Raw genomic sequence first — 57250 nt, forward strand, 5'->3', positions numbered from 1 at the left:
TTCCGCGACGGCGCATGGCAGCGCACCGCCAACATGCGTGACGAGCTCGCCGAGAACATCGTGCTCGAGCAGGGCCCGGCGGGTCCGCAGGGAACGCCCGGCCCACAGGGATCGCAGGGTCCCCAAGGCGAGCAGGGAGCCCAGGGCGAGCAAGGGGACCCCGGTGCACCAGGGACGCAGGTGACGCTCGGGACAGGCGCTCCGGATGACGCCACCTGCGTCGAAGACGGCGACATCTTCATCGACACGGCCGCGACGCAGTTCTTCCAGTGCGTCTCGGGCACGTGGGTGGTCTCTGCGACGACGCCCGACACCGCAGCGCAGACCGGGTGAGACATCCGGTGCTCAACCTTCAGATAGACTGAAGGAATGTTCCGCACTCCTCTCACGCTGTTCCGCACGCTCGCGATCGCCGAAGCGATCTCGTGGACGCTGCTGATCAGCGGGCTGATCATCCGCGCGGTCTGGGACTTCCCGCTGGCGGTGACGATCGGCGGAGGCATCCACGGCTTCGTGTTCCTCTCCTACGGAGCCACGGCCATCCTCGTCGCGAAGAACCAGCGGTGGCGTCCGGGTGCCACCGTGATCGCGATCGTCAGCGCCGTCATCCCGTACGCGACGATCCCGACCGAGCTGTGGCTCCACCGGTCCGGGCGGCTCGCAGGGGAGTGGCGCCTCACCGCGACCGACGACCCGCGCGACGCCGCGTGGCATGACCGCCTCATGCGCTGGTTCCTCCACCGCCCGTGGGTGCTCGGCCTGCTCATCGCCGCCGCGGTCGTCCTGCTCTTCGTCGTGCTCCTGATCCTCGGCCCTCCGGGCGGTCGCGACTGACGACACCGGCCCTGGCGCACCCCGGGCTTCCGCGACACGATGGAGGCAGCACGCCGCATCGTCGCGGGGAGGTCCACATGGATGCCGCATCGCCTGTCACACATCGCACGATCGCCGTGGTCGGGGGCAGCGGATCGGGCAAGACGACCCTCATCGAGGCGCTGCTCCATCGCGCGGGAGCCATCGCGCGGAAGGGGAGCGTCGAACTCGGAACCACGGTCTGCGATCACGAACCCGAGGAGATCGCGCGTCACACCACCCTGGGCGTCTCGCTCGCCTACCTCACCTGGACGACCGAGGAGGAGACCGTCGGCGCGCTGACGCTCGTCGACGCACCGGGGCATCCCGACTTCGCCGGCGCACTCGACACGGCGCTGTCGATCGCCGACCTCGCGCTGGTCGCGGTCAGCGCCGTGGACGGAGTGTCGGCCGGCACGAAGGCCGCGTGGGCGGCGGCTGAGGCGGCCGGAGTGCCGCGCATGATCGTCGTCACCCAGGAGGACCGAGCGCGCGCCGACTTCCGCCGGGTGCTGCAGCAGCTCCGCGACACCTTCGGCGGGCACGTGCTGCCGATCGAGCTCCCCGTCGGCGAAGAAGCCGATTTCCACGGGATCGCCGACATCCTCAGCGAACACGCCCTCGTGTACGACGACGCCGGTCATCACCACGAGGAGGCGATCCCGGCCGATCTGGCGGAGGAGGAGCGCCGGCTGCACCGGGATGCGACCGAGGAGATCGTGTCGCACGACGACGCACAGCTCGAGGCCTACCTCGACGGGAGGGAGCCGAGCGCGCGAGCGCTCGAGCGGACCCTGGCCGCAGAGGTCGCGGCCGGCACGGCGGTCCCCGTGCTGCTCTGCTCGGCGTATTCCGAGACGGGCATAGACCGCGTCGCCGACCTGCTCCTGGAGCTCGCACCGGCACCCGGCGATCGCGACGGACGCATCGTGATCGGAGTGGATGCCGAGGGCGACGGTGGCTCCTCGCACGCGGTGTCGACGGATGCCTCCGGCGACACGCTCGTCCATGTGTTCCACACGGTGGCCGACCCGTTCGTCGGTCAGATCGCGATGATCAAGGTGCTCTCCGGCCTGCTCCGGCCGGGCGACCGCCTGCACAACGCGACGACGGGAACGGAGGAGCGGATGCCGGCCCTCTTCCGACTGCGCGGTTCTGAGCATCTTCCCGCCGATGCCCTCCGCGCCGGAGACGTCGGCGCGGTCGCCAAGCTCGCCGGCTCGCCGTCCGGCTCCCTGCTGTGGACGCGGGCACAGACGGGTGCCCGCCCGCGGCGGCATCCGCTCCGGCATCCGGTCTACGCCGTGGCACTGGAACCCGTCTCGCAGTCCGACGATGCGAAGCTGTCGACCGCGCTCGCCCGGCTCGTCGCCGACGACCCGACGCTCGTCGTCGACCGCACCGGCAACGCCACGATCCTGCGCGGGCTCGGCGACACGCACGTGGCGGTCGCGGTGGAGCGCCTCGCGCGGGTGCTCGGCGTCCACGTCACGACGTCGGCGGCGCCCGTCGCCTTCCGCGAGACCATCGCGGGACCCGCGGAGGCCGAGGGCAAGCTGAAGAAGCAGTCGGGTGGCCACGGCCAGTTCGCCGATGTGCACCTGCTCGTGTCGCCGCTCGCCGCCGGGGGAGGATTCGAGTTCGTCGACGCCACCGTCGGCGGCTCCGTGCCGAAGGCGTACGTCCCCGCCGTCGAACGCGGGGCGAGGGAGGCCCTCGCCGCGGGCGGCCCGCAGGGCCATCCCGTCGTGGACGTGCGGGTGGAGCTCCGGGGCGGCAGAGCCCACTCGGTCGATTCCTCCGAGATGGCGTTCCGCACCGCGGCATCCCTCGGAGTGAAGGCGGCCCTCGTGCAGGCAGGCACGGTGCTGCTCGAGCCCGTGTCGGCGGTGACCGTGACCGTGCCGAGCCACCTGCAGGGGCCGGTGCTCACGGATCTGTCCGGTCGCCGCGGTCGGGTGAGCGGGACCGAGACCACCGACGACGGCGCGGCGCGGATCCTGGCGACCGTGCCGGATGCCGAGCTCGCGCACTACGTCCTCGACCTGCGCTCGCTCACCGGCGGCGAGGCCGAGCTGACGATCGCGCCCGATCGGTACGAGCGCGCTCCGCACGGCGCCGGGGGCTGAAGGCCGGCGCGGGGCTACGATGAAACGCATGCGCGAGCGCCCGCCTTTCAGTCCGGTCATCTCGCTGTTGACGATCTCCTCCGTGTGGGACGCGCGTCTCAGCGCGGCGCTGAAGGACCTCAGCCTCACGACGCGGAAGTACGGTCTTCTCGCCCACGTGCAGGGCACGCCGGGCATCTCCTTCTCCGAGCTCGCGCGCAGGTCGCAGATCACGGTGCAGACGGCGCACGCCGCCGTGCGCACGCTCGTGGATGAAGGACTCGTCGCCGATTCGACCGCGCACGCGGGGGCGGCATCCGATCTGCGGGTCACCGCGAAGGGCGAGCGCACTCTGGCCGAAGCCCAGAGGCGGCTCGACGAGCTCGACGCGACCTTCGCCTCCGGCGTGCCCCATCTCTCCAGCGCGCTCCACGGCCTCCACGAAGAGCCGTTCGGCTTCTAGCCCGCCGATTCCCCCGCCCGGCGATCGGACGGTTCGTCGGCTGTGCGGGGCAGACTGGCGGGGTGACGTCCGCCAGCACTTCCCTCCAGCGCACCTACCGCTATGTGCGACTCTCGCTCGTCGGCGTCGTGGTGCTGATCTCGACGTCGATCGCGGCCTACATGATCGGCACCGGTCCGCTCGGCTCGGTGAGCGCGGCGTACTACACCGCCGCGGGAGCGATCTTCGTCGGCGGGATCTTCGCGGTCGCTCTGGCCCTGTTGGCCCTGTCCGGACACAGCTACGGGCAGGTGTCGCTCGATCTCGCCGCGATCGTCGCGCCGCTGATCGCGATCGTGCCGGCACCTGTGTTCGCGGGTGATGTGCCGGGCATCGCGCTCGACTGCGGATCCGCGGGGAGCCGTGCATCCCGCCGGAATTCGTGCCCGCGGTGCACAACGGCGTGACGGCGCTCATCGCCACGGCTGTGGTCGGCTGGGTCACGGCCCTCGTCCTGGCCCTCGTGCAGCGCACGTTCTCGCGGCGCACGGCGTGGTCGCTCGTCGTGTCCGGGGCGATCATCGTCGTCGTCACGGTGTGGTGGCAGCTCTCCACCGAGACGTTCCTGCGCTCGGGACACGTCGTGGCGGCCGCATCCTTCTTCGCCTTCATCGCCGTCGCGGCCCTGGCCTCAGCGGTCGACGCGGGTCGTGCACAGCGCTCCGGGTATCGCGGCGCGTACTTCGCGATCGCGGGCGGGATCGTCGCGGTGCTCCTCGCGCTGCTCGGCGTGATCGTGGCCGGTTTCTTCGGCGCCGGCGTGCCAGACGTGGGGGGCCTGTCGCCGGTCTTCCTCGGGGAGGCGGTCGCCCTCCTGCTGTTCGCGGCGTTCTGGACCGTGCAGACGGTCGAGACGTGGAACGACCCCGACCCGTCCTTCCGTTCCGGCGCTCCGGGCAACCGACTGTCCGCGGCCTCTGGCAGAGTCGACGCATGACCCGCGTCGGCGCGATCTTCTGCCCCTACCCCCAGCCGCCCGAGAATCTGCGCGATGCCGCGCGCTCCGCGGAGGCATCCGGCGTCGACGAGCTCTGGCTCTGGGAGGACTGCTTCCGCTCGTCCGCGTTCGCCGCGGCGGGCGCGGCTCTCGCGTGGACCGATCGACTGAAGATCGGCATCGGCATCGCGCCCATGCCGATGCGCAACGTCGCCGCCACCGCGATGGAGATCGCGACGATCGACCGCATGTTCCCGGGTCGCCTGCTGCCCGGTGTCGGGCACGGCGTCCTGCCGTGGATGGGTCAGATCGGCGCACGCGTGTCGTCGCCGCTCACGCTCATGCGGGAGTACGTCCCGGCACTGCGCGCACTCCTCGCCGGAGACGAGCAGAACATCGCCGGACGCTACGTCACCCTCGACGGCGTACGGCTCGACTGGCCGCCCTCCGCCGCTCCGCTGGTCTACGCGGCCGCCGAGGGCCCGAAGACGCTCGCGCTCAGCGGAGAGGTCGCCGACGGCACGGTGCTGGACAGCCGGCACACCGTCGGCGAGATCGCCGCGTCGGTCAGCACCATCCGCGCCGCGCGCACGGCCGCGGGCCGCGCGGGCGCGCCCGACATCGTCGCGTATCTTCTGACGGCCTTCGGACCGGATGCCGAGGCCCGCGTGCTGGCCGACATCGCCGAGCAGTCGCCCGACGCGGTCCCGGACGATGCGCTCGACCGGGCCGCGGTCGGAGACCCCGGCGCGGTGGCCGACGTCGTCCGCCGATTCGCGGAGGCGGGCGTCGACCACGTCGTGCTGCTGCCGACTCGCGACGCCGATCTGCCCGAGTTCTTCGCCGCGACGGGCGACGTCACGCGGCTCGTGGCCTCGTGAGCGGCCTCCGAACGGCCGCGCGCTGGGTGCTCGCGGGGCTCCTCCTCGTCGCCGGCCTCGGTCATTTCACATGGGGGCGGCGCGGGTTCCGCATCGTCGTGCCCGACTGGGCCGTGCGCGTCCTCCGCCTCGACAAAGACGCGATCGTCGTCGCCTCGGGAGCGGTGGAGATCCTGCTGGGAGCTGCCCTCGTCGCGCTTCCCCGCGAGCGGCGCACGATCGGGTGGGCGGTCGCGGCGTTCTTCGTCGCGGTGCTTCCCGGCAACGTGCACCAGTGGCGCACGAAGCGATCGGTGCCGGGGCTCGACACCGACGCCAAGCGTCTGGCGCGGCTCTTCCTGCAGCCGTTGCTCGTCGCGTGGGCGCTGTGGAGCACGGCTCGGCGCTGAGGTCAGGCGCGTCGGCTCCGCATCGCCCGGGTGTGGGCGGTTCCGTCGTCGGACGCGAGCCTGGCGTACTCGGCAGACTCGCGGGGGACGAGCGCGACGCGCCCTTCGGCATCGTGGTGGATGCCCCACCCGTAGCGCTTGCCGAGGGGCGAGGAGCGCAGGCACGGCTGGCCCTTCGAGAAGAACGCCGCGCGGGCGGCCTCCTGGTCTCCATCTGCGATGCCGGCACGGCGCGCATGGGTCTCGAAGACGACGTCGTCGGAGGTGAGAGCGTACGGCCGCTCGGCGATGAGCTCGTAGTGCAGCTGAGCGATCGTCGGCTCGTCTTTTGCCGGCGGCTCGACGGCGTGGTCGATCGGGCAGTCGTCGGCCACCTCGATGAACGTGGCGTGATAGTTCGTCGTGTGCACGGGGAGAGGCTACGCCCCGCGGGCGACATCGGCTCGGCGAGGCGGCTGTCAAGACCTGCTTCGGTGTCGGAGGCGGCTGGCACAATCGGGGCATGCTCCTCGCAGACGTCGTCGACACCGTCGAGGTGGTGAGCGCGACGCGCTCACGTCTGGCGAAGATCGCGGCGCTGTCGGCGCTGCTGACGCGACTCGAGCCCGACGAGGTGCCCGTGGTCGTCGGGTTCCTCACCGCCAGTCCTCGTCAGGGGCGGCTGGGCGTCGGCTGGCGCACGCTCACCACGATCGACGCAGCCCCGGCCGCCGACCCGACGCTCACCGTGAGCGACGTCGATGCCGCGCTGGATCGCCTGGCGGAGGCATCCGGAGCAGGATCCCAGGCCGAGCGCTCCGCGACGCTGCGCGCTCTCGCCGCGCGCGCGACCGCGCGGGAGTGGGACTTCGTTGCGCGGGTCATGATCGGCGAGCTGCGCACGGGCGCGCTCGAGGGCGTACTGCTCGATGCCGTCGCGAAAGCCGCCGACCGGCCGCCCGCGGTCGTCCGGCGCGCGGCGATGCTCTCGGGCGACCTCGGAGCGACCGCGCGGCTCGCGCTCACCGGCACGGCCGACGACCTCGCGGAGGTCGGTCTCGTCGTGGGCCGTCCGGTCATGCCGATGCTCGCCTCGACCGCGGCCACGGCGGCCGAGGCGGTCTCGACCGTCGGCGAGGCGTCCGTGGAGTACAAGCTCGACGGCGCCCGCATCCAGGTGCACCGCGACGGCGACGACGTCCGCGTGTACACGCGCAACCTGGCCGACATCACGCACCGCGTGCCCGAGCTGGTCGAGATCGTGCGCACGCTCGACGGCGATCGACTGATCCTCGACGGCGAGACGCTGTCGCTCGATGAAGACGGCGCGCCCCGGGCCTTCCAAGACACGATGGGGCGCTTCGGCGCCGACGCGGCATCCGCTCTGCTCCTGCGCCCCTGGTTCTTCGACCTGCTCCACGTCGACGGGCGCGATCTGCTCGATGAGCCCCTGCGCACCCGGCGCGCCGAACTGGTGCGGGTCGCGGGCGAGTGGGTCATGCCGGGTGTCGAGACCTCCGACCCGGATGCTGCCGAGGCCCTGTCGGTCGAGGCGCTCGCTCACGGCCACGAAGGCGTCGTGGTCAAAGCGCTCGATGCGCCGTACGCGGCGGGTCGCCGCGGATCGTCGTGGATCAAGGTCAAGCCGGTGCTCACGTACGACCTGGTCGTGCTCGCCGTCGAACCCGGCTCCGGCAGACGCGAGGGCCTGCTGTCGAACCTCCACCTCGGCGCGCGCGATGCGACCGGCGAGTTCGGCGGTGGGTACGTCATGGTCGGGAAGACGTTCAAGGGGCTCACCGACGAGCTCCTGCGGTGGCAGACCGCGCATTTCCCGACGATCGAGTCGCGGCGCACGGCATCCGCCCTCTTCGTCGAGCCGATCACCGTCGTCGAGATCGCGATCGACGGTGTGCAGCGTTCCACGAGATATCCGGGCGGCCTCGCACTGCGCTTCGCGCGTGTGAAGGCCTACCGGCCGGACAAGCGGCCCGACGAGGCCGACACGATCCAGGCGCTGCGCACGCTGCTGCCGGGCGGGGGAGAGCAGTGAGCCAGATCGAACTGGAGTACGCGAGTTTCGGAGCGCCGCAGGCGGAACGGCTCGTGCTCGTGCTGCGCGAAGGGGCTCTCGCGACGATCGACCCCGACGCCGCGATCACCCAGCGTCGCGACGTGCGCGTCGTCGGCGTGCGCGTCACCGACGACGAGGTCGCCGAGCCGGGCGGGTACCGCGGGCAGTCTCCGGCCGCAGTGACGGTGGGGGCGCTCGTCGAGCTCGCGCGCAGTGTGCTGCTCGAAGGCTCGTTCGCCGTGGTCGGCGTCGGCGTCACCGGAGAGCTCGCGGTGCGGCTCGCCCTCGCGCTGCCCGAACGCGTCGACCGGCTCGTGCTGGTGGCCGTGCCGGCACCCACCACCCCGCTCGATCGCGACGACGGCGAAGACCTGCTCGCGGGCGTGCAGGCGAAGACGCTCATCCTGAACGGGCAGAAGGATCCGGATGCCGCGGCCGCCGCCGCGGAGTGGCATCGCGCGCACATCGCCTCCGCCCGGGTGGAGATGGTGCCCGCGGTCGGTGCCGTCGACACTCGTCTGGCGCTGGGGACCGTCTGGGAGCGCGTGCTGTCGTTCACCGCACCGCGGACCGCGCGACGCGCCTGAAGTCCGAGCCCGGATGCCGCGCGCATAGCCCGACACGACGGCGCCCGACGGCGCGCCCGACGGCGACCGACCGGTTTGACACCGACGCGCTCACGGGTGTGCAATATATTGCATGTCACCCATACGGGTGCTCGCATCGAGAACCCGGAGACGCCCATGACCCTCGCCGACTTCCCCCGCCACTCGCTCATGTTCGGGCCGAGCCCGATCCACCCGCTCGATCGCCTCTCGGCCCACCTCGGCGGCGCGCGAGTCTGGGCGAAGCGCGAAGACGTCTCCAGCGGGCTCGCCTACGGCGGCAACAAGGTGCGCAAGCTCGAGTACTTCGTGCCCGAAGCACTCGCACAGGGCGCCGACACTCTGGTGTCGATCGGCGGCGTGCAGTCCAACCACACCCGGCAGGTGGCCGCGGTCGCCGCTCACCTGGGGCTGAAGGCCGTGCTGGTGCAGGAGCAGTGGGTGGACTGGCCGGATGCCGTCAACGACCGCGTCGGCAACATCATGCTCTCCCGCCTGATGGGAGCCGACGTGCGGCTGTCGTCTGCCGGCTTCGACATCGGCTTCCGCGATTCGTGGAAGGACGCGATCGCCGACGTCGAGGCATCCGGCGGCACGCCCTATGCGATTCCTGCAGGAGCATCCGACCACCGTCTCGGCGGGCTCGGCTTCGCGCGGTGGGCACACGAGGTGAAGGCCCAGGAAGAGCAGCTCGGCGTGTTCTTCGACACGATCGTGGTCTGCACCGTCACCGGGTCCACGCACGCCGGCATGATCGCGGGCTTCGCCGATCTCCTGGAGAACTTCGGCGACCGCCCCCGTCGGGTCATCGGCATCGACGCGTCGGCGACGATCGAGAAGACCCGCGATCAGGTGTCGCGGATCGCCCGCCGCACCGCGGAGCTCATCGGCGTCGGGCGCGAGCTGCGCGACGACGAGATCACCGTGCTCGAGGGCTGGGCCGGCGACAAGTACGGCATCCCGGTCGAGTCCACCGATGCCGCCATGTACCTCACGGGCCGCCTCGAGGGCGTCATCCTCGACCCCGTCTACGAGGGCAAGTCGATGGCCGGACTCATCGACCTCGTGAGCTCGCACGACATCCCGAAGGACTCGAACGTGCTCTATGCGCACCTCGGCGGCCAGCCGGCACTCAACGCGTACAGCGGTCGGTACCACTGACGCCGATCGCTCGTCGACGTCGCCGTCGCCGTCGCCGCAGACAGGCGAACCGCTCGGGACAGGACGATCGGCAGTCGATCGGCCTGTCCCGAGCAGAGGGCCTGCCCCGGGCGACCCGCATCGTACCGAGGGCGCCGCACAGGGGGCGCTGTGCGGGGTGCGGTGGTTGACTGGTCCCATGCGCACACTTCTCCGATGGATGCTCGCGGGCGCCATGGTCTTCGCGGGTCTGAGTCATCTGTTCTGGGCGCGCAAGGAGTTTCAGGCGCAAGTGCCCGACTGGACCGGCAAGGTGATGGACAAGGATGCCGTGGTGGTGGCATCCGGAGTCGTCGAGGCCGCGTTCGGCGTCGCGCTCGTGGCCCTGCCGCGTGAGCGCGGACGGATCGGCGCTCTCCTGGCGGCGTTCTTCGTCGCGGTGTTCCCGGGCAACATCGAGCAGTACACGAAGCGCCGCGACGGCTTCGGCCTCGACACGGATCGGAAGCGCCTCGTGCGTCTGTTCTTCCAGCCCGTGCTCGTCGCGTGGGCCTTCTGGTCGACCCGCGACTGAGTCATACTCCGCAACGCGATTTCCATTCAGAGGAATCATTTGTTGAGCTAGACGTGTGACTTCCCCCGCCCCCGCTTCGCACGCCGAATGGATCGACTCCCGCAGAGCGGCGGTGACCGCCCCTCAGGGCGCGCTGTCGCTCGTGCTGACGCACTGGTCGCCGGCGGGTGCCCCGCCGGTCGAGGAGGCCGTCGCCCGCGAGAGTCATCCCGCCGACGCGCTCTTCACGCGTCTGCAGCGTGCTGACATCGACTCCGGCGAGACGCAGGAGGGCTACCGCATCTGGCGACAGGACTCGCCCGCGCAGCAGGCGTTCGAGGAGATCGAGTACTACGACCACGACCCGTCGTGGATCGTGGAGGGGCGCTTCGAGCTCGTCGACGAGGAGCGCGTCGTGCCGTTCGAGCACATCAAGGACGACGGTGCGTCGCGGGCGCTGCCCGTGTCGGGCGACCTCGTCTTCGAGCACGAGGGAATCGAGTACCGCTTCAGTGCGTTCGACACCGTGTACGGCGGAACGGCCAAGCTGCAGCTCGTGTTCGGCGACCGCACGAACGGCGTCGAGAGCTACGGCGCCGGACGGTTCCTGTTCCTCGATCACCCGGCCACGGCAGGGCTCGAGGCCGGGGACAGCATCCCCATCACGATCGACTTCAACCGCGCGACCGTCCCGCCGTGCGGATTCTCCAACCAGATGAACTGCCCCCTTCCGCCTCTCCAGAACCGCCTTCCCTTCCCGCTCCGCGCGGGGGAGAAGCGGGTCCGCTACGCCGAGGGTTTCTCCCTCTAGTCCGACATCCCGCACGACCGCACGACCCCCACATCCACAGCAAAGGATCCGACGTGACTTCACGCCGCCACCGTCTCCGACTCTCCGCCGCCCTCGCGGCCGCGACCGCAGGGCTCCTCGTCCTCGCCGGCTGCGCCGGAGGAGCCGCACCCGCCACGACCGACGGCTCCTCGGCCGCCGCCGACCCGACGGCCGAGATCATCATCGGCTCGCAGAACGAGCCCACCAACCTCGACCAGATCTTCGGCGGCTCGTCGGGGGTCACCGAGGTCTTCACCGGCAACGTCTACGAGGGTCTGTTCAAGATCACGGATGACGCGACCGTCGAGCCGCTGCTCGCCACCGAGACCGAGGTCTCGGATGACGGGCTCGTCTACACGTTCACGCTCCAGCCGGATGCCGTGTTCCACTCCGGCGACCCCGTAGACGCCGAGGCCGTCAAGTACAGCCTCGAGCGGTTCATCAGCGAGGACTCGATCGCCGCACGCAAGCGTCAGCTCAGCGTCATCGACCGCGTCGACGTCGTGGACGACAAGACCGTCGCCGTGACGCTCACGCAGCCGTCGATCAGCTTCACCTACAACCTCGGCTACGTCTGGATCGTCAACCCGGCAGCGGGTGACCTGACGGCCGCCGAAGACGGCTCCGGCCCGTACGCCCTCGCCGACTACCGCAAGGGCGACTCGATCTCGCTCGAGCTGGCCGACGACTACTGGGGTGAAGCCCCGAAGAACGGCGGCGTGGTCTACCAGTACTACGCCGACCCGACGGCCCTGAACAACGCGCTGCTCACCGGAGCCGTCGACCTCGTCACGAGCCAGTCGAACCCCGACAGTCTCGCCGAGTTCGACGCCGGCGGCTTCCAGATCATCGAGGGCACCTCGACGACCAAGGAGCTCCTCGCCTTCAACGACCGCATCGAGCCGTTCAGCAACGTCGAGGTGCGCAAGGCCGTGTACTCCGCGATCGACCGCGAGAAGCTGCTCGACGCGATCTGGGACGGCCGCGGCCAGCTGATCGGCTCGATGGTCCCGCCGTCGGAGCCGTGGTTCATCGACCTCGCCGACAACAACCCCTACGACGTCGATCTGGCGGCCTCGCTGCTCGAGGACGCAGGCTACGCCGACGGCTTCACGTTCACCCTCGACACCCCCGACTCGGGTGTGCACTCGACGGTGGCGGAATTCGTGAAGTCCGAGCTCGAGAAGGTCGGCATCACCGTCGAGATCAACGTCATCACCGATGACGAGTGGTACCAGAAGGTCTACACCGACAAGAACTTCGAAGCCACGCTGCAGGGCCACGTCAACGACCGCGACATCAACTTCTACGGCAACCCCGACTTCTACTGGGGCTACGACAACGCGGACGTGCAGACGTGGCTCGCCGATTCGGAGAAGGCGTCGTCGACCGACGAGCAGACCGAGCTCGTCAAGAAGGCCAACCAGCAGATCTCGGACGACGCGGCCAGCGTCTGGCTCTACCTCAACCCGCAGTTGCGCATCGCCGCGGAGGGCGTGAGCGGCGTTCCGCAGAACGGCCTGAACTCGCTCTTCTACGCGTACGGCATCGAGAAGGCGGCGTCATAGGCGCTTATCTCCTCCGACGGACAGGATTGCTGCTGCTGGCCCTCGGGCTGGCGGTGGCGATCCTGTTCGTCGTGCTGCGCGTGCTCGGGAATCCGGTCTTCGCCCTGATCTCGGTGGGGGCGACGGATGCCGACATCGCGGCCGCGGCCGCGAGGCTCGGCGTCGACCGGCCTCTGCACGTGCAGTTCTTCGAGTACCTCGGGCAGCTCGTCACGCTCGACCTCGGACAGTCGTTCACGAACCGGCTGTCGGTGGGCGATGAGATCGTGCGTCGGCTGAATGTGACCGTTCCGCTCACGCTGCTGTCGTTCCTCCTGTCGGTGCTCATCGCCGTGCCGGTGGGCTTCGTCGCCGCGTGGAAGTCGCGCACCTGGTACGGAACCACGTTCTCCGCCGCGTCGCAGCTCGCCGGCGCGGTGCCGGTGTTCTGGGTCGGAATCCTGCTCATCGCGGTGCTGGCGCTCGGCGCAAGGGTCTTCCCCGCGGGAGGCTTCCCGCGCACCGACTGGGAGGACCCGGCTGCGGCGTTGCGCTCACTCGCCCTCCCGGTGCTCACGATCGCCCTCGTCGCCGGCAGCGACCTCGCGCGCTACGTGCGCTCCGCCACCCTCGACGTGCTCGGTCAGCAGTACATGCGCGCGGCGCGCGCCACCGGCCAGAGCTTCGCCACGGCGCTCTGGCGCCACGGCGTGCGCAACGCCGCCGTCCCCGTCATCTCGATCCTGGCGATCATGCTGTCCACGACGTTCGTCGGCGCCGTCGTGATCGAGCGGGTGTTCGCCCTGCCGGGCCTGGGCGACATGCTGCTCGTCGCCATCAAGGAGCAGGACTTCCCGAGCATCCAGGGCGTGCTGCTGTTCTCCACCCTCCTCGTGCTGCTCCTCGGCTTCGCCGCCGACGTGCTGCAGCGCATCATCGATCCCCGACTGCGCGACTCGCTGTCGGGCAACCGGCGTGCGCGGGTGAAGGCATGAGCGTCACGCTTCCGGTGGAGACGGTCGCGGAGGCGCCCCGCCGTCGCTCGCGTCGCTCGCTCAATCTGGCCCTCGGCGGAGTGCTGTTCGGCACGATCCTCGTCGTGGCGATCGTGTCGCTCTTCTGGACCCCGTTCGCGCTCGAAGACACCGGCGGGGGCCGCCTGCAGCCGCCCTCGGGTGAGCACTGGGCGGGAACCGACCGCCTCGGACGCGACCTCTTCTCGCAGCTCATGGTCGGGGCACGGCTCGCCATCATCGTCGGCGCGGGCTCCGTGCTCATCGCCGCCGTCGTCGGCATCGTGCTCGGGCTCGTGGCCGCCACGGCCAGTCGCTGGCTCGACGACGCCCTGTCGAGCCTCCTCGACATCGCGATCGCGTTCCCGACCCTCCTGCTGGCGATGCTGATCGTCGCGTGGCGCGGCGCATCCGTCGAGTCGGCGATCCTCGCGATCGGTCTCGCGGGCTCGGCGATCATCGCGCGACTCACGCGGGTCACGGCATCCCGCGTCCTGGCCATGGAATTCGTCACGGCGTCGCGCACGTCGGGCACCGGCGGCTTCGGCGTCGTGTGGCAGCACGTGCTGCCGAACGTCTGGCCCACGCTCGTCGTGCCGCTCGCGCTGCAGTTCGGCGGCGCGGTCGTCGCCGAGGCGTCGCTGTCGTACCTCGGCCTCGGGTCCCCGCCGCCGAACGCGTCGTGGGGCCGGATGCTGCAGGAGGCCCAGGGCACCGTGCTCGTCGCGCCGACCGCGGCGATCCTCCCCGGCATCCTGCTGATCGCCACGATCATCGGCATGAACCTGCTCGCGGACGGCCTGCGCGACATCGCCGACCCTGCGACGAGGAGCATCGCATGACCGCGGCCCTGCTGACCCTCGACGCCCTCGGCGTGCGCATCGACGATCCGGGGTCGCGCGACCTCGTCGAGAGCGTGTCGCTCGAGCTGCAGCCCGGCGAGCGTCTCGGCGTGATCGGCGAGTCGGGTTCGGGCAAGTCGCTCACAGCGCTCGCGATCCTCGGCCTCCTCGCTCACCCCCTGACGGCGCGCGGCTCGGCTGTACTCGCGACTCCCGGCGGCCCGGTCGACACGGTCACGGCACCGCAGCGGCGCCTCGACGCCGTGCGGGGGAGTGTCGTGAGCGCCGTCTTCCAGGAGCCGCTCGCATCGCTCGATCCGCTCATGCGCATCGGGCAGCAGATCGAGTGGCCGCTCCGCCGCCATCTCGGGCTGCGGGGCGACGCGCTGAAGCGCGGTGTCCTGGATGCGCTCGCCGACGTGCAGCTGCCCAACCCGGAGCGGATCGCGCGGTCCTACATCCACGAGATCTCCGGTGGTCAGCGTCAGCGTGTCGCGATCGCGATCGCCCTCGCCGCGAGCCCGCAGCTGCTGATCGCCGACGAGCCCACGACGGCGCTCGATGTCACGGTGCAGGCCGGTGTGCTCGATCTGCTGCGACGCGAAGTCGACGACCGCGGCATGTCGCTGATCTTCATCAGCCACGACCTCCCGGTCGTCGCCGACATCACCGATCGCATCCTCGTGATGCGCCACGGGCGTCAGGTGGAGCTCGCGCCGACCGCGCGCCTGCTCACGGCGCCCGACGACGCCTACACGCGAACGCTCGTGGCGGCATCGCGTCAGCTCGACGACTTCCTGCCCGCCGAGACCGGACGCGGACGGGGGGATGCCGCGTGAGCACCGCACTCCTTGAGGCCCGTGATGTCGGGTTCCACTACCGCCACGGGCCCGCCGTGCTCGACGGCGTGAATCTGTCGATCGCGCCGGGCGAGGCTGTCGGACTCGTCGGGGAGTCGGGGGCGGGAAAGACCTCGCTGCTGCGGCTGCTCCTGGGGCTCGCGACTCCCACCCGCGGCGACGTGCTCTTCCGCGGCGCCCCGCTCGACACCCGCGATCGGCGGGTCATGCGCGACTTCCGCCGCACGGTGCAGCCGATCTACCAGGACCCGTTCTCCTCGCTCGATCCGCGTGTCACGATCGGCGACACCGTCGCCGAGCCGCTGCGGTCGCTCGGGGTGCACGCCGGCCGGGTCGCACGCACAGCGCGGGTGGCCGAGCTGCTGGAGGCGGTCGATCTGCCGGCGGATGCGGCGATGCGGTACCCCGAGTCGTTCTCCGGCGGTCAGCGCCAGCGCATCGCGATCGCCCGCGCACTCGCACCGGAGCCGGCGGTGCTCCTCGCCGACGAGCCCGTCAGCGCGCTGGACACGTCGGTGCGGATGCTCGTCATCGACCTCGTCCGCCGGATCGCCCGCGAGCGGGGGATCGGCATGCTGCTCGTGTCGCACGACCTCACGGTGGTCTCCGCCCTCTGCGAGCGAACGACGGTGCTCGAAGGCGGTCGCATCGTCGAGGAGGGCGAGACCCGGCGGCTGCTGGCCGCGCCGCAGCATCCGTACACCCGGCGTCTGCTCGCCTCGGTGCCGCGGCTGCCCCGCCCGTAGCCCTCGCGCGTCGCGTCGAGACGGGGGATCAGCGCCGACACAGGCCGCCTGGCCCCCTGCTTCGGCGGAATCCCCGGTCTCGGCGTCGGGCCGCGCGACCGGCGGCGGGCTCAGTCGGCGTAGCGCAGCTGAACGTCGTCGGGGGTCATCTCGTCGCCGATGCGGATGCCGGGGGCGAGGCGCCCCTCGTCACGCAGGGCGAGGAGGCTCTCGACGGCGCGGCGCCGCAGCTCCCACGGGTCGATCGTGTTGACGTAGATCTTGGTGCCGCCCTCGAATCCGGCCGGCGTCGAGATGCGCCACTTCAGCACGATGCGCCACGGCATCGGCCACCCGGCTCCCGGCGGGCGGTAGTGCCACTCCTCGTTCGTCGGCACGTGCACGCCGGTCGCGGCGTGGAGCGCGTGCAGGAGGTCGCTGACGGCGCGCACCTCGTCGGCGGTGTGCTCCTGCGGCAGGTTCGCCGACGACGTCGAGTAGATCTCGAACGCGGGGTAGCGGTGCCCGACGCCCGCGAAGGCGACGGCTCCGTGTCCGGGGCCGCCGGCGGCGGCCACGACGAGGCGCTCGGCGACCGCGACATCCGCGATCGCGCGCTGGTAGAGATGACGGTCGCCGGCGAGCAGGCGCAGTTCGTGATCGGTCTGCGGTCCGTGCTCATCGATCGCGACGAGCTGTTTGTGGAGGTGCTCGAACGACGCCCCCGCGGGGCGGAGCCAGTTCTGGAACACGGCGACGTAGGCGGCGTTCGGCTGCGCCGCGGCGATCTCGGCGAGCGCCTGCACCGTGAACGCGAGGTAGGCCGCATGCTCGTCGGGGGTCAGCGCTCCCGCGGAGGCGAGCTGGTCGTCGGTGACAGCCCCGTCGATCACGTGGCGGCGGGCGACGACGACATCGTGCGAGCCTCCCACGAGGTCGAGCGCCGACTCCTCGAGGCTCTGGCCGAACCCGGATGCCGCACTGCGGATCGCCGCGAGCCGTTCGATGTGCGCCCGCCCGGCAGGCGTGGAGAGGTACTCCTGCGCCCACTCCACGACGGATGCCGGCTGACGGAATCCGTGATCCTCGCGCCAGTACTCCGCCGAGACGATCTCGAAGAGATTGCCGAACCGGCGGAACTCCGCCACGGTGTCGTGGAGGGCGTCGGCGCCCACGTGGCGGAGCTCCGTGTGCTCCGGTCCGACCAGTCGCGCCTTCTCGGGGGTCGTCTCGAGGTAGCGGTCCTCACAGAAGGCGCAGAGCCGCTTCTCCTCGCCCGGAGCGAGGGTGCGCACCTCGTCGCGGGGGAGCTCCAGCGGGCGGTTCGCGCGGCCCGGCACCGTCCACACGCGGGTGCCCGTGAGCGCGCCGACCTGCTTGACGGTGCCGTCGGGGAGACGCGTCAGCACGGCGGAGGGGAGAGCGGCATCGGTCACGTCACAATGGTGCCATGCGCATCGTCGTGCTCACGGGAGCCGGAATCTCGGCCGAGAGCGGGATCCCCACCTTCCGTGCCGACGACGGGCTGTGGGAGGGCCACCGCGTCGAGGAGGTGGCGACCCCTGAGGGATTCGAGGCCGACCCCGACCTCGTCCAAGGGTTCTACGACGCGCGGCGACGTGCCGCGGCATCCGCCCTCCCCAACGAGGCGCACGTGGCGCTGGCCACTCTCGAGGGCGCCGTCGGCGCCGACCTCCTCGTCGTGACGCAGAACGTCGACGATCTCCACGAGCGCGCGGGCTCGCGGCGGCTCGTGCACATGCACGGCGAGCTCGAACGGGCGCGGTGCCAGGCGTGCGGCGCGCGCCCGGCTTGGTCGCGCGCTCTCGCGGACCGGCCGCCGTGCCCCGCCTGCGGTGAGCGGATGCTGCGTCCCGACGTCGTCTGGTTCGGAGAGATGCCCTACGAGCTCGACCGCATCGAGGAGGCGATCGCCGCGTGCGACGTGTTCGTCTCGATCGGCACATCGGGGGCGGTGTATCCGGCCGCCGGATACGTGGCCCTCGCGAGTGCGTTCGGCGCCCGCACGGTCGAGCTCAACCTCGTGCCGAGCGCGGCGGTGGTGCCGTTCGACGAGGTGCGGACCGGGAGGGCGTCGATCGTCGTGCCGGAGTGGGTCGACGAGGTGATCCGCGGACGCTGAGGCGGAACGCCGATCCGCCCCGCCCTCGGATCGGGGACGGGGCGGATCGCCGGGAGGTCGCTCAGACGGCTGCGCGAGCGGCATCCCTCTGATCGATCATGCGCTCGCGGTCGGCGCGGTCGATCGAGTAGAGCGAGATGCCCTTCGTCTCGCGCATCGAGATCACGGCGACGAGCGTGACGCACGCCGCGATCGCGAGATAGATCGCGACCGGCAGCCACGTGAGGTACTGCTGCAGCAGGGCGGTGGCGATGATCGGCGCGAGCGAGCCCGCAACGATCGAGGTCACCTGGTAGCCGAGCGAGACACCCGAGTAGCGCATGCGCGTGGGGAACATCTCGGCCATGATCGCCGGCTGCGGGGCGTACATGAAGGCGTGGATGATCAGGCCGAGGCAGATCGCCAGGATGATGATGACCGGCTCGCGCGTGTCGAACATCGGGAAGGCGACGAAGCCCCAGCCCGCGGCGAGCACCGCGCCGATGAAGTACACGGGCCTGCGGCCGATACGGTCGGCCAGCGCTCCGACCGGCGTGATGACGAGCATGTGCACGACGTGCGCGATCACGAGCCACGTGAGGATGGCCGACACGTCCATCTCCAGGAACACCCGCAGGTACGTGATCGAGAAGGTCACGACGAGGTAGTACATGATGTTCTCGGCGAAGCGCAGGCCCATCGCGGTGATGACGCCGCGGGGGTAGCGCTTGATGACCTCGAGGACGCCGTAGCGTGCGCCTTCGATCTCCTCCTCCTCCTTGGCCTCGGTGAAGATCGGGGCGTCGGTGATGCGCGTGCGGATGTAGTAGCCGATCGCCACGATGATGACCGACAGCCAGAAGCCGATGCGCCAGCCCCACGAGAGGAAGGCTTCGGGGGAGAGCGTGCTGTTGAGCACGAGGAGCACGATCGTGGCGAGGAGGTTGCCCACCGGCACCGCGGCCTGCGGCCACGAGGCCCAGAATCCGCGGGAGCGGTCGGGGGAGTGCTCGGCCACGAGCAGGACGCCGCCGCCCCACTCGCCGCCCACGGCGAAGCCCTGCGCGAAGCGGAGGAAGATCAGGAGGCCGACGGCCCAGTAGCCGATCTGGTCGAACGTGGGGAGGCACCCCATGAGGAAGGTCGCGACGCCCACGAGGATGATGGCGACCTGCAGGAGCTTCTTGCGGCCGTACTTGTCGCCGAAGTGCCCGAAGACGATGCCGCCCAGCGGGCGGGCGATGAAGCCGACCGCGTAGGTGAGGAACGCCTGGATGATCGGGGTGTAGGGGTCGTCCGACGGCGGGAACATGATCAGGTTGAAGACCAGGGTCGCCGCGGTGGCGAACAGGAAGAACTCGTACCACTCGACGACGGTGCCCGCCATGGATGCGGTGACGACCCGGCGAAGACTGGACTGCTGAGGCGGGGCCTCGGGTGCTGTGGGGGTGGCCATGCGCAGAACCTCTCTGTAGAGCGCGAAGGCGGCAGGGGGATGCCGCCCGGGAGACGTTACCTGAAAGGTGATTCAGGTACAAGGTCTTCCCATGCACATGGCGTGTGCGTCGGTGCACGCCGACGTGGGCGTAGCGTGGTCTCCGCCATGACCGATGACCTGCTCACCGCGCTTCGCGCCGCCCTTCCCGCCGACACCGTGGCGACGGATGACGAGGTCCTCGCCTCGCACAGCCACGACGACGCGGAATGGGCGGCCTACGGCGCCCCGGCCGCCGTCGTGTTCGCCACCGGGGTCGACGATGTCTCGACCGCCGTCCGGATCGCGGCCGAGCGCGGCATCCCCGTGATCCCGCGTGGCACGGGGACGGGCCTGTCGGGCGGCGCGAACGCGACGGACGGGAGCCTGGTGATCTCGCTCGAGCGCATGACCCGCATCCTCGCGGTCGATGCCGGTGAGCGCTTCGCGGTCGCCGAAGCCGGCGTGCTCAATGACGCTCTCCGTCGCCGCGTCGCGGAGGACGGGCTCTGGTACCCGCCCGACCCGGCCTCGTACCGGATCTCCACGATCGGCGGCAACGTGGCCACCAACGCCGGTGGCATCTGCTGCGTGAAGTACGGCGTGACGCGCGACTACGTGATCGGCCTCACGGTCGTGCTGGCCGACGGTCGCGTCGCCAAGCTCGGTCGCACGACCGCGAAAGGCGTGACGGGCTACGACTTCGTGGGCCTCATGGTGGGCTCGGAGGGGACGCTCGGCATCGTGGTCGACGTCACCGTGTCGCTGCTTCCGCTCGGAGGGCGGGAGGAGCGCGCCGTCGTGGGCTACTTCGCCGAGCTGTCGGACGCCGGGCGCGCCGTCGCGGCGGTCACGTCGGCCGGCATCATCCCGTCCGCGCTCGAGCTCATCGACCGCACGTGCCTGAACGCCGTCGCGCAGTGGCAGGGCTGGACGCTGCCCGACGGCGCGCAGGCCCTGCTGCTGGCCATGGTCGACGAGGCGGGCGCTCGCGGCGACGAGCTCGCGGCGGACATCGCCGGGATCTTCGCGGATGCCGGCGGAGTCGACGTGCGGCGAGCGGACGACCCCGACGAGATCGACCTGCTCTTCGCCGCACGACGCCTCGCCTACCCCGCCCTCGAGCGACTCGGGCCGGTGCTGGCCGAGGACATCTGCGTTCCGCGCCGGGCCGTGCCGGAGATGCTCGCTCGCATCGAGGCCGCCGCCGCCGAGGAGGATGTCGTGATCGCCAACATCGCCCACGCCGGCGACGGCAACCTGCACCCGCTGATCATCGCTCCGGAGGGCGACGACGATGCCAAAGCGCGGGCCAAGCGGGCCTTCGACCGCATCGTCGACGACTGCCGAGCGCTCGGCGGCACGGTGACCGGCGAGCACGGCGTCGGACTCCTGAAGCTCCCCGGCGCTGCCGAGGAGCTGAGCCCGGTCGTGCTCGACCTGCACGCGGCCGTCAAGAACGCGCTCGACCCGCGCGGCATCCTCAACCCGGGCAAGGCGTTCCCCGCAGCTCCCGCATCGAAAGGCCGGTCATGACCGCTCTGCTCGCCGACGACGGCGTCCGCCTCGACCACACGCGCCACGGCGACCCCGCCGGCCGCCCCGTGGTGCTCCTCGCGGGGTTCAAGGCTGCCGCCTCGAGCTGGTCGTCCCAGCTCGGCGCCCTGACGGGGGCCGGGTACGACGTGCACGCGGTCGACATCCGCGGGCACGGCGTCGCGGACCGTCCGGCCGACGGCGTCGACATGGCGCGACGCGGACAGGATGTGCGCGATGTGCTCGACGGCCTCGATCTGCGCGGAGCCGTGCTCGTGGGCGGGTCGATGGGCGCGAACACCATCTGGTCGTACGTCTCGCAGTTCGGCGCGGGGCGGGTGGCAGGGATCGTGAGCGTCGACCAGACGCCGAAGATGCTCAACACGGCGGACTGGCCGTACGGCTTCTACGGATACGACGCGTCGAACATCGACACCTACTTCGCCGAGAGCATCCCCGACACGGGGAAGGGCACGCCGCTGTGGAAGCGCGGGATGCGTCTGGTGCGTCTGCTGCGGGCGATGAAGGGGGCCGAGCGCACCCTGACGCCCGGCGAACTCGCGCTGCTGAACGACCACGCGAAGGCGGACTGGCGGACCACCGTCGCGTCGACCGATGTTCCGGTGCTGTTCGTCGCGGGGGCGGAGAGCGAGTTCTGGCCGGCAGGGCACGCGGCGGCATCGGCGGCCCTCGCGCCGCGGGGATCGTCGGTCGTCCTGGCCGATGACGGCCATGCGGCGAACATCGAGCAGCCGGAGGCCTTCAACGCGGCGCTCCTGGCGTTCCTGGGGTCGGTCGGTCACTGACCCCGCACGGCGTAGCGGTGCTCCGGGCGACCCGTCGTGCCGTAGCGCAGCCGCACCTCGATCACCCCGCGGGTCGCGAGGGTGGACAGGTGTCGTTGGGCCGTGGCGCGCGAGATGCCGGCGCGCTCGGCCACCTCGCTCGCCGACGCCTCGTCCGCGCCGAGCTTCTCGAGGATGAGCTGCTCGGTCGCCGAGCGCGACACCGACGACTGATCGCCGGCACCGTGGAGGATGGCCAGCGCCCGGTCGAGCTCCTCCTGCGCGACGGGCCGGTCCGATGCGACGAGGTTGCGGAATCGTGCGTAGCGGTCCAGACGCTCGCCGAGCACCCGCGCGTCGAACGGCTTCACGAGGTAGGCGAGAGCGCCGGCGCGGAGCGCACGACGCACGGTGGCGGAGTCATCCGCCGCCGACAGCACCATCGCGTCGACGCCGGCGGTGCGCACGAGTTCGATCCCGTCGCCGTCGGGCAGGTACACGTCGACCAGGAGCAGATCGGGTCGCTGCGCGCGGATCGCGGCGGCCGCCTCGCCCACGGAGCGCACCGGCTCGCACGCCGTGAACCCCGGCCGCTGCCCGGCGATGCCCTGGTGCAGCGCTCCGACGCGGAAGTCGTCGTCGACGACGAGAACACGGATGCTCATGCTGGTCCTCTCTGATCCGCCCGGATGACGCCGGGCAGTCGGGCGCCGAACACGGCCCCTGACCCCTCTCCGCCGGAGTCGATGACCCAGACGTCTCCGCCCCGCCGGCGTGCGAGGTCGCGCGACAGGGGCAGTCCGATGCCGAGGCCGTGGATCGCATCGGCGGGCACCGCGTCGGCTGACCGACCGGCGAAGACGTCGACCCCGGCCGCGATGCCCGTGCCGGAGTCACTCACCGTGAGCACGAGTTCCGCGCCGTCGGTGAGGAAGCCCACCTCCACCGCCGCAGGCGGCGTCCCGGCGGCCGCGGCGGTCGCCGCGTTGTCGATCAGATTGCCGACGATCGTGGCGACGTCCTCCGCCTCGGCGACGACCCCGAGCATGAGGGTCTCGTCGCCGATGCTCAGGCGGATGCCCCGCTCGGCCAGCTCGATCGCCTTCGCGCCGAGGAACGACTGCAGGAACGGATCGGAGACGAGTTCGATGCCGCTCACGGCGACATCGACGGCACCGCGGTCGAGCTGCTCTGCGAGGAACTCCCGCGCATCCGGCACCCGTCCGGCGTCGATCAGGCCCGTGGCGACGTGCATCCGGTTCGCGAATTCGTGCCGCTGCACGCGGAGCGCGCCGGTCATCGCCCGCACCGTGTCGAGTCGCTGGCTCAGCGCGACCAGGTCGGTGCGGTCCCGCACGATGAGGACCTCGCCGAGATCGCGGCCGTCGCGGCGCACCGCGTGCGCGTCGAGATAGAGGATGCGCTCACCCCACGCGAGCCCTTCGCGGGCTCGGCCGTCGTGGGCCGCGGCGACCAGATCGGCGGGGAGGCCGAGGTCGGCGAGGGTGCGCCCGACCGGATCCGCGAGGTCGAGCATCCGGGCGGCCGCCGCGTTGCAGACGCGCACGACGCCCTTCTCGTCGAGCGCCACGACGCCGTCGCCGACGCCGTCGAGCACGGCGGCCTGGTTCTGGACGAGCGCGACGAGCTCTTCGGGCTGCAGGCCGAGAGTCAGCCGCTCCCACCGCCGCCGCATGAGCACCGTGGCCAGCGCCGCGAGCCCGAGTGCGCCGGCAGCCGCCAGCCCGATCGAGCCGAGGAGGACGGGCAGATCGTCGAACACGCTCGCGCGCTCGAAGCCGACGCTCACTTCGCCGACGGCGGCTCCGCCGGACGGCGGCAGCACGGGCACCTTCGCGCGTGCGGACTCGCCCAGCGTGCCCCGCTCCCACTCGACGACCTCGTTGCCGGCCAGCACCTCCGCGAACGGAGTCGACACGACCTGTCCGAGGAGGTCGTCGTCGGGGTGTGCGAGACGGATGCCGTGGTCGTCCGTGATGACGACGAACAGCGCGTCCGTGCGATCGGCGACGGCCGCGGCCAGCTCCTGCAGCTCGCCGCCGCGCAGCTGCGCGGCATCCGGAGTCCCGGGATCGGCGGAGAACTCGGCGACCAGAGCCCGGACGTCGGGATCCTCGGCGACGGTCCGGGCGATGTTCAGGGCCGACGTCTCCGATTCGGACCGCAGCTGCTGCACACCGACGACCAGGAAGACCGCCGTGCAGACCGCCACGACGGCAGCGACGAGAGCGAGCTGCAGCAGCAGGATCCTCGTTGCGAACCGCATCGTCCTCCTCGAACGCGCCATCGGTGCGCGTGAGCAATATGCGCGCAACACACGCTACGCGCACAAGGCACGGCAATGCGAGCAAGCGCGCGAGGTGTTCGGCGCCGCGCATAGATTCGCGGGAATCGCACACGCCGTCGTGTGCCCTGGACGAAGGAGTCGAGATGGAAGCGATGTTACTGGCGCTCGCGGCAGCCGCCGAAGAGGGCTACGACACGGCGTTCGTGCCGTCCGAGGGCGTGCTGGTGCTCCTCGGGTTCACGATGGTGCTCACCTTCATGGTGCTGATCATGACGCGGCGACTCACGCCCATGGTCGCGCTGATCCTCGTGCCCACGATCTTCGGCCTGTTCGCCGGCGCCGGGCTCGGTCTCGGCGACATGATCATGGATGCGATCGGCACCATGGCGCCCACCGCCGCCCTGCTGATGTTCGCGATCATGTACTTCGGCATCATGATCGACGTCGGGCTGTTCGATCCGCTCATCCGCGTCATCACCCGGCTGCTGGGCGACGATCCCGCGAAGGTCGTGCTCGGAACGGCCATCCTGGCGGGCGCCGTCTCGCTCGACGGCGACGGATCGACGACCTTCATCATCACGACCTCCGCGATGCTGCCGATCTACCTGCGCCTCGGCATGAGCCCCGTCGTGCTCACGTGCGTCGCCGGTCTGATGAACGGAACGCTCAACATCGTGCCGTGGGGTGGGCCGACGGTGCGCGCCGCGACGGCGCTCGGCATCGAGCCGACCGCGATCTTCGTGCCGATGCTGCCCTCGCTGGCTGCAGGTCTCGTCGTCTCCCTCGCGTTCGCGTGGTTCCTCGGCCTTTCGGAGCGCCGTCGCCTCGCGGGCTCGATCGACACGACGAAGCTCGACGGCACGAAGTCCGACGGGCTCCTGGGCGGCCCGCGCATCTTCCGCGGATCCGACGCGAAGCCGGGCGCCCGAGCGAACCTGCGCACCGGCAACATCGTCACGGTGGCCGGCGGCCGAGGAGGCGTGGCCGCGCAGGCGCTCGTCGATACCGCCGACACCGCGATGGCCGACACGATGCTCGACCCCAACCGATCGACATTGCGGCCGAAGCTGATCTGGTTCAACCTCGTGCTGACGCTCGCCGTGATGGTGCTGCTGGTGCTCGACCTGTTCCCGCTCCCGTACGTCTTCATGGTCGGCGCCGCCGTCGCCCTGGTGGTCAACTTCACGAAGCTCAAGAGCCAGGCCGACGAGATCGTCGCCCACGCGCCCTCGATCGTGGGGGTCGTGTCGATGGTGCTCGCGGCGGGCGTTTTGGTCGGCGTGCTCAACGGCACGGGGATGGTCGACGCGATGGCGTCGTGGATCACGACGGTGATCCCCTCGTCGCTCGGCCCCTACCTCGCCGTCATCACGGGCGTGCTGTCGATCCCGTTCACGTTCTTCATGTCGAACGATGCGTTCTACTTCGGCATCCTCCCGATCCTCGCCGAGAGCGCAGCCACGTACGGCATCTCTCCCGTCGAGATGGCGCGCGCATCGATCACCGGCCAGCCGGTGCACCTGCAGAGCCCGCTGGTGCCGGCGATCCTGCTTCTGGTGTCGCTGGCGGGAGTGAATCTCGGCGATCACCACAAGAAGGTGCTCTGGCGCGCGACGGTCGTGTCGCTCGTGATGCTCTTGGTGGGCGTGCTGGTGGGCTCGATCCCGTTCGCCGCGTAGTCGTGCCGGCGTCAGGCTCGCCCGGGGGCGAGCCTGACGCGCACGATGTTGGTCGACTCGTCGAGCTCGGCGACGGCGGAGTGCGCCTTCACGAAGTCCGAGAACGAACGGTGCCCGAGGCTCTTCTCGGTGAAGGAGGGGTCCATGCGCTTGAGTAGATTCTTCACGGCGGACAGGTGCATCCACTCCTCGTCGGTGCGCACCTGCTCGAGCTTGAGGGCGCGCTCGAGGAGTTCGGCCGACGGGTCGGCCTCGGGCTTGCGACGACGCGCGCGGGGCGCGGTTCCGGATGCCGCGGCATCGGCCTTCTTCTCCGGCTCGGGCAGGGTGATCCCGGGCAGCGAGTCGTACGAGTCGAATTGGTCGCACGCGGCCGCCAGCGACTTGGCGGTCGAGCCGGCGACGCCCACGCCCACGACGACGCGACCGAGCCGCTTGCAGCGCTGCGCGAGGGGCACGTAGTCGGAGTCGCCGGCGACGATGACGACGTGCGTGAGGTCGGGGAGGCGGAACATGTCCTCCACGGCATCCACGGCAAGACGGATGTCGGCTCCGTTCTTGGCGTACGCCGCGGCGGGGAACAGCTGCACGAGGTCGACCGCGCGCGCGACGAGCTGCGAGCGGTAGATCGCGTTCACGGGGCTCGACCAGTCGGCGTAGGCCCGCGTCAGCACGAGGGTGCCGAACGACGCCGCGTAGTCGATGATGGCGCCGACGTCGATCATCGCGGCGGCCAGGCGCGCGGCGACTTCGGGCTCGGAGGCGTTCTCCACGATCTTCTGTCGGTCGCGGGCATACGAATTGCGGCCGTGGACGCGGTCATACCACGACATGACGATGTTGTCGAAGTCGAGATAGACGGCGACGCGGGGTGTTTCGGCCATGGTGCTCCTACTTTCCTCCGGGGTATCGCACGCCGATCTGGGCGCGCACCTCGTCGAGGGTCTGCATGATCGCGATCGATTCGTCGATCGGAAGGATGTCGCCGTCGATGCGGCCCTCGGCGACGATGCGCGCGGCCTCCATCGCCTGGAACTGCATTCCGCGGCCGTCGATGCGGGTCGTGTACTCCTCGAGCACCGCCCCGTCGGGGGTCGTCACGCGGAACGAGGTCGGGGAGTACCAGACCTGATCGATGTCGAGGCGCGCGTCGGTGCCGATGATGTGGGCCGTGTTCGGTCCGGCCGCGCGGGACGACGAGATCGACGTCGACAGGGCGCCCGAGCCGTGCGTCATGATCGTGGCGACTTCGGTGTCGGCGCCCGTGTCGCCCAGGCGACCCTGCGATGTGATCGAGGTCGGCGCGCCCAGCACGTCGCACGCGAACGAGATCGGGTAGACGCCGAGGTCGAGGAGAGCTCCGCCGCCGAGCTCGAGGGCGTTGAGGCGATGCGCCGGATCGGACGAGATGCGCTGCGTGTGGTCGGCCATCACGGCGCGCACGTCGCCGAGCGTGCCTGCGGCGAGGATCTCGCGGATGCGCACCATGTGCGGCAGGTAGCGCGTCCACATGGCCTCCATCGCGAGCAGGCCGTTGCCGGCGGCGACGTCGCGGACGGCGATCGCCTCATCGGCGGTGAGCGTGAAGGGCTTCTCGATGAGCACGTGCTTGCCGGATTCCAGGGCGAGGATCGCCGGGTCCTTGTGGAAGGGATGCGGCGTCGCGATGTAGACGATGTCGACGTCGGGATCGGCGAGGAGGTCGCCGTAGGAGGCGTGGGCGCGAGGGATGTCGAACTCGACGGCGAACGCCTGGGCCGTGTCGGCGCTGCGCGACCCGACGGCCGTCAACGGCAGGCCCGCGGTGCGCAGGTCGGACGCGAACGACCGGGCGATGCTGCCCGGGCCGAGGATGCCCCAGCGCAGGGTGTTCGAAGGGGAATCGCTCATCCTCCGAGCGTACTCACCCTGCTCGCCCGGTTCGCGCACGCCCGGTCGTCGGGGCGGTCAGACCGCCGCCAGTTCGCGTTCGACGGGCTCGAGCACCCCGAGCGCCTGGGCGAGGTCTCCCACGACGTCCGCAGGGTCTTCGAGGCCGATCGACAGCCGGATCGTCGTCCATGAGATGCCGGACTCCGCGAGCTGCGCCGGCGTCATGTGGCTGTGCGTCATCGAAGCCGGGTGCGCGACGAGGGTGCGCGCATCGCCGATGTTGGCGACGAGACGCACGACCCGCAGCGCGGCGATGAAGCGCTCGACGCGGGCGAAATCGGCCTCGACGTCTCCCGTGGAGTGCACGTCGAAGGAGAACACGGATGCGGCGCCGCGCGGCAGATGACGCTGGGCGAGCGCGTGCCAGGGACTCGTGGTGAGACCAGGGTGATGCACGCGGGCGACGCCCGCGTGCCCATCGAGGAAGCGTGCGACCTCGAGCGCCGTGGCGCTGTGGCGCTGCATCCGCAGATCGAGCGTCTCGATGCCCTGAAGCAGCTGGAAGGCGTTGAAGGCCGACAGCGAGGGGCCGAGATCGTGCGAGTACTTCGTCTTGACGAGGGTGATGTACGCCTTCGCGCCGAAGCGGTCGTTGAGACTCCCGCCGCGGACGCGCGCGTAGTCCTCCGACAGCTGCGGGAAGCGCGCGGGGTGGGCGGCGAAGTCGAACGTGCCGAGGTCGACCACCGCGCCGCCGAGCGCGGCACCGTGGCCGCCCAGGAACTTGGTGGCCGAGTGCACGGCGATGTCGGCGCCGAGGTCCTTCACGCGCTGCAGGTAGGGCGTCGCGACCGTATTGTCGATCACGAGCGGAACCCCCGCCGCGTGGGCCAGGTCGGCGACGAGCCGCGTGTCCAGCACCTGGGCGAGCGGATTCGACACCGACTCGGCGAAGAACGCCTTCGTCTCGGGGCGGACGGCGGCGGTCCAGGCATCCGGATCGTCCTGATCGACGAACGAGACGTCGATGCCCCAGCCGGCGAACGTATCGCCGAGCAGATCGACCGTGCCGCCGTAGAGCTGGTTCGCGGCCACGATGTGATCGCCCGCGCGGGCGAGTCCGAGCAGTGCGAGCGCGACGGCGGCCTGACCCGACGCGACTCCCGCCGCGGCGACGCCGCCCTCGAGTGCAGCGACGCGCGCTTCGAGCACGGCGACCGTGGGGTTGGCCGCCCTGCTGTAGATGTCGCCCTCCTCGCGCAGGGCGAATCGCGCCCGCGCCTGGCTCAGCGACGCGAACTCGAACGCGTTCGACTGGTGGATCGGCGGGATGGCGGGGCTGTGCGCCTCGGTGGCGACGTACCCCGCCTGCACCTGCGCCGTCGCGAAGCCGTGCGAGGACGAGGGCGGACAGTGCTCGGACATGCGTCCATTGTGGGAGCGCGTCCCGGCGTGCCGGAAACCGTGTGTCGAACTGTTGCGCGCCGCCGTCCGCCGCCCCGCTAGGGGCGGAGCGTCACCTTGCCGTCGACGCCCTGCTCGACGACGCGCTGGGCCTCGCCGGCCTCCGCCAGCGGGAACGAGGGCCCGAGCTCGACGGAGAAGCGTCCGGAAGCCAGCAGCGCGATCGTGACGGGGATCGCCTCCGCGCGCCAGGCGAGCTGCTGCGGAGTGAGCGGATGCGGGCTTCCGCCCGAGAATCCGCGGATGCCCAGCCCGACGGCGTCCTTCCCTCGCACGAGCGTGGCGATGCGGGTCCTGTCTGCGAGGAGGTCGAGCGAGGCATCGAGAGCCTCGTCTGTGCCGGCGGCGTCGAGGATGACGGTCACGCCGTCGGGCGCCGCAGCGCGGACGCGCTCGACGAGTCCGTCGCCGTACGGCAGTGGGATGGCGCCGAGCTCGCGCACGCGGTCGGCGCGGCGATCGGAGGTGGTCGCGATGACCGTGGCGCCCCAGAGGACGCCGAACTGGATCGCGGCCTGGCCGACGGCGCCCGAACCGCCGTGCACGAGCAGCGTGTCGCCGTCGCGCACGCCGAGCGAGCGCAGCGCCTGGTACGCGGTCGCGACCGGGATGCCGAGCGCGGCGCCCTGCGCGGCCGACACGTGCGACGGACGCGGCTGGACCTGCGCGATCGGCAGGACCATGTCGCTGGCGTACGCGCCCTGTGCTCCGAAGACGACGACCTCGTCGCCCACACGGAATCCGTCGACGTCGCCGCCGACGGCGGTCACGACGCCCGCGGCATCCGCCCCGACGCGTCGCGGCTCGTCGATGTCGCCCGAGGGGCGCAGCCCCGACCGCAGCTTCCAGTCGATGGGGTTCACGCCGGCCGCCTCGATGCGGACGGCGACCTCTCCGTCGCCGACGGGCGGGAGGGTGATCTCGATCTCGCGGAGGACCTCGGGCCCGCCGAACTCGGTGTACACGATCGCGTTGCTCATGCTCGGGCAAACCCCCGCAGCGGCGACGACTATTCCCCGGGAGACGCGATCGACGGCGGCCATCCGTGCACGGCGGATGTGCGCAGACGCACGCGTCAGGACGCGAGTGCCTTCTGGATGCGCTGGAGCGACACCTGCTCGGCGGTGCCGAGTCGCTGCGCGAACAGGCTCACACGGTATTCCTCGAGCAGCCAGCGCGCATGCGCGATCGTCGGCGGAGCGTCGCCGGGGAGCGGGACGACGCCGCCAGCGTCCGCGTAGAGGCTGGCGGCGCGCTCGTACTCGGTCATGCGCTGGCGGTCACGGCCCGGGTTGTCGCCCAGCGACTGCAGTCGGTCGAGAGCGCCCTGGAGGTAGCGGGGGAGATGCGCCAGGCGCGCGCTGCCGGTGCGCGCGAGGAATCCGGGGAAGACCAGTCCTGCCAGCTGACTCTTGACGTCGTTCAGCGCACCGAGGAGCGTGAGCGCGTTCTGGCCGCGGAGCGCGCGGTCCGCGTCGCGGGCGAGGATCAGGATGCGGGCCGCGAGCGACACCGTCCGGAAGGTCTCGTCGACGACGGCCGACGCGAATGCATCGCGGACCTGCGCGAACTCCTCCGGCGTGCGCACGACGCCGGTCGGCGCGATGCGGGCGATGACGGCATCCGCCACCGTGACCCGCGCGTCCTCCACCAGAGCACGCGCCGAGGGATACGGCGATGTCGCGAGGGCGAGCTTCTCGGTGGAGGTGAGGTGCTCCAGCACGTAGGTCGCAGGCGACGGGGTCGACAGCAGCACGAGTCGGCGCACACCGGCTCGGCTGCGCGCGGCGGCGGCCTCCGGCGTCGCCTCGATGCGCAGCGACACCGCGTCGCCGTCGTCGACGAGCGCGGGGTATCCGCGCACGATGCCGCCCGCGACCTTCGTGTCGACGACCTCGGCGAGCGGGCCGAACGTCCACGAGGTGAGGCCCGACGCGTCGCGGAACGCGGGCTCGGCGGCGTCGGGCGCGTCGGCTCGGGGCCGAGGCGGGACGCCCTTGGGTGAGTTCGGGGACCGGTCGGTGCTGAGCGACCGCGACACCGCCGACCGGGAGCGCTCCTCGAGCCGGTTCTGCAGAGCCACCAGGTCACGGTCGGATCCCACGGCGCGACCGCGCTCGTCGACGGCGCGGAAGGAGATGCGCAGGTGCGGCGGCACGCGGTCGAGATCGAAGTCGGCGGCCGACACCGGCTGCCCGGCGACGCGCTGGATGCGGGCGGCGAGCGCATCGCGCAGAGTGAGGGGCGGAATTCCGTCGTGCGATTCGGGCCCGGCGTCGGCGATCTCGGCGGCGAGCTTGGTCGCCCAGTCGGCCGCGGGCACGACGTGCCGGCGGATCGCCTTCGGAAGCGCGCGGATGAGTCCCGCGATGAGCTCGTCCCGCATGCCCGGCACCTGCCAGTCGAACCCGTCGGGCCGCAGCTGCGCGAGGAGGGCGAGGGGGACGATCGCCGTCACGCCGTCATCGGCTGCGCCGGGTTCGAAGCGGTAGGCGAGTGTGAGCACCTGGTCGCCCTGCAGCCACCGAGCGGGGAAGTCGCGCTCGTCGCCGCGGGAGGCCTCGTCGACCAGATCCGCCTCGGTCATGTCGAGCAGGCGCGGCGTGCGCGGCGAGGCATCCTTCCACCAGGCTTCGAACGATCGGGCGTCGACGACGTCGCGCGGGATGCGGGCGTCGTAGAACGTGTACACGGCTTCGTCGCCGACGAGGATGTCGCGTCGGCGCTCGCGTTCCTCCACCTTCTCCAGCCGTCGGCGCAGCTCGAGGTTGCGTCGCTCGAAGGCCGTGAGGCGCTTGTCGAGGTGCGCGCTGCTCCAGTCGCCCTCGACGAGGGCATGCCGCAGGAACATCTCGCGGGCGAGCGGACGATCGAATCGCGCGAGCTGCACGCGTCGGCGCGGGATGATCTCGACGCCGAAGAGCGTGACCTTCTCGTACGCGGACGCGGCGCCGGCGTCCTTCGACCAGTGCGGCTCGCTCAATCGGCGCTTGGCGAGGTCGCCGGCGAGCGCCTCCGCCCACGCCGGGTCGACGGCGGCGACGGTGCGGGCGAACAGGCGGCTCGTCTCGACGAGCTCCGCGGCCATGACGGCGCTCGGACGCTTCTTCTTCAGCCCCGAGCCGGGGAAGATCGCGAAACGAGCGCCGCGCGCACCCAGGTACGTCGCCGCCGCCGGAGCGGGACGGGTGCTCGGTGCGCCCTGCCCGCGAGCGGAAGCGCCGCTCGGAGCTCGCTCGTCGAGGATGCCGATGTGCGACAGCAGCCCGGAGAGGATCGCCTTGTGGATCTCGTCGGGGTCGGCCGCGGCATCCTGGACCTTCTTCCGACCGGCGCCGATGAGCGACGAGAGCTGCCGGTGCACGTCGACCCATTCGCGCACCCGCACATAATTCAAGTACTCGGAGCGGCAGAGTCGGCGGAACGCGCTCGAACCGAGCTCGGACTGCTTCTCCTGCAGGTGGTTCCACAGATTCAGCAGTGTGAGGAAGTCGCTCGTCGGATCGGTGAAGCGCGCATGCGAGCGATCGGCCTCTTCTCGGCGGTCCTCCGGGCGCTCGCGCACGTCCTGGATCGACATCCCCGCCACGATCGCCAGAACATCGGTCAGCACACCGGTGCGGCGGGCCTCGAGCAGCATGCGCGCGAATCGCGGATCGATCGGAAGACGCGAGATCTCGCGGCCCAGGTCGGTGAGGCGACCGGTCTCCGAGCGCGTCGAGGTGTCGCGCTCCTGCCGCACGGCGCCGAGCTCGACGAGCAGCTCGAACGCGGCCTTGACTCCTCGGGAGTCCGGCGGGGTGAGGAAGGGGAACGTGGAGATGTCGCCGAAGCCGAGCGACAGCATCTGCAGGATGACCGACGCGAGGCTCGTGCGGAGGATCTCGGGCTCGGTGAACTCGTCGCGGGACGCGAAGTCGTCTTCGCCGTACAGGCGGATCGCGATGCCCGGCGCCGTGCGCCCGGCGCGGCCCGAGCGCTGCTGGGCGGACGCCTGCGACACCGCCTCGATCGGAAGCTGCTGGATCTTCGTCCGGTTGCTGTACCGCGAGATGCGGGCGGTGCCGGTGTCGATGACGTACCGGATGCCGGGAACCGTCAGGCTCGTCTCGGCGACGTTGGTCGCGAGGATGACGCGACGCCGCACGCCCGGCACGGTCGAGCGCTCGAACACCCGGTGCTGCTCGGCGGAGCTCAGGCGGCCGTAGAGGGGCAGGACCTCCGTGGGGGCCGCATCCTTCGCGTACATGCCGCGCACGGCATCCGCCGCATCGCGGATCTCGGCCTCGCCGGGGAGGAACACGAGCACGTCGCCGGCGGGTTCGCGGTCGAGTTCGCGGAGGGCCGCGGTGATGGCATCGACGTCGTCGGACTCCCCGGCGTTCTCGTCTCGATCGATCGGCGCCCGGTAGCGCACTTCCACCGGGAACGTGCGACCCGACACCTCGATGATGGGCGCGGGGCGGCCTGCGGCATCCGCGAAGTGCTTCGCGAAGCTCTCGGGATCGATCGTCGCGCTCGTGACGATGACCTTGAGGTCGGGTCGTCTGGGCAGGATGCGAGTCAGATACCCGATCAGGAAGTCGACGTTGAGCGATCGCTCGTGTGCTTCGTCGATGATGATCGTGTCGTACCGCCGGAGGAGGCGGTCGCGGTGGATCTCGTTGAGCAGGATGCCGTCGGTGAGCAGCGCGATGCGGGTGTCTTCCGACACCTTGTCGGTGAAGCGCACCTTGTAGCCCACGACGCCGCCGAGCGGCACCTGGAGCTCTTCGGCGATGCGCTCGGCGATGGTGCGCGCGGCGATGCGGCGCGGCTGCGTGTGCGCGATGCGCGTGCGGCCGAGCTCGAGGCAGATCTTGGGCAGCTGCGTCGTCTTGCCGGAGCCCGTGGCCCCCGCGACGATGACGACCTGGTTGTCACGGATGGCGCGCGCGATGTCGTCTCGCGCGGCGCTGACGGGCAGCTCCGGCGGGAACGAGATGACGGGCTCGAGCGCGGACATAGCCTTCCATCGTATCCCGGGGTGAGGTGGGACTCCCGGCCGAGGTCGCCGCTGCGTCGTCCAGGGTTTCGATGGTCTCGATTTCACTGTTGAACTTCGCGCTCACACGCCATGACGGGGCGCGGATGGCACGAACAGAGCGCCCGCGTCCCGGCCGGAGCACCCCGTCTCGACACCCGGTGTGTGAGCGTGAAGTTCATCGCGGAATCCGACGCCTGTGCCCGGGTGTGTGAGCGTGAAGTTCATCGCGGGATCCGAGGCCTGTGCCCGGGTGTGTGAGCGTGAAGTTCATCGCGGGATCCGACGCCCGTGCCGGGTGTGTGAGCGTGAAGTTCATTGAGGGATCCGACGCCCGTGCCGGGTGTGTGAGCGCGAAGTTCATTGAGGAAATCGAGGGGTCGACTTCTGACGACACCGCCGTCGGGAGGCCCGCCGGAGCGTCCGGTGAGTGTCGGAGGCGCGGTCTAGGTTCTCGGCATGCATCCGTTCGAAGCGCTCGCAGAGCCCGTCCGCCGTCGCATCGTCGATGTGCTGGCGAGCGGCGAGCACACGTCGGGTCAGATCGCCGAGCTCATCGGGAGCGAGTTCCGCATCAGCAGGACGGCAGTCTCGAAGCACCTTCGCGTTCTGCGCGATGCACGCCTCGTGAACGTCCGCGCGGAGTTGCAGTTCCGGTGGTACTTCCTGCTCACCGACGGCGTGGAGGAACTCGAGCATGCCGTCGCCGACCTGCGGATGAAGCTCGATCGCAGGGTCGGCTGGAACTCGGAGCGCGGATGCGAGCACGACCCCCTCGCCGCTCCGCCATTCTGGGCACTGACGAAGCCGGTGCCCGTCAAAGGCCCAGGTCGCCCCTATCGCCGCGGCGCGCGCGGTGCGCAGAAGACCGCGCCCATAGCCGCCGATCCCGACGCAGGGCTGTTCCGGGTCTGGCCGGTGCCTCCGCCGCCGTCCGCCTCCACTCAGCGCGCGGACTCCGCCAGCGCCTGCTCATCCCGCGCCGCGGCCCCCGCCGCCCGGGGCGAACCGCCGATGAACCAGTAGGCGACGCCGACGAGCGCGCCGCCCACCAGGTTGCCCAGTCCGACCCAGAGGAGATTGCCGCCGAACAGCAGCCATGTGGCGTCGGGGGAGCCGGTGAACAACCCGATCGAATAGGTCGTCATGTTCGCGACGACGTGCTCGAAGCCCGATGCGATGAACGCGAGGATCGCGAGGAGGATCACGGCGATCTTCGGTCCGTCCGACGTGAGCCGCGCGCACATCCAGATCGCGACGCACACCAGCACATTGCACAGGATGCCGCGCACGAGGAGTTCGGCCGGCGACTCGTGCGCCTTCGCGGCGAGCATGTCGCTCAGCATGTCTCCTGCGGCCGCATTGGCGTGGAGCACGCCGGACATCGCGATCAGGCCGCCGAAGATCGCCGAGCCCACGAGGTTGGCGACGAACGTGAACGCCAGCGCGCCCGCGGCGCGCCCCGGACGCACGGCGCGCATCGCGACGCCCTGGGGGAGGGTCATCATCGACGACGTCACCAGCTCGGCGCCGGCGAACACGACGATCGTGAGGGCGGCTCCGAACACGAGTCCGCTGACGAGCTTGTGCATGCCGGTGCCGGCGGCGAGCAGCGGCCCCGCGGTGCTCACCATGAGCACGACGCCGACCCCGATGTAGACGCCGGCCAGGATGCCGGATGCGGCGAACCGCGCCGGGGTGCGCAGTCCGTCGGCCTTGTGTGCGGCGGCCTCCGCCTGCCCGGCGAGCGCGCGTTCGATCGACAGCACGGACGGTGTCCTCTCATGTGGTCTGACCACACAACCGTACTCCTGTCGATGCCCGCCCGCGAGTGCCCGCACGACCCTAGGCTGGATGCATGGCGATTCCCCACATCGAACTCAACGACGGCCACTCCATTCCGCAGCTCGGCTACGGCGTCTTCAAGGTGCCGCCGACCGACACCGAGCGCGCCGTCAGCGAGGCGTTCGAACTCGGCTACCGTCACATCGACACGGCCGCCATCTACGGTAACGAGGAGGGCGTTGGCGCGGCGATCTCGCGCAGCGGCCTCGCCCGCGAAGACCTCTTCATCACGACCAAGCTGTGGAACGACCGCCACGACGGCGACGATCCGGATGCCGCGATCGCCGAGAGCCTCGACAAGCTCGGTCTCGCGCAGGTCGACCTCTACCTCGTGCACTGGCCCACCCCCGCGCACGACAACTACGTGCACGCGTGGGAGAAGCTCATCGAGCTGCGCGATGCCGGACTCACCCGCAGCATCGGCGTGTCGAACTTCCTCGTGCCGCATCTGGAGCGCATCGTCGCCGAGACGCAGGTCGTGCCCGCGGTCGACCAGATCGAACTGCATCCGGCGCACATGCAGGTCGACATCGCCGACTGGGCCGCGGCCCACGACGTGCGCATCGAGGCATGGGGCCCGCTCGGCCAGGGCAAGTACGACCTGTTCGGCACGGCGCCGGTCGCGGACGCCTCGGCCGCCCACGGCAAGACCCCTGCGCAGGTGGTGCTCCGCTGGCACATCCAGCACGGCAACATCGTGTTCCCCAAGTCGGTGCAGCGCGCCCGCCTCGAGGAGAACCTCGACATCTTCGACTTCGAGCTCTCCGACGCCGAGATCGACGCGATCGACGCTCTCGACCCGGCCGACGGCTCCGGGCGCGTCAGCGCGCACCCCGACGAGGTGAACTGACCCCGTCGTGAACGAGCGCCTCGCCGCCACGGCGAGCCCGTACCTTCGGGCCCACGCCGACAACCCCGTCGCGTGGTTCCCGTGGGGCGAGGAGGCATTCGCCGAGGCGCGGCGGCGCGACGTGCCGGTGATGGTGTCGATCGGCTATTCGACGTGCCATTGGTGCCACGTCATGGCGCGGGAGTCGTTCCAGGATGCCGCGACCGCGGCCGAGCTCGACGCCGGATTCGTCGCGGTCAAGGTCGACAGGGAGGAGCATCCCGACGTCGACGCGGCCTACATGGCGGCAGCCGCCGCCTTCACGCCGCACCTCGGCTGGCCGTTGACGGTCTTCACGACCCCCGACGGCGGGCCGTTCTACGCCGGAACGTACTTCCCGCCCGAACCGCGCGCCGGTCTGCCGTCGTTCCGGCAGGTGCTCGGCGCCGTCCGCACGGCGTGGGAAGAGCGCCGCGCGCAGGTCGACGGCACGGCCGACGCGATCCGCGACGCGCTCGCCGACGTCGGTGCGAAGCCTCGGGCGGGGGGACGAGTGGTCGCGCTCGGCGACCTCGTCGATGCCGCCGCATCCCTCGCCGCCCGGGAGGACCCGCAGCACGGCGGCTTCGGCGACGCACCCAAGTTCCCGATCGCGACGGCGCTGCGCTTCCTGCAGGCCCTGCGGACCGATGCCCCGGATGCCGCGGCCGTCGCCGACCGTGCGCTCGCCGCGATGGCGGCCTCGGAGCTTCGCGACCCCGTCGAGGGCGGGTTCTTCCGCTACGCGACGCAGCGCGACTGGTCCGTGCCGCACTACGAGCGGATGCTGACCGACAACGCCCTGCTGCTCGACGTCGCGCGGGAATCGGGTGATCAGGCGACCGCGCAGGGTGTCGCGGGGTTCCTCGTCGACGTGATGCAGCAGCCGAGCGGAGGGTTCGCCGCCGCACAGGACTCCGAGTCGTGGATCGCCGGCGCGCGCAGCGAAGGCGGCTACTACGCACGGGGTGCCGCGGAGCGCATCGAGCTTGATCCTCCCGCGATCGACGGCAAGATCGTGACGGGGTGGAACGGTCTCGCGATCGGCGCCCTCGCACGTGCGGGAGCGCGCAGGAACGAACCGCGCTGGATCGACGCCGCGCGCAGGGCGGCGGATGCCGTGCTCGAGGTGAACGTGCAGCCCGACGGGATGCTGCTGCGGGCCTCGCTCGACGAGATCCCCTCTCGCGCCCGCGCGACGCTCGCCGATTACGGGCAGCTCGCGGCGGGCCTGGTCGCCCTGGCGATCGCGTCCGGCGAGCCCGCGTATGCGGTGCGTGCGCGCGAACTCGTCCGTGCGTGCATCGACGACGACGGCACCGTCGGCGTGCCCGGGGGCGGCGATGCCGTGCTGGCCGTCCAGGCCATCGGGGCCCCGGATGCCGCGTCCGACGGCGATGAGCCGTCGGGCCCATCGGCGATCGCGGAGGCGGCGGTCGCCCTCTGGCTCCTCGGCGCGGGGGAGGACTTCCGTGCCCTCGCCGAGCGCCTCGTCGCAGCGCACGCTGCGGCGGCCCTCGCGCAGCCGATCGCCCACGGTGCGCTGCTCGGCGTCGCGGCCGGGCTCGTGACCCCGCCCCGGCAGGTCGTCGTCGTCGCCGTCGACGCGGAGTCGCCGCTCGCGGCGATCAGCCGCGACATCCGGGCGGACGTCGTCGTGCGGGTGACGCCGGCCCAGGCGGAGGAGTTCTCTGTGAGCGGCTTCGCCCTGTTCGACGGGAAAGCCCTCCGGCATGAGCGCGCGACAGCCTACGACTGCCGGCAGTTCTCCTGCCGGGTGCCGGTCGGCGAGGCGGCCGAGCTGTCGATCGAGCCCTGAGTTCGGCGATCCGAAAAGAGAAATCTCAGGATTAGCTCAAGACCGAGCGAGTCGTGTTGTCCGCCATGTGGGGGACAAGCTATGTTCGTACTCGGAACTGCTGGTGGCACTGGGGATCTTGGGGAAGATCTGCCGCCGGAAGGGCCACTGGGGAAGGGCCTGGGGCCATTCACTTCTCCGCAATTGCGGAAGTCGCCCCGGACGCGTCACGTTGCAGATGACGCGTCCGGGAGCGACCCGGATCGACACAATCGGTGAATCGCACGACCGCTGGGGACGGCACGAGGTGCTGGGGACACCCTGTGCGACAGAAGACTCCGAGGTCGATCCTGGGACAAGCTTAGGATGCCTCGGCGTCCTCCGACGAATCCAAGCCGCGTGTTTCGTCGATTCTGTGCCGATTCTCGGTGAGTCCGAGCGCGCGTGAGGGCCCCTCGACGCCTCAGACCCAGCTCTGCAGCCAGTTGTGCAGCCGCCAGAAGTCATAGGGGACCGGGGTGGCCGTGAGCACGGGGTACCAGAACGCCGACAGCACGACCGCGAACGCGAGGAAGACGAGCACGACGCGCTGCCCCGACATCCGTCGCGTCGCGCTCGAGCCGGGCGCTCCGGAGGCGATGTCCCTCAGAGCGAACGCGAGCGCCAGAAGCATGAACGGCAGGATCGCCACGGTGTAGAACTGGAAGATCGTGCGCTCCGGGTACAGCAGCCACGGCACGTACGTCGCGGCGATCCCCGTGAGGACGAAGGCGTGACGCCAGTCCCGCGCGACGACGAACCGCCAGGCGAGGTAGATGCACGCAGCGACGGCGGCGTACCAGATCAGCGGGTTCGGCATCGAGTAGATGTTCTGCACGCAGCCGTTCGCGGCCGCGCATCCTGCCTCACCGAGCTCGTCCGAGTGGTAGAACATCGACGTCGGGCGCACGAGCAGCGGCCACTGCCACGCGGGGCTCGCGTAGCTGTGCGCGCTGGTCAGGCCCACGTGGAATCCGTACATCGCCTCGTGGTACTTCCACAGGCTCGCCAGCGAGTCTCCGAGGGTGGCGGCCGTTCCCCTCCCGTAACCGGCGCTCGTGACGAGCCATCCGGTCCACGACGCGAGGTAGACCGCCAACGCGGCCGGCACGGCGAGCACCGCGGCCGCCAGGCCCTGACGCAGCCCATCGAGCGGCCACATGACCACACCGGCGCGCCGTCGGGTGAGGGCGTCGGTCACCACGAGGTACAGCCCCACGGCGACGATCACATACAGACCCGACCACTTGACGGCCGTCGTCGCACCCGCGGCGAGGCCCGCAGCGACGATCCACGGTCGATTCCAGAGCAGAGGGCCCCAGTTCGGCGGTGTGTCATCCACCGTACGAGCCAGGATCCCGGCCTCGAGCCGCGCGATGTGGCTGCGGCGGTCGAGCAGGACGAACCAGAACGTCACCAGGGTGAAGAAGGCGACGAAGATGTCGAGGATCGCGACACGGCTCATCACGATGGCGAGACCGTCGATCGCCAGCAGACCCGACGCGATCGACGCGAAGGCGATCGATCCGGAGAGCGCCTTGGCGACGCAGTACAGCACCAGGACCGTCGCCGTGCCGAAGACGGCGACCGAGACACGCCAGCCGAACGACGAGTCGGCTCCGAACACCCACATGCCCAGGCCGATGAGCCATTTCCCGAGCGGCGGGTGCACGACGAAACTCCCCGCCGTGTCGAAGATGTCGGTCTCGCCGGCCTCGAAGCGCTCGTCCGCGCCTTCGGGCCACGTCGCGGGGTACCCGAGGTTCCACTGGCTCCAGGCATCCTTCACGTAGTACGTCTCGTCGAACACGAGTTCGTGCGGATGCCCGAGGTTCCACAGCCGCAGGATGCCTGCGAGCGCCGTCACGAGCAGGGGCGCGAGCCATCCCCAGCGGCGGGCGAGCACCGGGTCGGCGGCGAGGCGGCCGAGCCAGCGGTCGTAGAGCGACGCGCGCGTGGGAGGGAGCAGCGGCTCGGCGGTCGTCGTCACGGCGACCAGCCTAGACACTCCGGAGGGGGGATCCCCTGGACGCAGTGTCTAGGCTGGCCCCGTGATCATCCTCGCGGCGACGCCCATCGGCAATCTGGGCGACGCCTCCCGACGGCTCGTCGAAGCGCTCGAGTCCGCCACCGTCATCGCGGCGGAGGACACGCGTACGACGATCCGGCTGCTCGGCGCGCTCGGCGTGACGAACAGGCCGCGCCTGATCGCGCTGCACGATCACAACGAGAAGGAGCGGGCGGCCGACCTCGTCGAGCTCGCGCGCACCACCGACCTGCTCGTGCTGTCGGATGCCGGGATGCCCACCGTGTCGGATCCGGGCTACGGCCTCGTGGCAGCGGCGGCCGAGGCGGGCGTGCTCATCACGGCGATCCCCGGGCCGAGCGCCGTCGTCACGGCGCTCGCCGTCGCGGGACTTCCCACCGACCGCTTCTCCTTCGAGGGATTCGTGCCGCGCAAGCCCGGCGAGCGCGCCGCGTGGCTCGGGTCGCTGTCGGCTGAGCCGCGCACGATGGTGTTCTTCGAGGCTCCGTCCCGCGTGGCCACCACGCTCGCCTCCATGGCGACCGCGTTCGGCGACGACCGTCGCGCTGCGGTCTGCCGTGAGCTGACGAAGCTGCACGAAGAGGTCGCCCGCGGGACGCTCGCCGAGCTCGTGGCGTGGGCCGGGCCCGGAGTGCGAGGCGAGGTCGTCATCGTGGTGGGCGGCGCGGCGGCGCGCGACGTCGCGTTCCCCGACGCCGTGACCCAGGTGCTCGAGCTCGTGCGGTCGGGCACCCGGCTCAAGGACGCCGCCTCCGAGGTGTCGGGGCTCACGCGCCACTCGTCCCGCGAGCTCTACCAGGCCGCTCTCGCCGCCAAGGGGTAACACGGATCGGCGCGGCATCTGGCCCAACTAGAATTCACGAGTGACTTCCGGCCGTTCCTTCTACATCACGACGCCGATCTACTACCCGAGCGACGTGCCCCACATCGGCCACGGGTATACGACCGTGGCCGTCGACACGCTCGCGCGCTGGCACCGCCAGTCCGGAGACGACACGTGGATGCTGACCGGCACCGACGAGCACGGCCAGAAGATGCTGCGCGCCGCCTCGGCGAACGGCGTCGCCCCGCAGGAGTGGGTCGACCGTCTCGTGGGTGAGGCGTGGTTCCCGCTCCTGAAGACCCTCGACGTCGCCAACGACGACTTCATCCGCACGACGCAGGAGCGTCACGAGGAGCGGGTGAAGAAGTTCGTGCAGGCGATCTACGACCGCGGCTACATCTACGCGGGCGAGTTCGAGGCGCTGTACTGCGTCGGCTGCGAGGAGTTCAAGACCGAGTCCGAGATCCTCGACGGGGAGGGCCCGTTCGAGGGCCTGAAGGTCTGCGCGATCCACTCGAAGCCGCTGGAGCTGCTGCAGGAGAAGAACTACTTCTTCAAGCTCAGCGAGTTCCAGGAGCCGCTGCTGAAGCTCTACCGCGACCAGCCCGACTTCATCCGCCCGGAGTCCGCCCGCAACGAGGTCATGTCGTTCGTGAAGAACGGCCTCAAGGACCTCTCGATCTCGCGGTCGACGTTCGACTGGGGCATCGACGTGCCGTGGGATCCCTCGCACGTCATCTACGTGTGGGTCGACGCGCTCCTCAACTACGCGACGGCGGTGGGCTACGGATCGGATGACGAGGAGTTCGCCCGTCGCTGGCCGGCGTACCACGTCGTCGGGAAGGACATCCTCCGCTTCCACGCGGTGATCTGGCCCGCGATGCTGATGGCTGCGGGTGTGGAGGTGCCACGCGGTGTCTTCGCGCACGGCTGGCTGCTCGTCGGCGGCGAGAAGATGTCGAAGTCGAAGCTCACCGGCATCGCGCCGACCGAGATCACCGACGTCTTCGGCTCCGACGCGTACCGCTTCTACTTCCTCTCCGCGATCGCGTTCGGCCAGGACGGCTCCTTCTCGTGGGAGGACCTCTCGGCGCGCTATCAGGCCGAGCTCGCGAACGGGTTCGGCAACCTGGCCTCGCGCACGACGGCCATGATCGAGCGGTACTTCGAGGGGGTCGTGCCGCCGCCCGCGGACTACACCGAGCGCGATCTCGGCGTGCAGAAGATCGTGGCGGATGCCGCCGCCGCCGCGGATGCCGCGATCGAGCGCTTCCGCATCGACGAGGCGATCGACGCGATCTGGACGATCGTGGACGACCTCAACCTCTACATCACCGAGAACGCGCCCTGGACGCTCGCGAAGGACGACGCGCAGCGTGCGCGCCTCGGGACCGTTCTCTACACGGCCGCCGAGGGGCTGCGTGCGCTCGCCGTGCTGCTGTCGCCTGTCATGCCGGTGGCGACCGAGAAGCTGTGGATCGCGCTCGGCGCAGCCGAGAGTCTCGGACGTCTCACCGACCAGCCGCTGCGCGAGGCGGGGGCGTGGGGCGTGCTCGCACCCGGCACGTCGGTCAACGGCCTCGCACCGCTGTTCCCGCGCGTCGAGCAGAGTGTATGACCGACCCGAGCCAGTACGTCCGCGCGCGGACGCAGGAGGGGCGCGGCGACGTCCGGTGGCCGGCGGCTCCTGAGCCGCTCGCCGTGCCCGTCTACGACAATCACGCGCACCTCGAGATCGAAGACGGCGACGAGCCGCTCTCGCTCGGCGACCAGCTCGACCGCGCCGCGGACGTCGGCGTGATCGGCGTCGTCCAAGCCGGCGGCGACATCGACTCGAGTCGCTGGTCGGCCTGGGCCGCGGCATCCCACCCGCGGGTGCTCGCGGCGGTCGCGATCCACCCCAACGAAGCTCCGGCGTACGCCGCGGCAGGGCGTCTCGACGAGGCGATCGCCGTGATCGACGAACTCGCGGCTCAGCCTCGGGTACGGGCGATCGGCGAGACGGGCCTCGACTTCTTCCGCACCGAGGCCGACGGCATCCCGGCCCAGCACGAGAGCTTCGAAGCCCACATCGCTCTGGCCAAGAAGCACGGCATCGCGATGCAGATCCACGACCGCGATGCGCACGACGCCGTGCTCGAGACCCTGACCCGCGTGGGCGCCCCCGATCGCACGGTGTTCCACTGCTTCTCGGGAGACGCCGACATGGCGCGCATCGCCGCCGACGCAGGGTGCTACCTGAGCTTCGCCGGCAACGTCACGTTCAAGAACGCGCAGAATCTGCGCGACGCCCTCGCCGTCACGCCGCGGGAGCGCATCCTCGTCGAGACAGATGCCCCGTTCCTGACGCCCACTCCGCACCGGGGCCGTCCCAACGCGCCTTACCTGATCCCCGTCACGGTGCGCTTCCTCGCCGAGGAGCTCGGCGCCGACCTCGACGAGCTCTGCGCTCAGCTGGCGTCGAACACCCTCGCCGTCTACGGCTCGTTCGACTGATCCGCGGGGTGGCCCGGCGTCTCCGGGCTGGCGGCGTCGTCGCCGATGACCGGCCGGGCCGCCGCGATGTGGGAGATCGAGCGCCACACGAGCACCAGCGTGACGGCGGAGCCGCCGAAGGCGAACCACCACGGCGCCGTGAGGCCCCAGGTCTGTGCGATGAGACCGCCGAGGAACTGGCCGATGACCAATCCGCCGAACACGCCCACCATGTTCACCGACGCGATGCGCCCCTGCAGCTCCAGCGGAACGAGGCGCTGGCGCACGGTCGTGGAGATCGTGCCCCAGATGAACGCGTAGGCGCCGAAGCCGAACATGATCGCGAACGCGATCGCGGGTGACGTGGTGAGCGCGAAGCCGAGGTGCATGAACACCTCGAGCGTGAGGCACACGCGCATGAGCGTCGCGAACGACACGTGACGTTCGAGCCAGCCGAACGAGAACGTGCCCACGAGTCCGCCGATCGCCGACGCCGTCGTGAGAGCGCCGAACCCCACCGCGCCCATGCCGAGATGCTCGGTCGCGTAGAGCACGAGGATGCCCCACGGCGCGGCCCACGTCACGTTGAAGACGAGGATGATCAGCACGAGGGTGCGCACCGGCGCGTTGCCGCGCAGCCACTGCAGCCCCTCGCGGATCGGGTGCACCTTCGCGCCGCCGACGGGAGCCGACTTCGGTGGGACGGGCGTGTGCGCGATCCGGGCGATGAGCACGACCGCCAGGCTCACGCAGAGGATCTGCACGAGGAACGGCCAGAACGAGCCGACGGCGAACAGGAACGCACCCAGCGGGGGCCCGGCGAGCTGATTGCCCACGAGGAAGCCCGCCTGCAGCCGGGCGTTGCCGACGCCGAGGTCGGCGGGTCGCACGAGCATCGGCAGGAGGGTGCTGCCGGCGGAGTCGGCGAAGACCTCGGCGGTGCCGTACAATAAGGCCGCGGCGAGAACGATCCAGACGGTCACCTGGCCGGTCGCGAGGAACACCACGAGACCGGTCACCACGACGGCGCGGGAGCCGTTGGCGATCATGACCAGGCGCCGCCGGTCATGGTGGTCGGCGATCGATGCGGCGAGAAGACCGAACAGCAGCCAGGGGAGGAACTGCATCATCGCGCCGGCGGCGACCAGCAGCGGCGACGAGGTGAGCGAGGCGATGAGCAGCGGTGCCGCCGACAGGGCGATCCCATCGCCGATGTTGCTCGTCCACGACGACGCGAGCAGCCAGCGGAAGTCGCGGCCGAGGCGGCGGGGGGCGATCAGTCCGCCGAGCGAAGGCATCCCGCCATCCTAGGAGGAACACCCGACACGGATCGCTCACGCAGTGTTCACCCGCCGGTGCCGGATATCCACGAAACATGCCTGTAACATTTCGGCAGATCGACCGAACGCCCGACAGGGGGAGACGTGCGCGCTGCCGAGTATCCTGCGCCCGAGCGCGTGCTGGTGCACCTGAGCGACACGCATCTGCGCGCGGCGGGTTCGCGACTGTACGACGAGATCGACTCCGCCGAGCGCCTCGAGCGTGTGCTCGAGACGATCGAGTCCAGCGGACTGCACCCCGATGCGGTCGTGATCACGGGTGACCTCGCCGACTTCGGCGAGGCTGCGGCCTACCGCCAGCTGCGCTCGCTCGTCGGGCCGTTCGCGGCGAGGCTCGGCACCCGGATCGTGTGGGTCATGGGCAACCACGACGATCGGCCGGCGTTCCGCGCGGCGCTGCTCGGTGACGATTCCGCCGACCTCGCGCCCATCGACCGCGTCGACGAGCTGGATGGACTGCGCCTGATCACCCTCGACACGACGGTGCCCGGCCACCACCACGGCGAGCTCGGCGACGCCCAGCTCGGGTGGCTGCGCGATGTGCTCGCCACCCCGGCTCCTCTGGGCACGATCCTCGCGATGCACCATCCGCCCGTGCCGAGCGTGCTGCCGCTCGCCGCGACGGTCGAGCTGCGCGACCAGTCCCGCCTGGCCGAGGTCCTGCGCGGAAGCGATGTGCGCACGATCATCGCCGGTCACCTCCACTACTCGACGTTCGCGACGTTCGCCGGCATCCCCGTCTCCGTGGCGTCGGCCACGTGCTACACGCAGGACCTCACGGTTCCCGTGGGCGGAACGCGTCCGCAGGACGCGGCGCAGGGGTACAACCTGGTGCACGTCTACGACGAGACGATCGTGCACTCGGTCGTCGCCCTGCCCTCGGCGCCGCATCCGCTCGAGTACGTCGACGCCGCCGACGCCCGCAGGCGCCTCGCGGCGGCGGGGATCGATGCGGGCGAGGAGCGTCGGCTCAGCGAGGCGCGACGGATCGCGCCGCCGACAGAGCCTCTGCAGGTTCTGCGCTGACGTCGGCTCGCTCCCAGGGCCCCGGCACGGGGAACATGCGCTCCAGCGCCGCGCTCACCGCCCGCACCCGGAGGGCCTCGGGCACTTCGGCCGCTCCGCCGTCGTTCAGGCAGAACATGTCGGTGCTCCGCCCCGACGCGAGACGCTCCATGCGCGGGAGGGCGATCGCCATCGTCGTCTGCACGTAGCGCACCCGCGGTTCGGTCGTCGCGATCGCACGCCCCGTGAACAGCGCGTGATAGTGGTAGAGGCAGTTCGTGGCCGAGATGTCGGTCGCCGAGCGGAAGCGGGATGCCGCGGTGCGGGCGAAGTCGTCGGCGTACTCGCCCTCGAGCTCGGCCATGACGCTGCGGCGCAGCGGAGTGGCGCAGTGCTCGAGATCGCGTGTGATGACGCGGCCGAAGCGGGCCTCCAGGAGCGCGCGGTTCACGCGCAGGGCGTTGTCGTGGCCGCTGCGCTCCAGGCGCGTGGGTCCGGCGCCGATGCGCACGCCGCACTCGACGAACTTCGAAAGCCCGCCCGACGTGAAGAACATCTCGGGCGCGACCGGACGGCCGAAGAACATGTCGTCGTTCGAGTACAGGAAGTGCTCCGCGAGCCCTTCGATGCGGTGGATCTGCGCCTCGACGGCGTGCGAATTGTGCGTGGGGAGCACCGACGGATCGGCGAAGAACTCCTCGCTGCGCACGATCGTGACCTTGGGATCGTCCAGGAGCCAGGCGGGGGCGGGGGAGTCGGTCGCGATGAAGATGCGGCGCACCCACGGCGCGTACATGTGCACGCTGCGCAGGGCGTACCGCAGCTCGTCGGTCTGGCGATAGCGGGCCGCGCCGTCGTCGCCGTCGCCCACGACGTACTCGGCGAGACGCGCGGCGCGCTGGCGCTGGAAGTCGGTCGACGAGCCGTCGACCCAGGAGAAGACCATGTCGATGTCGTGCGTGAACTCGTCGGGATGCGGATCGAACATGCCGGCGACCGTGCGCCACGATCGGCCGTACCGCTCGACGTCGACGATCCCGATGTCCTCCGCCGGGGTCGAGCGCCGCATGAGCACGTTCTCGCGCGGCGCGTGCACGACACCGTCCTCCGACCGCCAGAACTCGATGCGCACGGCCGTGTCGGCGCCGAACGCGAGACCGCCGGCGCGCACGACGCGGGGACGGAACACGCGCAGGGAAGACGCCCGGAGGGCGTCCGCCGCCTCCGCGATGGGGACCGGGGCGGCTCCCTTGAGCTTGGCGTAGAGCGGCTCCAGGCCGCCGAGGTCGGCGAGCACCGAAAGGGCGTCCGCGCGCCGTGCGGCGTCGACGGCGAGGGCGGGCACGCGCACCGCGTGCCGGATGAGGAGCACCGGGATGCCGGCATCCTCGAGCGCCGCGGCGATCAGCAGCAGATCGGCGGTGCGCGCGGCATCCGGAGTCGCGAGGGGATCGTGCAGGTGCAGGATGCCGCGCTCGAGCACGACGTCGTCGCGCTCGAGGAGCGCCGACCAGGAGTCGGGGCGTGCGGGCAGAGCTGTGAGGGCGTTCGAAGCGGTCAAGGGGGTCCTCCCACCGGAGCCAGGGGTTCGCTCAGGCTAAGCGCCACCTGTTTCGCACAGGTTTCCCCTTGAAATGGCCTCGGATCTGTGCAGCGGTGTCGTGGAGCGACGGAAGCTGCATCTCGCGTCGACGGCGGAGAACCGACCCTACACCGCGCGCCTGGGTACTGTGGAGACATGCCTGTGACGCTTCTCGGGGCGGCGGAGATCCGCGCCCTCGCCGCCGAGCTCGACGTCACCCCGACGAAGAAGCTCGGCCAGAACTTCGTCGTCGACGCCAACACGGTGCGCAAGATCGTGCACGTCGCCGGCGTGCGCGACGGGGAGCGCGTCGTGGAGATCGGCCCGGGGCTCGGGTCGCTGACGCTCGCGATCCTCGAGGCGGGCGCGGCGGTCACCGCCGTGGAGATCGATCACCGCCTCGCGGAGCGTCTCTCCGCGACGGCGGCGGCGCACGGCGTCGCGGGGGACCGGCTCACGGTGGTCGACGCCGACGCCCTCCGTGTCACCGAGCTGCCGGGCGACCCGACGATCCTCGTGGCCAACCTCCCGTACAACGTCTCGGTGCCGGTGCTGCTGCACTTCCTCGAGACGTTCCCCCATCTCGATCGCGGCGTCGTGATGGTGCAGGCCGAAGTGGGGGAGCGCCTCGCGGCTCCTCCCGGATCGAAGGTCTACGGAGCCCCGAGCGTCAAGGCGGCCTGGTACGGCACGTGGCGCCTCGCGGGCACCGTGTCGCGGCAGGTGTTCTGGCCGGTGCCCAACGTCGATTCGGTCCTCGTCGGCTTCCAGCGCGACGGCGAGCCGCGCGGCACCGAAGAGGAGCGCCGCGCCACGTTCGCCATCGTGGATGCGGCGTTCCAGCAGCGGCGCAAGATGCTCCGGCAGGCGCTGTCGGGCATCTTCGGCGGCGGCTCGGCCGAGGCATCCGCGGTCCTGGAAGCCGCCGGCGTCGCTCCGACCGCGCGCGGCGAAGAGCTCACGGTCGACGACTTCCAGCACATCGCGCGCGTCGCCCCCGCCCGATCGGCGCGCGCTAGCCTCGGAGGGTGACCGAAGACTCGCGCTACCTCGCCCGCGGAGGAGACCTCCACCGTCCCTACACCGCCGCGGACGACCGCTACGCCCGGACCGAGTACCGCCGCGTCGGCACGTCGGGTCTGACGCTCCCGCCGATCTCGCTCGGCTTGTGGTGGAACTTCGGCGACAACATCCCCTTCGACGACCAGCGCGCGCTCCTGCGCCACGCGTTCGATCAGGGCATCACGCACTTCGACCTGGCGAACAACTACGGACCGCCCTACGGCTCCGCCGAGGTGAACTTCGGCCGCATGATGCGGGAGGACTTCGCGCCGTACCGCGACGAGCTCATCCTGTCGTCCAAGGCCGGTTACGACATGTGGCACGGCCCCTACGGCAACGGCGGATCGCGCAAGTACATCCTGGCCAGTGCGGAGCGGTCGCTGAAGGCCATGAGCGTCGACTACGTCGACATCTTCTACTCGCACCGCGTCGACCCCGACGTGCCGATCGAGGAGACCGTCGGCGCGCTCGACACCCTCGTGCGGCAGGGCAAGGCGCTGTACGTCGGCATCTCCTCCTACAGCGCCGAGCGCACGGCGACCGCCGCTGCCGTCGCCCGCAGCCTCGGCACGCCCCTCGTCATCCACCAGCCGTCGTACTCGATCCTCAACCGCTGGGTCGAAGACGGCCTCACGGGGGTGCTCGATCAGGAGGGGATGGGGGCGATCGCCTTCACGCCGCTCGCGCAGGGGCTGCTCACCGACAAGTACCTCGGCGACGGCACGGCGAGCCGCGCCCAGCAGCGGTCGTCGCTTCCGGGGCGACGGCTCTCGGAGCAGGGCATCGAGACCCTGCGCGGGCTCAACGTCATCGCCGAGCGCCGCGGGCAGACGCTCGCGCAGATGGCCATCCAGTGGGTGCTGCGCAGCCCCGTCGTCGCGTCGGCGCTCATCGGGGCCTCCCGGCCGGAGCAGATCGACGAGAACCTCGCCGCCCTGTCGGGCCCGGCCTTCACCCCGGACGAGCTGGAGCAGATCGACGACCTCTCCGGTGGGATCGACGTCGACCTGTGGGCGACGTCCGCGAACGCATGATCCGGATGCCGAGGAGGGCGGTGCGATGACGGGGCTGGCCGTGACCGGGCATCGCGTTCACGTGCGGGCGCCGGGGAAGATCAACGTCTTCTTCGAAGTCGGCGACGTGCAGGACGACGGGTACCACGACGTGGCGTCGGCCTATCAGGCCGTCTCGCTGTACGAGGACGTCTGGGCGGAGCACTCCGACGAGTTCACCATCGCGGTATCGGGGACCGTCGACGTGTCGGGCGTGCCCGAAGACGACCGCAACCTCGCACTGCGCGCCGCGCGGCTGGTCGCGAAGGAGGCCGGCCACACCGGAGGCGTGCACCTCGACATCGTCAAGCACGTTCCGGTCGCCGGCGGCATGGGCGGAGGATCGGCGGATGCCGCGGCCGCCCTCGTCGCCTGCGATGCGCTGTGGGGCGCCGAGCTCGGCACCGCGACCCTCCTGCGCCTGGCCGCGCGTCTCGGCGCGGATGTGCCGTTCTCGCTCCTCGGCGGCACCGCGATCGGAACCGGGCGCGGCGATCAGCTGAGCCCTGCCCTCGCGAAGGGCCGATTCGACTGGGTCATCGTGACATCCGACGACGACGGCCTCTCCACTCCCGCGGTCTACGCGCACCTGGACGAGCTGCGGTCGCGTGTCGACGTCGTCCCCGCCGTCCGTGCGCCGGACGTCGACCCCGCCGTGCTGCAGGCGCTGCGCGCGGGCGATGCCACAGCTCTGGCCGAGCGGGTGCGAAACGACCTCCAGCTCGCCGCCCTCTCTCTGCGCCCCGATCTGCGCGACGCGCTGGAGCTCGGCGAAGCTGCGGGGGCGCTCGCCGGGCTCGTGTCGGGATCCGGACCCACGCTGGCGTTCCTGGCATCCGAGCCGGAGAGCGCGCTCGAGCTCCAGGTCTCGCTCGCCGCATCCGGCTATCGTGCACTCCACGTGCACGGCCCCGTGCCGGGGGCACGGGTCGTGGCGGGCTGACTCAGCGGCACGCCATCGCGCGGTCGATCATGTCCTGCGAGGGGTAGCCGTACGCCTGCACCCCGTTGCCCTCGGCGGTGTGACCCATCCCGATCGCCCACGCCGTGGCCCACTCCTCATTGGCCGCCTGGTCCGCCGAATCGAACAGATCGCTGCACTTCGAAGTGATCGAGTGCCCGACCTCGTGCGCCACGAGCGCGCGGGCATCGGCGCTCGGCCAGTTCTCGGCCACCGAGTTCGACAGCGTGATGGTGGAGAATCCGCCGCGGATCGTGTTCCAGGTGGCGGTGCCCGCCATCCCCGCGCGGCCGCCGAGGCCGTTCACGAGGGGCGCCCAGTCGAAGTCGAGGACGACGCCGCCCGCGATCGATCGGGCGTACGCCTCGATCTCGAGCCGGGTGTCGTAGAGCGGGCCCGACTTCTCGGCGAGCTCGCTCTGCGCCGACGACGTGAGCTCCTTCGACTTCTGGACGTACTGCGCGAAGGCGCTCGCCGCGCCGGGTCCGACGCCGGTCTGCTCCGCGACAGCGGTGGCGGCATCGCGGAAGTCGAGCACCGCGAGCGCCCGCGCCGACACGTGGGCGGCCTCGATCGTGGGGGCGAGGGGGACCACGGAGGCGTAGAGGGCCTGGCCCGCCGCCTCGACGGCGTCCTGCGCGTCGCCGAGCGACTCCTCGGCTTCGGTCATCGCGGCGGCGGCCGCCGTCACGGCCTCGGCGTCGGCGTCCAGGCGGGCCGACTCCTCGAGCAGCTCCCATGCCCAGAACGGCTTCTCCACGTCGTACGGACCGAGCGGGCGCGACAGGAGCTCCTCGGCACCCGTCTGCGCCGTCGCGAGCACCGTCGTCGCCTCGACGAAACGGGCGCGGGCTGCAGGGTCGACGAGACCGTCGGCGGCCGCCTCGCCGATCACGGTCGCGGCGTCGACCGTGCGCGTGCCGTCGTCGGCGGTCTCCCGGGTGTCGGATGCCGCGGCCTCCACCTCGTCGACGGCCGACAGGAGCCGCCCGGTGGACGCGTCGAATGCCCGGTGGGCGGAGACCTGGGCGAACGCGATGCCCGCGGCGAGGAGCAGGACGACGACGACGCCCGTGATCCAGCCGATCAGCGCCCGGCGGCTCGTCCGCCGAGGCGGCGCCGGGACCGACTGCGGCTCGACGACCGGCGCGGGCGCGGGCAGGGTGATCGGCTGGTCGTGCTCCACGCTCAGCACTCTACGGCTCGGAGCAGGCGCGTCGCTGAGAGTCTGTGGAGGGCCCGGGCCCGCGGTGTCGGACCCTCCCGCGTAGCCTGTCGGGATGAGTTCTCCGCACCTCTCCGCCGTTCCCGATCCCGTGACCGCCGCACGCCTCCGGGCGAGCGGACTCGAACCGCGAGTGGTCACTTCGACCGACACGGCGTCGCTCGACGCATGGCTCGACGTCGTACGCCGCGGATTCCTCGGCGGCGACGCCACCGAGGAAGAGCGCGAGGCATCGCGCGGACGCCTCGAGTACCGACGCAAGACCGGCATCTACGACCCGTCGGCGCCCGTCGCCGATGCGCCCGTCGCGACGCTCGCGTCGTGGATCTCCGAGCTGTCCGTGCCCGGCGGTCGCGGCATCCCGTCATGTGCGATCAGCTCCGTCACGGTGTCGCCGACCCACCGTCGCCGCGGGCTCGCGCGCGCCCTCGTCGAGGGCGAGCTGGCCGTCGCGGCGTCGCAGGGCGTCCCGATGGCGATGCTCACCGTGAGCGAGTCCCCGCTGTACGGGCGCTACGGCTTCGGGCCGGCGGCGACGTCGGCGGCGATCACCCTCGACGTCAAGCGCGCGTCGTGGACGGGGCCGGTCGTGCCGGGGCGCGTGGACTTCATCCCCCGGGAGCGGCTGCGCGAGCTCGCTCCTGCGCTGCACGACCGCGTGCGACTCTCCTCGCCCGGCGAGCTCGAGATCCCCGGGGCGCACTGGGACAACATGGCCGGCACACGCCCCGACTCGAAGGACGCGCGGGAGCGCCGCGCCGTCCAGTACGCCGACGAGGCGGGCGAGGTGCGCGGTCTCGCCCTCTACGCGGTGCGCGAGAACGACGACGACTTCACCAAGGCGTTCGTGTCGCTGCACTACCTCCTGGCCGAGACGCCCGACGCGTACGCGGCGCTGTGGCGGTTCTTCGTCGAACTCGACCTGGTCGGCACGATCGAGGCGCACGAGCAGTCGGTCGACGAGCCGATCGTGTGGATGATCTCCGATCAGCGCGCGGCCACGGTCACGCTCCGCGATCACCAGTACCTGCGCATCCTCGACCTTCCGACCGCGCTGGAGGCGCGCACGTACGGCGCGGCCGGAACGCTCGTGCTCGAGGTGTCCGACCCGCTCGGCTACACCAGCGGGGAGTGGCTGCTCGAGGTCGATTCCGACCGACGCGGCCGTGTCTCGCGCCTCGAGGCGGGGGCGCACGCCGACGCGGCGCGCGTGCGGCTCGGGGTCTCCGAGCTCTCGGCGGCGTACCTGGGCGGCGTGTCTGTCGCGACGCTCGCCGTCGCCGGACGCGTGGAGGCGACGGATGCCGTCACGGCGACCCGCATCCTGTCCTGGCACGTCACTCCGCGCCTGAGCTTCTGGTACTGACGCCGCCGGCTCAGGCCAGGGCTTCGCTGAGCTCCAGCCAGCGGTCTTCGAGGGTGGCCTGCTCGTCGGCGAGGGCGGCGCGCTCGGTCTGCAGCGCGGCGATCTTCGCGTAGTCGTCATGGGCGTCGGCGAACCGTGCATCCAGCGCGGTGATCGCCGTCTGGATCTTCTGCAGGCGCCGGTCGATCGCCGACACCTCCTTTTCGGCGGTGCGGCGCTCCGCGCCGGCGAGCACGGGGGCGGATGCCGCGGCCGGCGTCGCGGCGGCGGGGGAAGAGGCATCCCGCCCGGCCTTCTGATCGGCGCGCCGGCGCAGGTACTCGTCGACGCCGTTCGGCAGGTGCCGGAGGCGGCCGTCGAGGATCGCGTACTGCTGATCGGTGACGCGCTCGAGGAAGTACCGGTCGTGGGAGACGACGATGAGCGTGCCGGGCCACGAGTCGAGCAGGTCTTCCAGGGCGGCGAGCATGTCGGTGTCGAGGTCGTTGGTCGGCTCGTCGAGGATCATCACGTTGGGCTGCTCGAGCAGGATCAGCAGCAGCTGCAGGCGCCGCTGCTGGCCGCCGGAGAGGTCCTTGACGGGCGTCGACAGCTGCGCGCTGGCGAAGCCCATGCGCTCCAGCAGCTGCCCGGGGGTGAGCTCCTGGGTCTTCGACCCCGAGCCGAAGGAGTAGCTCGTGCGGAGGCCGTCCAGGACGACGCGTACGGGATCGTCGAGGAAGGGGTCGAGGTCGTCGAGACGCTGCGTGAGGGTGGCGACCTGCACGGTCGTGCCCCGCTTGATGCGGCCGGTCGTGGGCTCGACGGTCCCCGCGATGAGTCCGAGGAGCGTGGACTTCCCGGCGCCGTTGACGCCCAGGATGCCGGTGCGCTCGCCCGGCGCGAGGCGCCACTCGATGTCGCGGAGCACGGGACCCCCGGGCCCTGAGCCTGTCGACGGGTAGGTCACCGACACGTCGAGCAGATCGACGACGTCTTTACCGAGGCGCGCGACGGCCAGCGACCGCAGTGCGACGGGGTCGCGGATCTCGGGGACGTCGGCGATCAGCGCGTTGGCCGCGTCGATGCGGAACTTCGGCTTCGCGGTGCGCGCCGGGGCACCGCGGCGCAGCCACGCGAGCTCTTTGCGAGCCAGGTTCTGACGGCGCGCCTCCGACGACGCGGCCTGTCGGTCGCGCTCGACGCGCTGGAGGATGTACGCGGCGTACCCGCCGTCGAAGGGCTCGACGAGCCGGTCGTGCACTTCCCACGTCATGGTGCAGACCTCGTCGAGGAACCACCGGTCGTGGGTGACGACCAGGAGGGCTCCCGACGTGCGCGCCCAGCGGGTCTTCAGATGCGCCGCCAGCCACGCGATCGCCTCGACGTCGAGGTGGTTGGTGGGCTCGTCCAGGGCCAGCACGTCCCAGTCGCCCACGAGGAGGCGGGCGAGGGCGACGCGCCGACGCTGTCCGCCGGAGAGCGGCACCACCGAGCCTTCCCAGTCGAGGTCGGCCAGCAGACCCGAGATGACGTCGCGCACGATCGGGCTGCCCGCCCACTCGTGCTCGGGGAGGTCGCCGACGACCGCCTCGCGGATCGTCAGCGCGTCATCCAGCGTGTCGCCCTGATCGAGCACGCCGACCGTCACCCCGCCGCGGACCGTCACCCGGCCGCCGTCGGGCTCGAGACGTCCGGCGAGCATCGCGAGCAGGCTCGACTTGCCGTCGCCGTTGCGCCCGACGATGCCGATGCGGTCTCCCTCGTCGACGCCGAGCGACACGGAGTCGAACACGACCTTCGTGGGGAACTCGAGATGAAGCGCCTCTGCGCCGAGCAGGTGGGCCATCAGGCTGCTTTCGTGGGGGTCGGTCGTGTCGGGGCGAGGGGGGCCATCAGGCGTCGAATCCGAGGCTGAGCTTGCGCAGAAGACCGGCGAGACGGTCGCGGTCCCCGCGGGACAGGGACGCGAGCAGAACGGCCTCGGCATCCACGAGGCGCGTGATCGCGGCATCCACTCTCGTGCGTCCGTCCTCGGACAGGATCACCAGGATGCTGCGTCCGTCGTCGGGATCGGCCTCGCGGCGCACGAGCCGGCGACCCACGAGGCGGTCGATGCGGTTCGTCATGGTTCCGCTGGAGACGAGCGTCTGCTGCAGCAGCTGCTTCGGACTGAGCTGGTAGGGCTCGCCGGCCCGGCGGAGGGCCGACAGCACGTCCCACTCCCAGGGCTCCAAGTCGCTGCGACGGAAGGCGTCCTTGCGCGCGCGGTCGAGGTGGCGGGAGAGCCGGTCGACGCGGGACAGCACCTCGAGCGGGGAGAAGTCCAGATCGGGACGCTGCGTCGTCCACGCGTCCACGATGCGATCGACCTCGTCGGACTCGTGTGCCATCCGTCCATTATCGCTGGCGCACCCGGGCTGGCAGACTGGAGGCGGCGGGGCGAACCCGCCGGTCCGCCGTGGTGTAACGGCAGCACGACAGCCTTTGGAGCTGTTAGGCCCAGGTTCGAATCCTGGCGGCGGAGCATGACTGAAACCACGCGTCTCGCCGTCGTCGTCCTCGCTGCGGGCCAGGGCACCCGCATGAAGTCGCGCCTCCCGAAGGTGCTGCACCCCATCGGCGGGCGTCCGCTGGTCGGGCACGTGATCGATCACGCGCGGTCGCTCGCGCCCGAGCGCGTGCTCGTGGTCGTGCGTCACGAGCGCGACCTCGTGGCCCAGGCCGCCGCGGCGACGTCGGCCGACATCCTCGTCGTGGACCAGGACGACATCCCCGGCACCGGTCGGGCCGTGCAGATCGCTCTCGAGGCGATCCCGGGCTTCACCGGCGACGTGCTCGTCCTGTCGGGCGACGTGCCGCTGCTGGAGGCCTCGACGCTCGAGGGCCTGGTCTCGGCGCATCGCGCCCGGGGCGCCGCGGCGACCGTCCTCAGTGCGATCGTGGACGACGCCACCGGCTACGGCCGTGTGATCCGCGACGAGTTCGGCGGCGTGCAGCGCATCGTCGAGCAGAAGGACGCCACCCCGGAGGAGGCATCCGTCACCGAGATCAACGCGGGCGTGTACGTCTTCCAGGCGGACCCCCTGCGCGTCCATCTCGACCTCGTCGACAGCGCCAACGCGCAGGGGGAGCGCTACCTGACGGATGTGATCGGCCTCCTGCGGGCCTCGCAGCTCGCGGTGGCCGCGGCATCCGCTCCCGATGCCTCCGATGCGCTCGGCGTGAACGACCGGGTGCAGCTGTCCGAGGCCGCACGCACGCTCAACGCGCGCACGGTGCGCCGCTGGCAGCTCGCCGGCGCGTCGATCCTCGACCCGCACACGACATGGATCGATGTGGACGCGAAGCTCGCCGCCGACGTGACGGTGCTCCCGAACACGTACATCCTCGGCACGACGGTCATCGCCGAAGGAGCCGTCGTCGGACCCGACACCACGCTGCAGGACTGCGAAGTGGGGCGGGATGCCGTCGTCAGGCGCACCGACGCGACGCTGGCCGTCATCGGCGCCGGTGCGACGGTCGGACCGTTCTCGTACCTGCGCCCGGGCACCGTGCTCGGTGAGAACGGCAAGATCGGAACGTTCGTCGAGACGAAGAACTCCACGATCGGCGAAGGCAGCAAGGTGCCGCACCTGTCGTACATCGGCGACACCACGATCGGTCGTCACGTGAACCTCG

General features: G+C 70.9%; 51 protein-coding genes and 1 tRNA gene (2 of these 52 running past the window's edge). 35 read left to right on the forward strand and 17 right to left on the reverse strand.

The features are described 5' to 3' along the window. The 8 genes from B0B14_RS03610 to B0B14_RS03645 all read left to right on the forward strand — a co-directional run. Nucleotides 1-333, forward strand: partial view of a collagen-like protein gene (locus tag B0B14_RS03610; protein WP_143733611.1) — the 3' portion only. 324 nt of this gene lie to the left of the window's left edge; only the last 333 of its 657 coding nucleotides appear in the window; its start codon lies beyond the left edge, outside the window; the stop codon is at nt 331-333. Between the two features lie 36 nt (nt 334-369). Beyond that, the gene (locus B0B14_RS03615; protein WP_076680135.1) at nt 370-834 is read left to right on the forward strand and encodes a DUF3817 domain-containing protein; all 465 of its coding nucleotides are present in this window, start codon (nt 370-372) and stop codon (nt 832-834) included. 77 nt (nt 835-911) lie between these two features. Further along, entirely contained in the window at nt 912-2981 is a 2070-nt protein-coding gene (locus tag B0B14_RS03620) for an elongation factor G (RefSeq protein WP_076680136.1), read from the forward strand. 28 nt (nt 2982-3009) lie between these two features. Then, entirely contained in the window at nt 3010-3423 is a 414-nt protein-coding gene (locus B0B14_RS03625) for a MarR family winged helix-turn-helix transcriptional regulator (protein ID WP_076680137.1), read from the forward strand. A gap of 62 nt (nt 3424-3485) precedes the next feature. After that, nucleotides 3486-3869 (forward strand): hypothetical protein, encoded by a 384-nt coding sequence (locus B0B14_RS03630; protein ID WP_076680138.1) that lies wholly within the window; start codon nt 3486-3488, stop codon nt 3867-3869. Beyond that, nucleotides 3845-4399 (forward strand): hypothetical protein, encoded by a 555-nt coding sequence (locus B0B14_RS03635; RefSeq protein WP_076680139.1) that lies wholly within the window; start codon nt 3845-3847, stop codon nt 4397-4399. Before B0B14_RS03630 ends, B0B14_RS03635 begins: the two co-directional genes overlap by 25 nt. Then, complete coding sequence (locus B0B14_RS03640; RefSeq protein WP_076680140.1) at nt 4396-5280, forward strand: LLM class flavin-dependent oxidoreductase; 885 nt, start codon at nt 4396-4398, stop codon at nt 5278-5280. The genes B0B14_RS03635 and B0B14_RS03640 overlap by 4 nt, the downstream gene beginning before the upstream one ends. Beyond that, nucleotides 5277-5669: a DoxX family protein gene (locus tag B0B14_RS03645; RefSeq protein ID WP_076680141.1), complete on the forward strand. Its 393-nt coding sequence runs from the start codon at nt 5277-5279 to the stop codon at nt 5667-5669. Before B0B14_RS03640 ends, B0B14_RS03645 begins: the two co-directional genes overlap by 4 nt. 2 nt (nt 5670-5671) lie before the next feature. Here B0B14_RS03645 and B0B14_RS03650 read toward each other — a convergent pair whose 3' ends face one another. After that, on the reverse strand, nt 5672-6079 hold the full coding sequence (locus B0B14_RS03650) for a DUF6157 family protein (protein WP_076680142.1): 408 nt from the start codon (nt 6077-6079) through the stop codon (nt 5672-5674). 92 nt (nt 6080-6171) lie between these two features. Here B0B14_RS03650 and B0B14_RS03655 point away from each other — a divergent pair, with 92 nt between their 5' ends. From B0B14_RS03655 to B0B14_RS03700, 10 genes are all read left to right on the forward strand, one after another. Continuing rightward, nucleotides 6172-7701, forward strand: coding sequence for an ATP-dependent DNA ligase (locus tag B0B14_RS03655; RefSeq protein WP_076680143.1), 1530 nt, complete (start codon nt 6172-6174; stop codon nt 7699-7701). Beyond that, a complete protein-coding gene (locus B0B14_RS03660; RefSeq protein ID WP_076680144.1) occupies nt 7698-8309 on the forward strand; it encodes an alpha/beta fold hydrolase in 612 nt (203 codons plus the stop codon). The genes B0B14_RS03655 and B0B14_RS03660 overlap by 4 nt, the downstream gene beginning before the upstream one ends. Before the next feature lie 156 nt (nt 8310-8465). Beyond that, nucleotides 8466-9488 carry a 1-aminocyclopropane-1-carboxylate deaminase gene (locus B0B14_RS03665; RefSeq protein ID WP_076680145.1) on the forward strand — a complete coding sequence of 341 codons (1023 nt, stop codon included), beginning with the start codon at nt 8466-8468 and terminating at the stop codon, nt 9486-9488. A gap of 178 nt (nt 9489-9666) precedes the next feature. Then, nucleotides 9667-10041, forward strand: coding sequence for a DoxX family protein (locus B0B14_RS03670; protein WP_076680146.1), 375 nt, complete (start codon nt 9667-9669; stop codon nt 10039-10041). 55 nt (nt 10042-10096) lie between these two features. Next, nucleotides 10097-10831 (forward strand): DUF1684 domain-containing protein, encoded by a 735-nt coding sequence (locus B0B14_RS03675; RefSeq protein WP_076680147.1) that lies wholly within the window; start codon nt 10097-10099, stop codon nt 10829-10831. Between the two features lie 53 nt (nt 10832-10884). After that, nucleotides 10885-12420, forward strand: a complete 1536-nt coding sequence (locus tag B0B14_RS03680; protein WP_076680148.1) for an ABC transporter substrate-binding protein — start codon at nt 10885-10887, stop codon at nt 12418-12420. A gap of 26 nt (nt 12421-12446) precedes the next feature. Continuing rightward, on the forward strand, nt 12447-13394 hold the full coding sequence (locus B0B14_RS03685; RefSeq protein WP_256714242.1) for an ABC transporter permease: 948 nt from the start codon (nt 12447-12449) through the stop codon (nt 13392-13394). Next, on the forward strand, nt 13391-14254 hold the full coding sequence (locus B0B14_RS03690; RefSeq protein WP_076680149.1) for an ABC transporter permease: 864 nt from the start codon (nt 13391-13393) through the stop codon (nt 14252-14254). Before B0B14_RS03685 ends, B0B14_RS03690 begins: the two co-directional genes overlap by 4 nt. After that, on the forward strand, nt 14251-15093 hold the full coding sequence (locus B0B14_RS03695) for an ATP-binding cassette domain-containing protein (RefSeq protein ID WP_076680150.1): 843 nt from the start codon (nt 14251-14253) through the stop codon (nt 15091-15093). The genes B0B14_RS03690 and B0B14_RS03695 overlap by 4 nt, the downstream gene beginning before the upstream one ends. Further along, nucleotides 15090-15860: an ABC transporter ATP-binding protein gene (locus B0B14_RS03700; protein WP_076680151.1), complete on the forward strand. Its 771-nt coding sequence runs from the start codon at nt 15090-15092 to the stop codon at nt 15858-15860. The genes B0B14_RS03695 and B0B14_RS03700 overlap by 4 nt, the downstream gene beginning before the upstream one ends. 110 nt (nt 15861-15970) lie before the next feature. Here the strand turns inward: B0B14_RS03700 and B0B14_RS03705 are convergent, their stop codons facing one another. Beyond that, nucleotides 15971-17275 (reverse strand): DUF4921 family protein, encoded by a 1305-nt coding sequence (locus tag B0B14_RS03705; protein WP_076680152.1) that lies wholly within the window; start codon nt 17273-17275, stop codon nt 15971-15973. 14 nt (nt 17276-17289) lie between these two features. Between B0B14_RS03705 and B0B14_RS03710 the strand changes: the two genes are divergently transcribed. After that, nucleotides 17290-17982 (forward strand): NAD-dependent deacylase, encoded by a 693-nt coding sequence (locus tag B0B14_RS03710; RefSeq protein WP_076680153.1) that lies wholly within the window; start codon nt 17290-17292, stop codon nt 17980-17982. Nucleotides 17983-18043: 61 nt separating this feature from the next. On the opposite strand, the gene B0B14_RS03715 is transcribed toward B0B14_RS03710, so the two are convergent. Beyond that, on the reverse strand, nt 18044-19417 hold the full coding sequence (locus B0B14_RS03715; RefSeq protein WP_076680154.1) for an MFS transporter: 1374 nt from the start codon (nt 19415-19417) through the stop codon (nt 18044-18046). Between the two features lie 147 nt (nt 19418-19564). Here B0B14_RS03715 and B0B14_RS03720 point away from each other — a divergent pair, with 147 nt between their 5' ends. Both B0B14_RS03720 and B0B14_RS03725 read left to right on the forward strand, forming a co-directional pair. Beyond that, nucleotides 19565-20971 carry an FAD-binding oxidoreductase gene (locus tag B0B14_RS03720; RefSeq protein ID WP_076680155.1) on the forward strand — a complete coding sequence of 469 codons (1407 nt, stop codon included), beginning with the start codon at nt 19565-19567 and terminating at the stop codon, nt 20969-20971. Continuing rightward, nucleotides 20968-21777 carry an alpha/beta fold hydrolase gene (locus B0B14_RS03725; RefSeq protein ID WP_076680156.1) on the forward strand — a complete coding sequence of 270 codons (810 nt, stop codon included), beginning with the start codon at nt 20968-20970 and terminating at the stop codon, nt 21775-21777. The genes B0B14_RS03720 and B0B14_RS03725 overlap by 4 nt, the downstream gene beginning before the upstream one ends. On the opposite strand, the gene B0B14_RS03730 is transcribed toward B0B14_RS03725, so the two are convergent. Beyond that, the gene (locus B0B14_RS03730) at nt 21771-22421 is read right to left on the reverse strand and encodes a response regulator (protein ID WP_076680157.1); all 651 of its coding nucleotides are present in this window, start codon (nt 22419-22421) and stop codon (nt 21771-21773) included. The two genes, B0B14_RS03725 and B0B14_RS03730, sit on opposite strands and share 7 nt — an antisense overlap. After that, nucleotides 22418-24043, reverse strand: a complete 1626-nt coding sequence (locus tag B0B14_RS03735; protein ID WP_083710316.1) for a sensor histidine kinase — start codon at nt 24041-24043, stop codon at nt 22418-22420. Before B0B14_RS03735 ends, B0B14_RS03730 begins: the two co-directional genes overlap by 4 nt. Nucleotides 24044-24207: 164 nt before the next feature. Here B0B14_RS03735 and B0B14_RS03740 point away from each other — a divergent pair, with 164 nt between their 5' ends. Further along, nucleotides 24208-25743, forward strand: a complete 1536-nt coding sequence (locus B0B14_RS03740; protein ID WP_143733612.1) for a CitMHS family transporter — start codon at nt 24208-24210, stop codon at nt 25741-25743. 11 nt (nt 25744-25754) lie between these two features. Here B0B14_RS03740 and B0B14_RS03745 read toward each other — a convergent pair whose 3' ends face one another. From B0B14_RS03745 to hrpA, 5 genes are all read right to left on the reverse strand, one after another. After that, nucleotides 25755-26627, reverse strand: a complete 873-nt coding sequence (locus tag B0B14_RS03745; RefSeq protein WP_076680158.1) for an NYN domain-containing protein — start codon at nt 26625-26627, stop codon at nt 25755-25757. A gap of 7 nt (nt 26628-26634) precedes the next feature. Continuing rightward, nucleotides 26635-27633 carry a Gfo/Idh/MocA family protein gene (locus B0B14_RS03750; RefSeq protein WP_076680159.1) on the reverse strand — a complete coding sequence of 333 codons (999 nt, stop codon included), beginning with the start codon at nt 27631-27633 and terminating at the stop codon, nt 26635-26637. A 57-nt stretch (nt 27634-27690) separates the two neighbouring features. Continuing rightward, nucleotides 27691-29040: an O-acetylhomoserine aminocarboxypropyltransferase/cysteine synthase family protein gene (locus B0B14_RS03755; protein ID WP_076680160.1), complete on the reverse strand. Its 1350-nt coding sequence runs from the start codon at nt 29038-29040 to the stop codon at nt 27691-27693. Between the two features lie 77 nt (nt 29041-29117). Further along, nucleotides 29118-30059, reverse strand: coding sequence for a quinone oxidoreductase family protein (locus B0B14_RS03760; protein WP_083710318.1), 942 nt, complete (start codon nt 30057-30059; stop codon nt 29118-29120). Between the two features lie 95 nt (nt 30060-30154). After that, nucleotides 30155-34084: an ATP-dependent RNA helicase HrpA gene (gene hrpA / locus B0B14_RS03765; RefSeq protein WP_076680161.1), complete on the reverse strand. Its 3930-nt coding sequence runs from the start codon at nt 34082-34084 to the stop codon at nt 30155-30157. Between the two features lie 477 nt (nt 34085-34561). On the opposite strand from hrpA, the gene B0B14_RS03770 reads away from it, so the two are divergent. Continuing rightward, complete coding sequence (locus tag B0B14_RS03770; RefSeq protein WP_076680162.1) at nt 34562-35128, forward strand: ArsR/SmtB family transcription factor; 567 nt, start codon at nt 34562-34564, stop codon at nt 35126-35128. Here the strand turns inward: B0B14_RS03770 and B0B14_RS03775 are convergent. Continuing rightward, nucleotides 35047-35871 carry a formate/nitrite transporter family protein gene (locus tag B0B14_RS03775; RefSeq protein WP_076680163.1) on the reverse strand — a complete coding sequence of 275 codons (825 nt, stop codon included), beginning with the start codon at nt 35869-35871 and terminating at the stop codon, nt 35047-35049. The genes B0B14_RS03770 and B0B14_RS03775 overlap by 82 nt on opposite strands. Nucleotides 35872-35960: 89 nt before the next feature. Between B0B14_RS03775 and B0B14_RS03780 the strand changes: the two genes are divergently transcribed. Beyond that, nucleotides 35961-36797 carry an aldo/keto reductase gene (locus B0B14_RS03780; RefSeq protein WP_076680164.1) on the forward strand — a complete coding sequence of 279 codons (837 nt, stop codon included), beginning with the start codon at nt 35961-35963 and terminating at the stop codon, nt 36795-36797. Between the two features lie 7 nt (nt 36798-36804). Then, entirely contained in the window at nt 36805-38634 is a 1830-nt protein-coding gene (locus B0B14_RS03785) for a thioredoxin domain-containing protein (RefSeq protein WP_076680165.1), read from the forward strand. 442 nt (nt 38635-39076) lie between these two features. On the opposite strand, the gene B0B14_RS03790 is transcribed toward B0B14_RS03785, so the two are convergent. Next, entirely contained in the window at nt 39077-40642 is a 1566-nt protein-coding gene (locus B0B14_RS03790; RefSeq protein ID WP_076680166.1) for a dolichyl-phosphate-mannose--protein mannosyltransferase, read from the reverse strand. Between the two features lie 61 nt (nt 40643-40703). On the opposite strand from B0B14_RS03790, the gene rsmI reads away from it, so the two are divergent. The 3 genes from rsmI to B0B14_RS03805 are packed head-to-tail and all read left to right on the forward strand — an operon-like array spanning nt 40704 to nt 44018. Next, nucleotides 40704-41522 (forward strand): 16S rRNA (cytidine(1402)-2'-O)-methyltransferase, encoded by an 819-nt coding sequence (rsmI, locus tag B0B14_RS03795; protein ID WP_076680167.1) that lies wholly within the window; start codon nt 40704-40706, stop codon nt 41520-41522. 40 nt (nt 41523-41562) lie between these two features. After that, nucleotides 41563-43140: a methionine--tRNA ligase gene (gene metG, locus B0B14_RS03800; RefSeq protein WP_076680168.1), complete on the forward strand. Its 1578-nt coding sequence runs from the start codon at nt 41563-41565 to the stop codon at nt 43138-43140. Beyond that, the gene (locus B0B14_RS03805; protein WP_076680169.1) at nt 43137-44018 is read left to right on the forward strand and encodes a TatD family hydrolase; all 882 of its coding nucleotides are present in this window, start codon (nt 43137-43139) and stop codon (nt 44016-44018) included. The genes metG and B0B14_RS03805 overlap by 4 nt, the downstream gene beginning before the upstream one ends. On the opposite strand, the gene B0B14_RS03810 is transcribed toward B0B14_RS03805, so the two are convergent. Next, nucleotides 44000-45295: an MFS transporter gene (locus tag B0B14_RS03810; RefSeq protein WP_076680170.1), complete on the reverse strand. Its 1296-nt coding sequence runs from the start codon at nt 45293-45295 to the stop codon at nt 44000-44002. The genes B0B14_RS03805 and B0B14_RS03810 overlap by 19 nt on opposite strands. Before the next feature lie 126 nt (nt 45296-45421). Between B0B14_RS03810 and B0B14_RS03815 the strand changes: the two genes are divergently transcribed. Beyond that, nucleotides 45422-46363 carry a phosphodiesterase gene (locus B0B14_RS03815; RefSeq protein ID WP_076680171.1) on the forward strand — a complete coding sequence of 314 codons (942 nt, stop codon included), beginning with the start codon at nt 45422-45424 and terminating at the stop codon, nt 46361-46363. On the opposite strand, the gene B0B14_RS03820 is transcribed toward B0B14_RS03815, so the two are convergent. Further along, complete coding sequence (locus tag B0B14_RS03820) at nt 46308-47903, reverse strand: stealth family protein (protein ID WP_076680172.1); 1596 nt, start codon at nt 47901-47903, stop codon at nt 46308-46310. The two genes, B0B14_RS03815 and B0B14_RS03820, sit on opposite strands and share 56 nt — an antisense overlap. Nucleotides 47904-48080: 177 nt before the next feature. Here B0B14_RS03820 and rsmA point away from each other — a divergent pair, with 177 nt between their 5' ends. The 3 genes from rsmA to B0B14_RS03835 are packed head-to-tail and all read left to right on the forward strand — an operon-like array spanning nt 48081 to nt 50981. Beyond that, nucleotides 48081-48956, forward strand: coding sequence for a 16S rRNA (adenine(1518)-N(6)/adenine(1519)-N(6))-dimethyltransferase RsmA (gene rsmA, locus B0B14_RS03825; protein WP_076680173.1), 876 nt, complete (start codon nt 48081-48083; stop codon nt 48954-48956). Next, nucleotides 48953-50020 carry an aldo/keto reductase gene (locus tag B0B14_RS03830; RefSeq protein WP_076680174.1) on the forward strand — a complete coding sequence of 356 codons (1068 nt, stop codon included), beginning with the start codon at nt 48953-48955 and terminating at the stop codon, nt 50018-50020. Before rsmA ends, B0B14_RS03830 begins: the two co-directional genes overlap by 4 nt. Before the next feature lie 25 nt (nt 50021-50045). Next, complete coding sequence (locus B0B14_RS03835; protein ID WP_076680175.1) at nt 50046-50981, forward strand: 4-(cytidine 5'-diphospho)-2-C-methyl-D-erythritol kinase; 936 nt, start codon at nt 50046-50048, stop codon at nt 50979-50981. Between the two features lies 1 nt (nt 50982). Here the strand turns inward: B0B14_RS03835 and B0B14_RS03840 are convergent, their stop codons facing one another. Then, on the reverse strand, nt 50983-52185 hold the full coding sequence (locus tag B0B14_RS03840; protein WP_143733613.1) for a hypothetical protein: 1203 nt from the start codon (nt 52183-52185) through the stop codon (nt 50983-50985). Nucleotides 52186-52279: 94 nt separating this feature from the next. Between B0B14_RS03840 and B0B14_RS03845 the strand changes: the two genes are divergently transcribed. Beyond that, nucleotides 52280-53590, forward strand: a complete 1311-nt coding sequence (locus B0B14_RS03845; protein ID WP_076680177.1) for a GNAT family N-acetyltransferase — start codon at nt 52280-52282, stop codon at nt 53588-53590. 10 nt (nt 53591-53600) lie between these two features. Here B0B14_RS03845 and B0B14_RS03850 read toward each other — a convergent pair whose 3' ends face one another. After that, nucleotides 53601-55418: an ABC-F family ATP-binding cassette domain-containing protein gene (locus tag B0B14_RS03850; RefSeq protein ID WP_076680178.1), complete on the reverse strand. Its 1818-nt coding sequence runs from the start codon at nt 55416-55418 to the stop codon at nt 53601-53603. A gap of 46 nt (nt 55419-55464) precedes the next feature. After that, nucleotides 55465-55962: a MarR family winged helix-turn-helix transcriptional regulator gene (locus B0B14_RS03855; RefSeq protein WP_076680179.1), complete on the reverse strand. Its 498-nt coding sequence runs from the start codon at nt 55960-55962 to the stop codon at nt 55465-55467. A 62-nt stretch (nt 55963-56024) separates the two neighbouring features. Here B0B14_RS03855 and B0B14_RS03860 point away from each other — a divergent pair. After that, nucleotides 56025-56096, forward strand: a tRNA-Gln gene (locus B0B14_RS03860). Between the two features lies 1 nt (nt 56097). Continuing rightward, nucleotides 56098-57250, forward strand: the 5' portion of a protein-coding gene (glmU, locus tag B0B14_RS03865; protein WP_076680180.1) for a bifunctional UDP-N-acetylglucosamine diphosphorylase/glucosamine-1-phosphate N-acetyltransferase GlmU. The gene runs 308 nt beyond the window's last position; 1153 of the gene's 1461 nt are visible here — the first part of the coding sequence; it begins with the start codon at nt 56098-56100; its stop codon lies off the right edge, out of view.

The sequence above is a fragment of the Microbacterium sp. RU33B genome (assembly GCF_900155915.1).
Lineage (GTDB): Bacteria > Actinomycetota > Actinomycetes > Actinomycetales > Microbacteriaceae > Microbacterium.

What these genes read in the sequence shown, in the direction of transcription:
- B0B14_RS03835 (WP_076680175.1), top strand. Translation starts at nt 50,046, where the DNA reads ATGACGGGGCTGGCCGTGACCGGGCATCGCGTTCACGTGCGGGCGCCG.
- B0B14_RS03750 (WP_076680159.1), bottom strand. Translation starts at nt 27,633, where the DNA reads ATGAGCGATTCCCCTTCGAACACCCTGCGCTGGGGCATCCTCGGCCCG.
- B0B14_RS03725 (WP_076680156.1), top strand. Translation starts at nt 20,968, where the DNA reads ATGACCGCTCTGCTCGCCGACGACGGCGTCCGCCTCGACCACACGCGC.
- B0B14_RS03745 (WP_076680158.1), bottom strand. Translation starts at nt 26,627, where the DNA reads ATGGCCGAAACACCCCGCGTCGCCGTCTATCTCGACTTCGACAACATC.
- B0B14_RS03810 (WP_076680170.1), bottom strand. Translation starts at nt 45,295, where the DNA reads ATGCCTTCGCTCGGCGGACTGATCGCCCCCCGCCGCCTCGGCCGCGAC.
- B0B14_RS03720 (WP_076680155.1), top strand. Translation starts at nt 19,565, where the DNA reads ATGACCGATGACCTGCTCACCGCGCTTCGCGCCGCCCTTCCCGCCGAC.
- B0B14_RS03625 (WP_076680137.1), top strand. Translation starts at nt 3,010, where the DNA reads ATGCGCGAGCGCCCGCCTTTCAGTCCGGTCATCTCGCTGTTGACGATC.
- B0B14_RS03855 (WP_076680179.1), bottom strand. Translation starts at nt 55,962, where the DNA reads ATGGCACACGAGTCCGACGAGGTCGATCGCATCGTGGACGCGTGGACG.
- B0B14_RS03780 (WP_076680164.1), top strand. Translation starts at nt 35,961, where the DNA reads ATGGCGATTCCCCACATCGAACTCAACGACGGCCACTCCATTCCGCAG.
- B0B14_RS03710 (WP_076680153.1), top strand. Translation starts at nt 17,290, where the DNA reads ATGCGCATCGTCGTGCTCACGGGAGCCGGAATCTCGGCCGAGAGCGGG.
- B0B14_RS03665 (WP_076680145.1), top strand. Translation starts at nt 8,466, where the DNA reads ATGACCCTCGCCGACTTCCCCCGCCACTCGCTCATGTTCGGGCCGAGC.
- B0B14_RS03805 (WP_076680169.1), top strand. Translation starts at nt 43,137, where the DNA reads ATGACCGACCCGAGCCAGTACGTCCGCGCGCGGACGCAGGAGGGGCGC.
- B0B14_RS03760 (WP_083710318.1), bottom strand. Translation starts at nt 30,059, where the DNA reads ATGAGCAACGCGATCGTGTACACCGAGTTCGGCGGGCCCGAGGTCCTC.
- rsmA (WP_076680173.1), top strand. Translation starts at nt 48,081, where the DNA reads ATGCCTGTGACGCTTCTCGGGGCGGCGGAGATCCGCGCCCTCGCCGCC.
- B0B14_RS03735 (WP_083710316.1), bottom strand. Translation starts at nt 24,043, where the DNA reads ATGCGGTTCGCAACGAGGATCCTGCTGCTGCAGCTCGCTCTCGTCGCT.
- B0B14_RS03670 (WP_076680146.1), top strand. Translation starts at nt 9,667, where the DNA reads ATGCGCACACTTCTCCGATGGATGCTCGCGGGCGCCATGGTCTTCGCG.
- B0B14_RS03850 (WP_076680178.1), bottom strand. Translation starts at nt 55,418, where the DNA reads ATGGCCCACCTGCTCGGCGCAGAGGCGCTTCATCTCGAGTTCCCCACG.
- B0B14_RS03690 (WP_076680149.1), top strand. Translation starts at nt 13,391, where the DNA reads ATGAGCGTCACGCTTCCGGTGGAGACGGTCGCGGAGGCGCCCCGCCGT.
- B0B14_RS03695 (WP_076680150.1), top strand. Translation starts at nt 14,251, where the DNA reads ATGACCGCGGCCCTGCTGACCCTCGACGCCCTCGGCGTGCGCATCGAC.
- B0B14_RS03755 (WP_076680160.1), bottom strand. Translation starts at nt 29,040, where the DNA reads ATGTCCGAGCACTGTCCGCCCTCGTCCTCGCACGGCTTCGCGACGGCG.
- B0B14_RS03715 (WP_076680154.1), bottom strand. Translation starts at nt 19,417, where the DNA reads ATGGCCACCCCCACAGCACCCGAGGCCCCGCCTCAGCAGTCCAGTCTT.
- hrpA (WP_076680161.1), bottom strand. Translation starts at nt 34,084, where the DNA reads ATGTCCGCGCTCGAGCCCGTCATCTCGTTCCCGCCGGAGCTGCCCGTC.
- B0B14_RS03730 (WP_076680157.1), bottom strand. Translation starts at nt 22,421, where the DNA reads ATGAGCATCCGTGTTCTCGTCGTCGACGACGACTTCCGCGTCGGAGCG.
- B0B14_RS03640 (WP_076680140.1), top strand. Translation starts at nt 4,396, where the DNA reads ATGACCCGCGTCGGCGCGATCTTCTGCCCCTACCCCCAGCCGCCCGAG.
- B0B14_RS03770 (WP_076680162.1), top strand. Translation starts at nt 34,562, where the DNA reads ATGCATCCGTTCGAAGCGCTCGCAGAGCCCGTCCGCCGTCGCATCGTC.
- B0B14_RS03655 (WP_076680143.1), top strand. Translation starts at nt 6,172, where the DNA reads ATGCTCCTCGCAGACGTCGTCGACACCGTCGAGGTGGTGAGCGCGACG.
- B0B14_RS03740 (WP_143733612.1), top strand. Translation starts at nt 24,208, where the DNA reads ATGGAAGCGATGTTACTGGCGCTCGCGGCAGCCGCCGAAGAGGGCTAC.
- B0B14_RS03620 (WP_076680136.1), top strand. Translation starts at nt 912, where the DNA reads ATGGATGCCGCATCGCCTGTCACACATCGCACGATCGCCGTGGTCGGG.
- B0B14_RS03845 (WP_076680177.1), top strand. Translation starts at nt 52,280, where the DNA reads ATGAGTTCTCCGCACCTCTCCGCCGTTCCCGATCCCGTGACCGCCGCA.
- B0B14_RS03615 (WP_076680135.1), top strand. Translation starts at nt 370, where the DNA reads ATGTTCCGCACTCCTCTCACGCTGTTCCGCACGCTCGCGATCGCCGAA.